Origin of the sequence: Acidovorax sp., from assembly GCF_034519795.1 — a bacterium.
GTDB lineage: Bacteria > Pseudomonadota > Gammaproteobacteria > Burkholderiales > Burkholderiaceae_C > Acidovorax.
Genome location: NZ_JAXHOB010000026.1, coordinates 1 through 56,313, shown reverse-complemented (window position 1 = coordinate 56,313; position 56,313 = coordinate 1). Strand labels below are relative to the sequence as shown.

General features: G+C 68.8%; 47 protein-coding genes, 1 other RNA gene and 2 pseudogenes (1 of these 50 only partly in view). 26 read left to right on the top strand and 24 right to left on the bottom strand.

The genetic code is table 11. The features are described 5' to 3' along the window. The 5 genes from U5N23_RS27370 to U5N23_RS27350 all read left to right on the top strand — a co-directional run. Window positions 1-1,013: the 3' portion of a TolC family protein gene (locus U5N23_RS27370; RefSeq protein WP_322595865.1), read on the top strand. 439 nt of this gene lie to the left of the window's left edge; only the last 1,013 of its 1,452 coding nucleotides appear in the window; its start codon lies beyond the left edge, outside the window; its stop codon occupies window positions 1,011-1,013. Window positions 1,014-1,015: 2 nt separating this feature from the next. Beyond that, on the top strand, window positions 1,016-2,038 hold the full coding sequence (locus U5N23_RS27365) for an HlyD family secretion protein (protein ID WP_322595864.1): 1,023 nt from the start codon (window positions 1,016-1,018) through the stop codon (window positions 2,036-2,038). 46 nt (window positions 2,039-2,084) lie between these two features. Beyond that, on the top strand, window positions 2,085-3,260 hold the full coding sequence (locus tag U5N23_RS27360) for an ABC transporter permease (protein WP_322595863.1): 1,176 nt from the start codon (window positions 2,085-2,087) through the stop codon (window positions 3,258-3,260). Next, window positions 3,260-4,426 (top strand): ABC transporter permease, encoded by a 1,167-nt coding sequence (locus U5N23_RS27355; protein WP_322595862.1) that lies wholly within the window; start codon window positions 3,260-3,262, stop codon window positions 4,424-4,426. The genes U5N23_RS27360 and U5N23_RS27355 overlap by 1 nt, the downstream gene beginning before the upstream one ends. Before the next feature lie 65 nt (window positions 4,427-4,491). Next, window positions 4,492-6,798, top strand: a complete 2,307-nt coding sequence (locus tag U5N23_RS27350) for a DUF1631 family protein (protein WP_322595861.1) — start codon at window positions 4,492-4,494, stop codon at window positions 6,796-6,798. Here U5N23_RS27350 and U5N23_RS27345 read toward each other — a convergent pair. Together U5N23_RS27345 and U5N23_RS27340 are read right to left on the bottom strand one after the other, a co-directional pair. Beyond that, window positions 6,793-7,668, bottom strand: a complete 876-nt coding sequence (locus U5N23_RS27345; protein ID WP_322595860.1) for a bile acid:sodium symporter family protein — start codon at window positions 7,666-7,668, stop codon at window positions 6,793-6,795. The genes U5N23_RS27350 and U5N23_RS27345 overlap by 6 nt on opposite strands. A gap of 107 nt (window positions 7,669-7,775) precedes the next feature. Beyond that, a complete protein-coding gene (locus tag U5N23_RS27340; protein ID WP_322595859.1) occupies window positions 7,776-8,303 on the bottom strand; it encodes a DUF962 domain-containing protein in 528 nt (175 codons plus the stop codon). A gap of 100 nt (window positions 8,304-8,403) precedes the next feature. Here U5N23_RS27340 and U5N23_RS27335 point away from each other — a divergent pair, with 100 nt between their 5' ends. The 8 genes from U5N23_RS27335 (at window position 8,404) to U5N23_RS27300 (ending at window position 15,692) form a co-directional block, all read left to right on the top strand. After that, window positions 8,404-9,108 (top strand): Crp/Fnr family transcriptional regulator, encoded by a 705-nt coding sequence (locus U5N23_RS27335; RefSeq protein WP_322595858.1) that lies wholly within the window; start codon window positions 8,404-8,406, stop codon window positions 9,106-9,108. A 92-nt stretch (window positions 9,109-9,200) separates the two neighbouring features. After that, window positions 9,201-10,634: an aldehyde dehydrogenase family protein gene (locus tag U5N23_RS27330; protein ID WP_322595857.1), complete on the top strand. Its 1,434-nt coding sequence runs from the start codon at window positions 9,201-9,203 to the stop codon at window positions 10,632-10,634. Between the two features lie 51 nt (window positions 10,635-10,685). Then, window positions 10,686-11,273 carry a DUF2889 domain-containing protein gene (locus U5N23_RS27325; RefSeq protein ID WP_322595856.1) on the top strand — a complete coding sequence of 196 codons (588 nt, stop codon included), beginning with the start codon at window positions 10,686-10,688 and terminating at the stop codon, window positions 11,271-11,273. A 61-nt stretch (window positions 11,274-11,334) separates the two neighbouring features. Next, complete coding sequence (locus U5N23_RS27320) at window positions 11,335-12,096, top strand: SDR family oxidoreductase (protein WP_322595855.1); 762 nt, start codon at window positions 11,335-11,337, stop codon at window positions 12,094-12,096. Between the two features lie 63 nt (window positions 12,097-12,159). Beyond that, window positions 12,160-13,296, top strand: coding sequence for a GTP 3',8-cyclase MoaA (gene moaA / locus U5N23_RS27315; protein WP_322595854.1), 1,137 nt, complete (start codon window positions 12,160-12,162; stop codon window positions 13,294-13,296). A 55-nt stretch (window positions 13,297-13,351) separates the two neighbouring features. Further along, on the top strand, window positions 13,352-13,993 hold the full coding sequence (gene mobA / locus U5N23_RS27310) for a molybdenum cofactor guanylyltransferase MobA (RefSeq protein ID WP_322595853.1): 642 nt from the start codon (window positions 13,352-13,354) through the stop codon (window positions 13,991-13,993). Then, window positions 13,990-15,279, top strand: coding sequence for a gephyrin-like molybdotransferase Glp (glp, locus tag U5N23_RS27305; RefSeq protein WP_322595852.1), 1,290 nt, complete (start codon window positions 13,990-13,992; stop codon window positions 15,277-15,279). The genes mobA and glp overlap by 4 nt, the downstream gene beginning before the upstream one ends. Window positions 15,280-15,365: 86 nt before the next feature. Then, window positions 15,366-15,692 carry a thioredoxin family protein gene (locus U5N23_RS27300; protein ID WP_322595851.1) on the top strand — a complete coding sequence of 109 codons (327 nt, stop codon included), beginning with the start codon at window positions 15,366-15,368 and terminating at the stop codon, window positions 15,690-15,692. Between the two features lie 18 nt (window positions 15,693-15,710). Here the strand turns inward: U5N23_RS27300 and ubiG are convergent. Together ubiG and U5N23_RS33195 are read right to left on the bottom strand one after the other, a co-directional pair. Further along, window positions 15,711-16,409 (bottom strand): annotated as a pseudogene (gene ubiG, locus U5N23_RS27295) (bifunctional 2-polyprenyl-6-hydroxyphenol methylase/3-demethylubiquinol 3-O-methyltransferase UbiG); the annotation flags it as partial. A 180-nt stretch (window positions 16,410-16,589) separates the two neighbouring features. After that, a pseudogene (locus tag U5N23_RS33195) lies at window positions 16,590-16,754 on the bottom strand (hypothetical protein); the annotation flags it as partial. 173 nt (window positions 16,755-16,927) lie between these two features. Between U5N23_RS33195 and U5N23_RS27290 the strand changes: the two are divergent. Next, entirely contained in the window at window positions 16,928-17,269 is a 342-nt protein-coding gene (locus U5N23_RS27290; RefSeq protein ID WP_322595850.1) for a metalloregulator ArsR/SmtB family transcription factor, read from the top strand. 4 nt (window positions 17,270-17,273) lie between these two features. On the opposite strand, the gene U5N23_RS27285 is transcribed toward U5N23_RS27290, so the two are convergent. From U5N23_RS27285 to U5N23_RS27270, 4 genes are all read right to left on the bottom strand, one after another. Then, window positions 17,274-18,044 (bottom strand): SDR family oxidoreductase, encoded by a 771-nt coding sequence (locus U5N23_RS27285; RefSeq protein WP_322595849.1) that lies wholly within the window; start codon window positions 18,042-18,044, stop codon window positions 17,274-17,276. A 47-nt stretch (window positions 18,045-18,091) separates the two neighbouring features. Further along, window positions 18,092-19,699: a galactarate dehydratase gene (garD, locus tag U5N23_RS27280; protein ID WP_322595848.1), complete on the bottom strand. Its 1,608-nt coding sequence runs from the start codon at window positions 19,697-19,699 to the stop codon at window positions 18,092-18,094. A 42-nt stretch (window positions 19,700-19,741) separates the two neighbouring features. After that, a complete protein-coding gene (locus U5N23_RS27275) occupies window positions 19,742-20,893 on the bottom strand; it encodes an L-talarate/galactarate dehydratase (protein WP_322595847.1) in 1,152 nt (383 codons plus the stop codon). Between the two features lie 65 nt (window positions 20,894-20,958). Continuing rightward, window positions 20,959-21,918 carry a tripartite tricarboxylate transporter substrate binding protein gene (locus U5N23_RS27270; protein WP_322595846.1) on the bottom strand — a complete coding sequence of 320 codons (960 nt, stop codon included), beginning with the start codon at window positions 21,916-21,918 and terminating at the stop codon, window positions 20,959-20,961. Between the two features lie 418 nt (window positions 21,919-22,336). Between U5N23_RS27270 and U5N23_RS27265 the strand changes: the two genes are divergently transcribed. Beyond that, entirely contained in the window at window positions 22,337-23,350 is a 1,014-nt protein-coding gene (locus tag U5N23_RS27265; protein WP_322595845.1) for a LacI family DNA-binding transcriptional regulator, read from the top strand. Between the two features lie 3 nt (window positions 23,351-23,353). On the opposite strand, the gene U5N23_RS27260 is transcribed toward U5N23_RS27265, so the two are convergent. After that, on the bottom strand, window positions 23,354-23,839 hold the full coding sequence (locus U5N23_RS27260) for a VOC family protein (RefSeq protein ID WP_322595844.1): 486 nt from the start codon (window positions 23,837-23,839) through the stop codon (window positions 23,354-23,356). 173 nt (window positions 23,840-24,012) lie between these two features. Between U5N23_RS27260 and U5N23_RS27255 the strand changes: the two genes are divergently transcribed. The 3 genes from U5N23_RS27255 to U5N23_RS27245 are packed head-to-tail and all read left to right on the top strand — an operon-like array spanning window position 24,013 to window position 25,798. Next, window positions 24,013-24,213 (top strand): hypothetical protein, encoded by a 201-nt coding sequence (locus U5N23_RS27255; RefSeq protein ID WP_322595843.1) that lies wholly within the window; start codon window positions 24,013-24,015, stop codon window positions 24,211-24,213. A gap of 27 nt (window positions 24,214-24,240) precedes the next feature. After that, window positions 24,241-25,122 carry a helix-turn-helix transcriptional regulator gene (locus tag U5N23_RS27250; RefSeq protein WP_322595842.1) on the top strand — a complete coding sequence of 294 codons (882 nt, stop codon included), beginning with the start codon at window positions 24,241-24,243 and terminating at the stop codon, window positions 25,120-25,122. A gap of 34 nt (window positions 25,123-25,156) precedes the next feature. Beyond that, complete coding sequence (locus U5N23_RS27245; RefSeq protein WP_322595841.1) at window positions 25,157-25,798, top strand: glutathione S-transferase family protein; 642 nt, start codon at window positions 25,157-25,159, stop codon at window positions 25,796-25,798. 29 nt (window positions 25,799-25,827) lie between these two features. Here U5N23_RS27245 and U5N23_RS27240 read toward each other — a convergent pair whose 3' ends face one another. Together U5N23_RS27240 and U5N23_RS27235 are read right to left on the bottom strand one after the other, a co-directional pair. Next, window positions 25,828-26,589: an enoyl-CoA hydratase/isomerase family protein gene (locus U5N23_RS27240; protein ID WP_322595840.1), complete on the bottom strand. Its 762-nt coding sequence runs from the start codon at window positions 26,587-26,589 to the stop codon at window positions 25,828-25,830. A gap of 157 nt (window positions 26,590-26,746) precedes the next feature. After that, entirely contained in the window at window positions 26,747-28,351 is a 1,605-nt protein-coding gene (locus U5N23_RS27235) for an AMP-binding protein (RefSeq protein ID WP_322595839.1), read from the bottom strand. Window positions 28,352-28,506: 155 nt separating this feature from the next. Here U5N23_RS27235 and U5N23_RS27230 point away from each other — a divergent pair, with 155 nt between their 5' ends. Continuing rightward, complete coding sequence (locus U5N23_RS27230) at window positions 28,507-29,922, top strand: sigma-54 interaction domain-containing protein (protein WP_322595838.1); 1,416 nt, start codon at window positions 28,507-28,509, stop codon at window positions 29,920-29,922. Between the two features lie 16 nt (window positions 29,923-29,938). On the opposite strand, the gene U5N23_RS27225 is transcribed toward U5N23_RS27230, so the two are convergent. From U5N23_RS27225 to U5N23_RS27210, 4 genes are all read right to left on the bottom strand, one after another. Continuing rightward, the gene (locus U5N23_RS27225; protein ID WP_322595837.1) at window positions 29,939-33,088 is read right to left on the bottom strand and encodes an efflux RND transporter permease subunit; all 3,150 of its coding nucleotides are present in this window, start codon (window positions 33,086-33,088) and stop codon (window positions 29,939-29,941) included. Between the two features lie 46 nt (window positions 33,089-33,134). Further along, entirely contained in the window at window positions 33,135-34,502 is a 1,368-nt protein-coding gene (locus U5N23_RS27220; protein WP_322595836.1) for an efflux RND transporter periplasmic adaptor subunit, read from the bottom strand. A 137-nt stretch (window positions 34,503-34,639) separates the two neighbouring features. Next, the gene (gene rnhA / locus U5N23_RS27215; protein WP_322595835.1) at window positions 34,640-35,089 is read right to left on the bottom strand and encodes a ribonuclease HI; all 450 of its coding nucleotides are present in this window, start codon (window positions 35,087-35,089) and stop codon (window positions 34,640-34,642) included. 51 nt (window positions 35,090-35,140) lie between these two features. Continuing rightward, entirely contained in the window at window positions 35,141-35,968 is an 828-nt protein-coding gene (locus U5N23_RS27210; protein WP_322595834.1) for a class I SAM-dependent methyltransferase, read from the bottom strand. On the opposite strand from U5N23_RS27210, the gene gloB reads away from it, so the two are divergent. Together gloB and U5N23_RS27200 are read left to right on the top strand one after the other, a co-directional pair. Then, window positions 35,967-36,743, top strand: coding sequence for a hydroxyacylglutathione hydrolase (gloB, locus tag U5N23_RS27205; protein WP_322595833.1), 777 nt, complete (start codon window positions 35,967-35,969; stop codon window positions 36,741-36,743). The genes U5N23_RS27210 and gloB overlap by 2 nt on opposite strands. After that, a complete protein-coding gene (locus U5N23_RS27200) occupies window positions 36,740-38,290 on the top strand; it encodes a transglycosylase SLT domain-containing protein (RefSeq protein ID WP_322595832.1) in 1,551 nt (516 codons plus the stop codon). The genes gloB and U5N23_RS27200 overlap by 4 nt, the downstream gene beginning before the upstream one ends. Before the next feature lie 150 nt (window positions 38,291-38,440). On the opposite strand, the gene U5N23_RS27195 is transcribed toward U5N23_RS27200, so the two are convergent. From U5N23_RS27195 to dnaX, 6 genes are all read right to left on the bottom strand, one after another. Beyond that, window positions 38,441-38,593 (bottom strand): DUF3096 domain-containing protein, encoded by a 153-nt coding sequence (locus tag U5N23_RS27195; RefSeq protein WP_322595831.1) that lies wholly within the window; start codon window positions 38,591-38,593, stop codon window positions 38,441-38,443. Window positions 38,594-38,822: 229 nt separating this feature from the next. Further along, window positions 38,823-39,875, bottom strand: a complete 1,053-nt coding sequence (locus tag U5N23_RS27190; RefSeq protein ID WP_322595830.1) for an ABC transporter substrate-binding protein — start codon at window positions 39,873-39,875, stop codon at window positions 38,823-38,825. Window positions 39,876-40,063: 188 nt separating this feature from the next. Beyond that, complete coding sequence (locus tag U5N23_RS27185) at window positions 40,064-40,486, bottom strand: MAPEG family protein (RefSeq protein WP_322595829.1); 423 nt, start codon at window positions 40,484-40,486, stop codon at window positions 40,064-40,066. 99 nt (window positions 40,487-40,585) lie between these two features. Beyond that, window positions 40,586-41,182 (bottom strand): recombination mediator RecR, encoded by a 597-nt coding sequence (gene recR, locus U5N23_RS27180; RefSeq protein ID WP_322595828.1) that lies wholly within the window; start codon window positions 41,180-41,182, stop codon window positions 40,586-40,588. Window positions 41,183-41,441: 259 nt separating this feature from the next. Further along, window positions 41,442-41,774, bottom strand: a complete 333-nt coding sequence (locus U5N23_RS27175; protein WP_322595827.1) for a YbaB/EbfC family nucleoid-associated protein — start codon at window positions 41,772-41,774, stop codon at window positions 41,442-41,444. Window positions 41,775-41,851: 77 nt separating this feature from the next. Next, window positions 41,852-43,864: a DNA polymerase III subunit gamma/tau gene (dnaX, locus tag U5N23_RS27170; protein WP_322595826.1), complete on the bottom strand. Its 2,013-nt coding sequence runs from the start codon at window positions 43,862-43,864 to the stop codon at window positions 41,852-41,854. Window positions 43,865-44,097: 233 nt separating this feature from the next. On the opposite strand from dnaX, the gene U5N23_RS27165 reads away from it, so the two are divergent. From U5N23_RS27165 to U5N23_RS27155, 3 genes are all read left to right on the top strand, one after another. Then, window positions 44,098-45,663: a methyl-accepting chemotaxis protein gene (locus tag U5N23_RS27165; protein ID WP_322595825.1), complete on the top strand. Its 1,566-nt coding sequence runs from the start codon at window positions 44,098-44,100 to the stop codon at window positions 45,661-45,663. A 92-nt stretch (window positions 45,664-45,755) separates the two neighbouring features. Continuing rightward, an RNA gene (gene ffs, locus U5N23_RS27160) (signal recognition particle sRNA small type) lies at window positions 45,756-45,852 on the top strand. A gap of 280 nt (window positions 45,853-46,132) precedes the next feature. Further along, window positions 46,133-46,801: a hypothetical protein gene (locus U5N23_RS27155; protein WP_322595824.1), complete on the top strand. Its 669-nt coding sequence runs from the start codon at window positions 46,133-46,135 to the stop codon at window positions 46,799-46,801. A gap of 147 nt (window positions 46,802-46,948) precedes the next feature. Here the strand turns inward: U5N23_RS27155 and U5N23_RS27150 are convergent, their stop codons facing one another. The 3 genes from U5N23_RS27150 to U5N23_RS27140 are packed head-to-tail and all read right to left on the bottom strand — an operon-like array spanning window position 46,949 to window position 54,394. Then, on the bottom strand, window positions 46,949-48,328 hold the full coding sequence (locus U5N23_RS27150) for a TIGR03862 family flavoprotein (RefSeq protein WP_322595823.1): 1,380 nt from the start codon (window positions 48,326-48,328) through the stop codon (window positions 46,949-46,951). A 37-nt stretch (window positions 48,329-48,365) separates the two neighbouring features. Beyond that, window positions 48,366-51,851 (bottom strand): UvrD-helicase domain-containing protein, encoded by a 3,486-nt coding sequence (locus U5N23_RS27145; RefSeq protein ID WP_322595822.1) that lies wholly within the window; start codon window positions 51,849-51,851, stop codon window positions 48,366-48,368. After that, window positions 51,848-54,394, bottom strand: a complete 2,547-nt coding sequence (locus tag U5N23_RS27140; protein ID WP_322595821.1) for a PD-(D/E)XK nuclease family protein — start codon at window positions 54,392-54,394, stop codon at window positions 51,848-51,850. The genes U5N23_RS27145 and U5N23_RS27140 overlap by 4 nt, the downstream gene beginning before the upstream one ends. A gap of 109 nt (window positions 54,395-54,503) precedes the next feature. On the opposite strand from U5N23_RS27140, the gene trxA reads away from it, so the two are divergent. Both trxA and rho read left to right on the top strand, forming a co-directional pair. Continuing rightward, complete coding sequence (gene trxA, locus U5N23_RS27135) at window positions 54,504-54,836, top strand: thioredoxin TrxA (RefSeq protein ID WP_322595820.1); 333 nt, start codon at window positions 54,504-54,506, stop codon at window positions 54,834-54,836. 261 nt (window positions 54,837-55,097) lie between these two features. Further along, the coding region (gene rho / locus U5N23_RS27130; protein WP_322595819.1) for a transcription termination factor Rho at window positions 55,098-56,313 on the top strand (1,216 nt) is incomplete at its 3' end.

Below are 56,313 nucleotides of genomic sequence, written 5' to 3'. Positions count from 1 at the left end.
CGGTCTCGGGCATCTGGCCGCTGTACATGGGCGGTGCCGGTGACGCCGCGCGCGGCCTGGTGGAGGCACAGGCCGCCGAGGCGCAGGCCGATGCCGACAAGACCGGCCACGAGGTCACCACGGTGCTGGTGCAGCGCTATTTCGGCGCCCAGCTCGCCGAGCAGGCGGCCCGGCTGCGTGAATCGGCGCTGGCCACCATCGAGCAGCACGATGCCGCCGCGCAGAAGATGCTGGACGCCGGCGTGATCGCCCGCGTGGAGCGCCTGCAGGCCCGTGCTGCGCTGGAGGAGGCGCGCCGAAACGCACGCAAGGCCCGCGACGACGCCGACCTGGCCGCCACCGCCCTGACCCGCACAGTGAAGGCCACCGAGCGCGTAACGCCCACCAGCCCGCTCTTCGTGCTCGGCCAGCCGGTGGAGCCCCTGCCCCATTTCGTCGATGCCGCCCTGCAGCGCCACCCGGGCCTGGCCAAGGTGGCCGCCAGGAAGGGCCAGGCCGAGCAACTGCATGCGGCGCAGGAGGCTTTGCGCAAGCCGCAGGTGTTCGCCTTCGGCCAGCGCCAGCTCAAGAGCGGCCGCGACGCCGACTGGGTGGCCGGCATCGGTGTGCGCTTCACGCTGTGGGACTCCATCGACCGCGATGCGCTGGCCGCCTCGTCCTCGCGCCAGATCGAACAGGCCGAGCGCAGCGGTGCCCAGGCGCAGAACGACATCGCCCTGCTGGTGGAAAAGCGCTGGCAGGCGCTGGAGCAGGCGCGGCGCGCCTATTTCGGGCTGCAGCCCGGGCTGGAGGTGGCCGACGAGGTGCTGCGCCTGCGCACCTCGGGCCTGCGCGCAGGTACCAGCACCACGCTGGACCTGATCGACGCCCAGGTCAACCAGGCCAAGGCACAGACCGAACAGGCCCAGGCCGCCCACGACTACGTGAAGGCCCTGGCCGAGCTGCTCGAAAGCTGCGGCCTGTCCGATGAATTTGGCAAATACATGGCACGTGCCGATGTGAAGGTGGAATGAACATGAGCGATACCAACAAGAACAACGCAAACAGCAGTGGCAAGGGCAGCAAGAAGGCTGCGGTGCTGGGCGCCCTGGCCCTGGTGGCCGTGGGCGGTTTCGTCGGTTTCGGCCTGTGGAAGGCCTCCCAGCCGGCCCCCGAGGTGTTCCAGGGCCAAATGGAAGCCCGCGAGGCCGACATCGCCCCCAAGGTAACGGCGCGCATCGCGCAGATCCTGGTCAAGGAAGGCGACCAGATCGCCGTGGGCGCCCCGCTGATCCGCATGGACAGCCCCGAGGTGCAGGCCAAGCTGGCGCAAGCCACCGCCGCGCAGGAAGCGGCCCAGGCCGTGGCCGACAAGGCCGCGCACGGCGCCCGCCCGCAGGAGGTGGAGATGGCACGCCTGGCATGGCAGCGCGCCGTGACGGCGGCCGACCTGGCCGAGTCCTCCTACCGCCGGGTGGACGGCCTGGCCCGCGAAGGCCTGGTGGCCGCACAAAAGCGCGACGAGGCCGAGGCCAACCACAAGGCCGCGCGCGACCAGGCCCTGGCCGCGAAGGCCCAGTACGAGCTGGCCCGTGCCGGTGCCCGGCCCGAGGACCGGTCCGCCGCCAACGCCCAGGCGCGCCAGGTGGCCGGCGTGGTGGCCGAGGTCAAGGCCGCCCAGGCCGAGACGGAGCTCAAGAGCCCCGTGGCCGGCGAAGTGGCCAAGGTGCTGGCGCGCAGCGGCGAGCTCTCGCCCCAGGGCGTGGCCGTGGTCACGGTGGTGGACCTGGCCGACCAGTGGGTGGTGCTGAATGTGCGCGAAGACCGCCTGCAGCGCTTTGCCATCAGCCAGGAGTTCGAGGCCACGCTGCCCGCCCTCGGTAGCGCCGGCAAGCCCGTGCGTTTCAAGGTCTACCACACGGCCGCCCTGCCCGACTTCGCCACCTGGCGCGCCACGCGCGCCGGCCAGGGCTTCGACGTGCGCACCTTCGAAGTGCGCGCCCGCCCGGCCTCTCCCATCGAAGGCGCCCGCCCTGGCATGACGGTGCTGGTGCAATGAGCCGGCTCGCAACGCCCCACCACCGCACCCTGACCGCCACCCCACCATGAGCACCCTGGCCCACAGCTTTCGCCGCGAGGCGCAGCGCCTGCTCCAGAGCCCCTGGGACCTGGCCATGGTCACCTGGGTGCCGCTGTTGGCCGTGCTGCTCATGGGCTGGATCTTCTCGGCCGGCCTGCCGCGCCACCTGCCCGTGGGCGTGCTGGACGGCGACCACTCGGCGCTGTCGCGCCAGGTGGTGCGCATGCTCGACGCCACACCCGGCCTGCAGGTGGTGCAGCACTACGCCAACACGGCCGAGGCCGAGCGAGCCCTGCGCAGCGTGGAGGTGTATGCCGTCGTCACCATTCCGCGCGACTTCGCACGCACCGTGAAGGAGGGCCGCACGGCCCAGGTCACGCTGCTGCACAACGCGCAGCTGGGCACGCATTCGGGCGTGCTGCAACGCGATGTGCGCGCTGTGGTGGGCACGCTGTCGGCCGGCATCGAGATGGCCGCGCGCAACCAGCGCGGCGAGCCGGCCCAAGCCGCGCGCGTGGGCATGGAGCCCATCCACACACAACTCGTGGCGCTGTTCAACGTGTCCACCAACTACGAACAGTTTTTGGGCGCGGCGCTGATCCCGGCGCTGCTGCACATCCTGGCCATGACGGCCGGCGCCTGGGCCGTGGGCCGCGAACTGCGCGACCGCACGCTGGGCGAATGGCTGGGCGCGGGCGGTAGTGTGCTGCGCACGGGTGCGGCCCTGGTGGGCAAGCTCGCCCTGCCCTGGGCCTCGCTGACGCTGGTGGCACTTCTGGCGCTGGCGGGCATCACCTGGGGGCGCGGCTGGCACCCGCCGGGCAACCTGGCCTGGGTGGCGGCCGGGCTGGCGCTGCTGATGGCCGTGTCGCTGGCCGCCGGTGCGGCGCTGGCAGGCAGCACGCGCTCGCTGCGCACGGCGCTGTCGGGCACCGGCTTCTTCGCGGCACCCGCGTTTGCGTTCAGCGGCGTGGCCTTTCCGCTGGCGGGCATGCCGGCCAGCGCGCGCGCCTGGGCCGAGGCCATGCCCTACACGCACTACATCCGCCTGCAGATCGAGCAGTTGCAGATGGGCGCGCCGCTGCGCTCCAGTGTCTCCACCGTGGTCGCGCTGATGGCGGCCACCGCCGTGCTGCTGGCGATCTGCACGCTGGCCTTGCAGCTGGCACGCAACAAGCCGGAGAGCTGGGGAGGACGGTGATGGACCAACGGCACGAAACCTCTGACGGGCCCTCGACCCTCTGGAGCGCCTGGCTCCAGGCCCTGGCCACCATCGGCCGCGACAAGGGCGTGCTGCTGCTGCTCGTGGCCGCGCCCGTGCTCTACGGCTTCTTCTACCCCTGGTTCTATGCCGACGAGGTGCTGACCCGCGTGCCTGTGGCCGTGGTCGACATGGACCGCAGCAGCCTGTCGCGCCAGATCACGCGCTTTGCCGAGGCTGACCCACGCATCGAGGTGCGCCTGGTGACCGCCAGCGAGCGCGAGGCACAGGAGGCACTGTGGCGCGGCGAGGTGGAAGGCTATGCGTTGATACCCGCCCACCTCAAGCGCAGCGTGGTGCGCGGCGAGGAGGCCCTGGTCCGCGTGGAGGGCAACGGCGCTTATGCGCTGCTCAACAAGGCCGTGCAGTACGGCTTTGCCGAGGCCGTGGGCACCGTGTCCGCCGGCATCGAGATCCGCAAGCTGCAGGCCGCGGGCCAGAGCGCGCAGCAGGCAGCGGCCAGCCGCAACCCGGTGCAGCTGCAGATGGTGGCGCTGTTCAACCCCACCGAAGGCTACGGCAGCTTCGTCGTGCCCGCCGTGGCCCTGCTGATCCTGCAGCAGACGCTGCTCATGGGCGCGGCCCTGCTCACCGGCACCTGGGTGGAGGCCGGCCAGCACCGGGCGCGCACCCGTACCTGGCTGGGCCGGCTGCTGGCGCTGTGCACGCTGGGCTGGATCAGTGGCCTGTTCTACTTCGGCTGGATCTTCCTGCTGCACGACTACCCGCGCGGCGGCAACCCGCTGGGTGCGCTGGCGCTGCTGGCCTGCTATGTGCCCGCCATCGCGGCCCTGGGCGCGCTGATCGGCCTGTGGGTGGGCAACCGCGAGCGCGCACTGCAGGTGCTGCTGTTCACCACCTTGCCGATCGCCTTCGTGGCCGGCTTCTCCTGGCCCGTGGAGGCGCTGCCCGAGCCGCTGCAATGGCTGCGCTGGCTGCTGCCCAGCACCGCGGGCGTGCAGGCCTCGCTGCGCCTGAACCAGCTGGGCGCGCCCCTCGCGGCGGCCTTGCCCCAGCTGTGTGCGCTGGTGGCGCTGTCTGCAGGGTGCACGGTGTCGCTGCTGGCTTGGACAAGGCCCCGGCCAGTACCCGGCCCATCTGCCTGAGGAACTTCATCACCCGGGCTGCAACCCCGCGTACCATCACAGGCATTCCGGTACTCCCAGAGAAGATGGCCTTGAAACACCCCGCACCGCCTGCCCCTGCTCCCCGCGATGGCAACGCCTCGCACTACCAGCGCATCGTCCAGAGCGTGCTGGCGGACGCCAGGCAGTTGATGGAGCGCGTTGCCGAGGCCACGCGCATGTCCCTGCAACTGCGCCAGGACCAGGCCCGTACGCCGGGCGAGCACCAGGGAATGCTTGAAGCGCAGCAGCAGCTGATGCGGCTCACCTCGGTGATGGGCGAGCGCTACCCTGGCGCGCTGCGCAAGGCGCTCGAACAGCAGACTGCGGCGCAGGCAGAGGAAAAGCCCTCGCGCTCCCTGTTCAGCATCCATTTCGACGAGCTCGAACTGATGGACGAGTCGCAGATCACCGAAAGCGTCGAGCGCGCCCGCGCCAAGCAGGTCCTGGCCACGGCAGTGGAAGGGCCGCTGGCCGACCTCGACGCACTGGTGTGCGCAGCCCAGGGGCTGCAAAGGGTGCAGCCCGAACACAACCCCCTGCGCCCCGAAGTCTTCCTGCAGGCACTGCAGGCCGTGGTGTCGCAAATGCAGGCCACCGCGCAGGTGCGCAACGACTGGATGGCGCACATGGCCAAAGCGCTGGGCACCGAGCTCAAGGGGCTCTACCTGGCGCAGATCGAGCTGCTCAAGCAAGGCGGCGTGCAGCCCGTGGGCTACGCCATGCGCCAGGCCGACGGCCAGTATGTGTACGTTGCCCCAAGCAATGGCGAAACCTCTCCCGGCTTCGGCGCCGAAACGGACATGCCGGTACCGGCAGGCTCCGGGGACCCGCTGCTCACGCTCGACCGGCTGCGGCGCCTGCTGCTCGGCGAGTTCAGCGAGCAGCCCGCGCCGGCGCAGGACCCGGCGGCCGCGCCGGACAATGAACCGTTCGCCGAACGTTTTGCACGCGAGTTCGAGAGCCCCGCCCAGCTTCCCCAGATCGACCCGCCCGCCACGGATTTCGCCATGACCGTGCCCGCCGCCTTCGAGGCGCTGCAGGAGATGAACCAGGTCGGCCAGATGATGGAGCGCCTGGGCAGCCAGCGCGCCCAGCCGGGCGACGGCCCAGGGCAGAGGCGCGCCGCGGGGCTGGGAGACGCACTGGGCATGGAGGTGGTCGCGCTGATGGTGGACAACATCGCGCGCGACAGCCGGCTGCCGTGGCCCGTGCACCAGTTCGTGCGTGCCCTGGAGCCCGCCCTGATGCAGCTGGCGCTGGCCGACCCCCGGTTCTTCAGCAACAAGGAGCACCCTGCGCGCCGCCTGCTGCAGGACATCACCGACCACGCCATGGCCTTCAACGGGCCCGAGGCGCCGGGCTTCAAGCGCTTCATGCGCTCCCTCATGGACATTGCCGGCCCGCTGGCCACGGCCACCATCGAAGGGGCCGACGATTTCGAGCAGGTCCGCCAGCAGTTGCATGCGCAATGGGCCGACAGCGAGCAGGCGCGCGAACAGGAGCGCCAGCGCGCCATCGAGGCGCTGCAGCATGCGGAGCAGCGCCACCTGCTGGCGGCCAGGTTGTCCGGCGAGATCCGGTTGCTGCCGCAGATCGTCAGCATTCCCGGCGAGATTACCCACTTCCTGCTCGGCCCCTGGGCCCAGGTCATGGCCCAGGCGCGCCTGACCGACAGCACCGGCAGTGCCGACCCGGGCCGCTACCAGGAGCTGGTGGGCGCACTGGTCTGGAGCGCGCAGCCCGAACTGACCCGCACGAACACCGGTGAACTCGCGCGCCTGATCCCCCAACTGCTGCCTCGCCTGCGCGAAGGCCTCGCATTGATCGACTACCCCGCTGACAGGACCGAAGCCGTCTTCGAGCAGTTGATGCAATTGCACCAGCAAGCCTTCCAGGGCGGGCCCAAGCCTGCCGCTTCGCCCGCCGAAACGGAGCCTGCGGAACAGGCAAGCCCGCTCATGGACGAGGAGCCGTGGCTTGCGCCATCGGAAGCCCAGGATTCGGGCTTCATGGACGACTTGCAGCCTTCCCAGCCCGGGACCCTGGAGCCCCCGCCCGAGCCCACCCCGGTGGATGGACCCACCCGGCCTGCACTGGCTGTCGGCAGTTGGGTGAACCTGCTGGTGGCCGGCCAGTGGGAGCGCACCCAGCTGTCCTGGGTCGGCTCGCAGGGCACCTTCTTCCTCTTCACCAATGCGTCCGGGCGTACCCAGTCGATGACCCTGCGGCTGCTCGACCGGTGCATCCAGCAAGGCAGCCTGCAGGTGCTCAGCCAGCAGCCCGTGGTGGATGTCGCCCTGGACGCCGTGGCGCAGGCCGCCATGCGCAACAGCGTGGAAAGCAGGCTATGAGCCCGTGGCGTTCCGCCTTGGCCTCCTCAGCACCAGCATGCCGAACAGCGGCGCCATGATGTACATGCTGACCGAGTAGATGGCCGCCGGCAGCGCGAGCTGGAAGTTGTTCAGCACCGACAGCGCGATGAAGATCGCCAGTGTGGAGTTGTGGATGCCGATCTCGAAGCCGATGGCCGTGGCCATGGACTTGTCCATGCCCAGGGCGCGCGGCAGAAAATAGCCCGCACACAGGCTCAGGGCATTGAACAGCAGCACGGCCGGGCCGATGTCGGCAAACGAGGCCGACAGTGCCGCCCATTCCTTGGCAATGGCGATCAGCGCGAAGGCCGCGAGTACCACGGCGCTGAAGATCTTCATGGGCTTTTCCATGCGCGCGCTGAAGGCCGGTGCGCGCCGGTGCACCCACATGCCCACCACCACGGGGATGAGGACGATCACGATCACCTCCAGCACCTTGCCGAACTGCAGCGGCACCACCTGGCCCGTCTTCGCAAAGGTGGCGATGGCCCAGTTGGTGATGAGCGGCAGGCTCACGATGGACAGCAGCGTGTTGATGGCGGTGAGCGAGATGTTCATCGCCACGTTGCCGCCGAACAGATGGCTGAACAGGTTGGCCGACACGCCGCCCGGCGATGCTGCCAGCAGCATCAGCCCCACGGCATAGAGCGGCGGCACGCCCAGCAGCACGATAAGGCCGTAGCAGGCTGCCGGCAGCACCAGCGCCTGCAGCACCAGGGCCAGCACCACGGCGCGCGGGTGCTGCAGCAGGCGCCGGAAGTCCGCCACGGTGAGCGACAGGCCCAGGCCGAACATGACGAGGCCCAGCGCAACGAACAGCAGCGTGGGCAGGATGGAAATGAAACTCATGGTGCGCAACCGCGGCCAGGGGCTGGCCGCGCTCCTGTGGCAAAGCCCACGCCACCGCCATGCGGTGCCGTGGGCCGAAAGACGATGAAAAGGCGAGGAGCCGAAGCTCAGGCTGTGGCAGCCGGCCCCGTGCGCAGGCGCACCGGCCCGCTGCGCTGCTCGATGGCGTGCTGCACGTCCTTGCGCAGGCCCATCAGAAAGCCCAGCTCGGCCACCACGAACAGCGGTCCTATGATCAGACCCGTGAGGTCGTCCACGAAGGCGGGCTTGCGGCCCTCGTAGTAGTGGCCCACGAACTGGATCACCCAGCCCACGGCGAACAGGCCCAGGCCCGTGGCCAGCCACAGCATGGTGCTTTGCACCGCCAGCCACTGGCCGCCGGCCAGCATGGCGGCCAGCAAGGTGGCCATCACCAGGCCGAAGCGCGAATCGAGCCGGAAGTAGAAGACACTGGCCGCGATGGCCGCCACCAGGGCCGGCCCCACGGGCACCCCGCCCAGCAGCCAGGTGGGACGCGAGAGCAGGATCACCACGGCGAACATGATCATCGGCACGCCCACGAAATGGGTGTGGATGTTGCGCGGATCGCGGTGGTACTCCGCATACTGGGCCAGGTGGTCGATCAGGGTTTTCATGGGTGTCTCCTGGTTGTTGTTGTGAGCAGCATCCATACTCGTGCGGCGCCCGCCCCCCGTCTGTCGGGGAGCCGACACAAACCCAGCCTTCCCTGACTGCATGACCGACCCCGCCGCCTACCTTCCCGTGCTCCAGACCGGCCGCTGGTTCGCCCACCTGCCGCCCGACTTCGCCCAGCCGCTGCTGGGCATGGCCCACCTGCGCCAGCTGGCGCCGGGCGAGGTGCTCTTCCTGCGCGGCGATGCGCCCTGCGGGCTGTATGCCGTGGTGCGCGGCGCCATCAGCATCTCGGGCACCGGTGGGCGGGCCGACGAGGCGCGCGCCGCCCTGCTCACGCGGCTGGAGCCGCCGCACTGGTTCGGCGAGATCTCGGTGTTCGACAACTCGGCCCGCACGCACGATGCCCATGCGGCCGAGGCCAGCACCCTGCTGCAGATACCGCACGAGCCGCTGCAGGCCTGGCTCACCGGCCATCCCCAGCACTGGCATGCACTGGCCCTGTTGCTCACCGACAAGCTGCGCACCGCCTTCGTGGCCATGGAAGAGCTGGCCCTGCTGCCCGCCGGCCAGCGCCTGGCGCGCCGCCTGGTGATGATGGCCGAGGGCTATGGCCAGTGGACGGCCGAGGGCCAGTCGCGCCGGGTGATCGGCATTTCGCAGGAGCAGCTGTCGCTGATGCTGGCCATTTCGCGCCAGACCACCAACCAGATCCTCAAGGAGCTGGAGGGCCGCGCCCTGGTGCGCGTGCACCGCGGCGAGGTGGAGATCCTGGACCTGGCGGCCCTGCGCGCCACCTGCTACTGAATCAATAGCACCCGGCGCATGCGGGTTATCACCCAAGTGCGTTGGGGAGCAAAATACTAAGAACACTTTGTATTTCCGGGCAAAATGCTGCCATGCAACTGAACTACATCGCCAACGCCTCGGTTCCTTCCTCGTCGGGCCGCACCATTGCCGTGATCGACCCGTCGGACGGCCAGCCCTTCGACGAAATCCAGCGCAGCAACGCCGACGACATCGACGCGGCCGTGCATGCGGCGCGCCAGTGCTACAACGCGGTGTGGCAGCGCATGGCACCGGCCGACCGGGGCCGCCTGCTGCAGCGCCTGTCGGCCAAGGTGCTTGAGCATGCCGACGAGCTCACGGCCCTGGAGCAGCGCGACTGCGGCAAGCCCACCAAGCAGGCGCGCGCCGACACGCTGGCGCTGGCGCGCTACTTCGAGTTCTACGCCGGTGCCTGCGACAAGCTGCACGGCGAGACCCTGCCCTACCTGGACGGCTACAGCGTGCTCACCTGGCGCGAGCCGCATGGCGTGACCGGCCATGTGATCCCCTGGAACTACCCGATGCAGATCTTCGGCCGCAGCGTGGGCGGCGCCCTGGCCGCCGGCAACGTCTGCGTGGTCAAGCCGGCCGAGGACGCCTGCCTGTCGCTGATCCGCGTGGCGCAACTGGCGGCCGAGGTGGGCTTCCCCTCGGGGGCCTTGAACATCGTCACCGGCTACGGCCACGAGGTGGGCGACGCGCTGGCGCGCCACCCGGGCATCGACCACATCAGCTTCACCGGCAGCCCCAAGATCGGCACGCTGATCCAGCAGGTGGCGGCCGAGCGCCACTGCCCGGTGACGCTGGAGCTCGGTGGCAAGAGCCCGCAGATCATCTTTGCCGATGCCGACCTGGATGCCGCCGTGCCCGTGGTGATCAACGCCATCGTGCAGAACGCGGGCCAGACCTGCAGCGCCGGCTCGCGCGTGCTGATCGACTCGCTGATCTACGAACCGCTGCTCGCCCGCCTGGGCAAGGCCTTTGAAGGCCTGCGCGTAGGCCCTGCGGCCATGGACCTGGATGTGGGCCCGCTGATCCGCCAGACCCAGCAGCAGCGGGTGTGGGACTTTCTGTCCGACGCGCAGGTGGCCGGCATCCCCATGGTGGCCCAGGGCGTGGTGGTGGACGAGTCGCCCGAAGGCGGCTTCTACCAGGCCCCCACGCTGCTGCGCGACGTGCCGGTGCAGCACCGCCTGGCACAGGAAGAAGTCTTCGGCCCCGTGCTGTCGGCCATGGCCTTCCAGGACGAGGACCATGCGGTGGAGCTGGCCAATGCCACGCAGTTCGGCCTGGTGGCCGGCATCTGGACGCGCGATGGCTCGCGCCAGTTCCGCATGGCCAAGCGCGTGCACAGCGGCCAGGTGTTCATCAACAACTACGGCGCCGGCGGCGGCGTGGAGCTGCCCTTCGGCGGCGTGAAGTCCAGCGGCTACGGGCGCGAAAAGGGCTTCGAGGCGCTGTACGGCTTCACCACCCTCAAGACCGTGGCGATCAAGCACGGTTGATTGCAGCGCTCGCCGACCTGGCGGGCACCGATTTGCGCAAGACCTCTTTCCATGCCCCTGAGCCCCCCCGCCCCCCGCACCGCCCGGCATGTCCGGCGCGTGACCTACCAGGGCTATGAACGCGACGACGGCCTGTGGGACATCGAAGGCGAGCTGCACGACAGCAAGGCCTACGACGCCCCCGTGCACCGTGGCGAGGGCATGCGCCGCGCGGGCGAGCCCATCCACCACATGCTGCTGCGCGTCACGGTGGACCGCCAGCTCGTGGTGCAGGCCATCGACGTGGCCATGGACGCCCACCCGCTCAAGGACTGCCCGCTGGCCCAGGCCGCGCTGCAGCAGATGGTGGGCTGCAGCATGACCCGCGGCTGGCGCCAGGCCATCCAGAAGCACCTGGGCGGCGTGGCCAGTTGCACCCACCTGCGCGAGCTGCTGTTCAACCTGGCCACCGCCGCCTTCCAGTCCGTCACTGCCGTGTTCGCGCCGCCCGCCAATGGCGACCCGCCGCGCCACCTGAACCAGTGCACCGGCTGGGCCTTCGACGGCAACGGCGTGAAGGAGCACTTTCCGCAGTTCTACGGCCGCGTGCCCATCGCGCTCAGCAAGCCCGAGACGACGGCATCGCCCGACGAGCGCTGACCACGGCCGGCCCAGCGCTTTTTACCGCCATACTTTTTTTCCAAAGACAGGGAGACACCCCATGCGTGCACAGAACAAGTCCGTCATCGTCACCGGCGCCGGCAACGGCATTGGCGAGGGCATCGCCAAGCGCCTGGCGGCCGAGGGCGCCAAGCTCATCGTCAACGACATCAACGAAGCCGGCGGCCAGCGCGTGGTGGCCGAGATCACCGCGGCCGGCGGCACGGCCGCCTTCTTCAAGGCCGACGTGACGAACTCCGCCCAGGTCAAGGCCCTGGTGGATGAGGCCGTGCGCCTGTATGGCCAGCTCGACGTGATGGTCAACAACGCCGGCTGGACGCACCGCAACCGCCCCATGCTGGAGGTGAGCGAGGAAGAGTTCGACAAGGTCTATGCCATCAACATGAAGAGCATCTACCTCTCGGCCATCCACGCCGTGCCGGCGCTGCGCAAGGTGGGCGGTGGCAGCATCATCAACATCGCCTCCACCGCCGGCCTGCGCCCGCGCCCGGGCCTGACCTGGTACAACGGCTCCAAGGGCGCCGTGATCATCACCAGCAAGTCCATGGCGGCCGAGCTCGGCCCCGACAACATCCGCGTGAACTGCATCAACCCCGTGTTCAACCCCGACACCGGCCTGGCTGCCGAGTTCGCAGGCGGCCCGGTGGACGACGCGCGCCGCGCCAAATTCCTGGCCACCATCCCGCTGGGGCGTTTTTCCACCGCACTCGACGTGGCCAACGCCGCGCTCTACCTGGCGAGCGACGAGGCTTCGTTCATCAATGGCGTGTGCATAGAGGTAGACGGCGGCCGCTGCGTCTAAGCCCCCATAAGGGCAAGTTGGGAGGCCGCATCCCCAATGCCGCAACTGCGGCAAAATGCCCCCATGGCCGAACGTGTGATCCCCCTGGTGGACCAGCGCAGCGCCGCCCTCCGGGCGGTGGTGCCGCTGCATAGCCAGGCGCCCACGGGCCATCTGGTGGACACGCGCGGTCGCCCCTTGCGCGACCTGCGCATCAGCGTGACGGACCGCTGCAACTTCCGCTGCAGCTACTGCATGCCCAAGGAGGTGTTCGACAAGGACTACCCCTACCTGCCGCACAGTGCGCTGCTCAGCTTCGAGGAGATCACGCGGCTGGCCAAGCTCTTTCTCGCCCATGGCGTGCGCAAGATCCGCCTCACAGGGGGCGAGCCCTTGCTGCGCAAGAACCTGGAAGCCCTGGTGGAACAACTGGCCGCGTTGCGCACGGTGGACGGCACCGCCCCCGACCTCACGCTCACCACCAACGGATCGCTGCTGGTGCGCAAGGCGCAGGCGCTCAAGGACGCCGGCCTGAACCGCGTGACCGTGAGCCTCGACGGCCTGGACGACACGGTGTTCCGGCGCATGAACGATGTGGATTTTCCGGTGGCCGACGTGCTGGCGGGCATCGAGGCCGCGCATGCGGCAGGCCTGTCGCACATCAAGGTCAACATGGTGGTCAAGCGCGGCACCAACGACCACGAGATCCTGCCCATGGCGCGGCATTTTCGCGGCACGGGGACCACGCTGCGCTTCATCGAGTACATGGATGTGGGCGCCACCAACGGCTGGCGCATGGACGAGGTGCTGCCCTCGGCCGAACTCATCGAGCGCCTGCGCGCCCACCTGCCGCTGGTGCCGCTCGATCCCGCCAGCCCGGGCGAGACCGCCGAGCGCTGGGGCTATGCCGACGCCAGCGGCCGGCACGACCCGGCCCTGGGCGAGGTCGGCGTGATCAGCAGCGTGACCCAGGCCTTCTGCCACGACTGCAACCGCGCCCGCCTGTCCACCGAAGGCCAGCTGTACCTGTGCCTCTTCGCCACCCAGGGCCATGACCTGCGCAGCTTGCTGCGCGGCGGCGCGAGCGACGAGACCATCGCCTCGGCCATCGCGCCCATCTGGCAGGGCCGCAGCGACCGCTACTCCGAGCTGCGCAGCAGCCTGCCTGCGGATGCCACGCCAGGGCCGCGCCGGGTGGAGATGAGCTACATCGGCGGCTGACGGCGCAGCCACGGCTGCCCTTTCATTTTTTTCTTCAACGCGGCAACACCTTCCAATGATCGAGATCCAGGACATCACCGGCCTCGTGCTGGCCGGGGGCCGCGGCTCCCGCATGGGTGGGGTCGACAAGGGCCTGCAGGGCTTTCGCGGCATGCCGCTGGCGCTGCACACGCTGATGCGGCTGCAGATGCAGACCGGGGCCTCCATGGTCAACGCCAACCGCAACCTGGCAGCCTACGAATCGTTTGGCGCCCCGGTCTGGCCCGACGCGCTGGCCGACTATGCCGGCCCGCTGGCCGGCTTCCTGACCGGGCTGGAGCGCTGCGAAACCCCGTGGATGCTCACCGTGCCCTGCGACACCCCCCTGTTCCCGCTGGACCTGGCCGCCCGCCTGGCCGCAGCGGCCGACGAAGCGGGTGCCGACATCGCCATGGCTGCCGCCCCCGAAGACGACGGCAGCGGCCAGGTGGCGGTGCGCCCCCAGCCCGTGTTCTGCCTGCTGCGCGTGGACCTGCTGGAGAGCCTGGTGGCCTTCACCCAGGCCGGCGGCCGCAAGATCGATGCGTGGACCGGCCAGCATGCCTGCGCCATCGTGCCCTTCAACGCCCCGGGCGACGACCCGCAGGCCTTCTTCAACGCCAACACCCTGGCCGAGCTGCACGCGCTGGAGGCCGGCACACCATCCGACCGCCCATGAAGACCCTTGCCCAGATTGCCGCCGAACTGCAGGGCTACGACCCCAAGGCCCTGAGCGTTGCCGATGCCAACGCCTTTCTCGCGCGCCTGGTGCAGCCGGTGCAGGGCACCGAGACCCTGCCCCTCTTCGATGCGCTGGGCCGCGTGCTGGCCAGCGATGTCGTCTCGCCCGTGAGCGTGCCGCCGCACGACAATTCGGCCATGGACGGCTACGCGCTGGCCGGCGCCCAGCTGGTGCCGGGCCAGCCGCTCACGCTGCGGCCCGTGGGCACGGCCCTGGCCGGCAAGGCCTGGGCGGGCACCGTGGCCGCAGGCGAATGCGTGAAGATCATGACCGGGGCCATCATGCCGGCGGGGCTGGACACCGTGGTGCCGCAGGAATTCACCACCACCGGGGCGGACGGCCGCATCACCATCGCCGCCGACGTGCTGCGCACGGGCGACAACCGCCGCTTCAAGGGCGAGGACCTGATGCAAGGCAGCGTTGCGCTCGCGCAGGGCGAACTGCTCACGCCGGCCGCGCTGGGCCTGGTGGCCAGCCTGGGCCTGCCCACCGTCACGGTGCACCGCCGCCTGCGCGTGGCCTATTTTTCCACCGGCGACGAGATCCTGAGCCTGGGCGAGGCCCCGCGCGAAGGCGCGGTGTACGACAGCAACCGCTACACCGTGTTCGGTCTGCTCACCCGCCTGGGCGTGGAGGTGATCGACCTCGGTGTGGTGCGCGACGAGCCCGCCCTGCTGGAGGCGGCCTTTCGCCAGGCGGCGCAGCAGGCCGATGCCATCATCACCAGCGGCGGCGTGAGCGTGGGCGAGGCCGACCACACGCGCACCATGATGAAACAACTGGGCGATGTGGCCTTCTGGCGCATCGCCATGCGCCCGGGCCGCCCCATGGCCGTCGGGCGTTTGGCCAGTGATGCGCCCGATGGCCGCAGCGCCGTGCTGTTCGGCCTGCCCGGCAACCCCGTGGCGGTGATGGTCACCTTCCTGGCCTTTGTGCGCCCCGCCCTGCTGCGCATGATGGGCAGCACCCATGCCCCCGCCCCCCTCATGCGCGCCATCAGCACCGAGGCCCTGCGCAAGAAGCCCGGCCGCACCGAATTCCAGCGCGGCACCGTGAGCACTGCCCCCGACGGCAGCCTGCAGGTCTGCACCACGGGCAACCAGGGCTCGGGCGTGCTCAGCTCCATGGTGCAGGCCAACGGCCTCATCGTGCTGCACCATGGCCAGGGTGACGTGGCCGTCGGTGAACCGGTAGACGTCATGGTCTTTGACGGCGTGATCTGACACGCAGGTGCGGCGTGGACTGCCGACCGCCTGCGGCAGCACGGTCTACGCTGTACTGAACACCCCCCATTCGAACGAGATACACCATGCCTTACACCGCCAAACACCTTGTGCAACCCCCTTCGCGCGACGACGTGGACCAGTTGGCCGGTGCCACCGTCGTCGAGTTCAGCACGCCCTGGTGCGGCCATTGCCAGCGCGCCCAGCCCCTGATCGAAGGGGCCTTGAAGGACCGTGCCGATGTGGCCCACGTCAAGGTCGAGGACGGCCCTGGTCAGCGCCTGGGGCGCACCTTCGGCGTGAAGCTCTGGCCCACCCTGGTCTTCCTCAAGGATGGCAAGGAAGTGGAGCGCCTGGTGCGCCCGCAGCAGGCAGCCGATGTGCAGCAGGCACTGCAGGCCGTTGCGAACTGACGCCGTTCCACCTTCCCCCTTCTTCGTCGCCAGCAGGTAGCCCACGCGCAGCGCGCGGTGCAGCCTGAAGGCCCGGGTGAAGGGGTTGTAGCCCAGCCCGCGCGAGTCCTGGAGCGTGAGGCCTGCCGCCTTCGCATCGGCCACCAGCTCGTGCGGGCGGATGAGCTTGCGCCAGTCGTGCGTGCCCACCGGCAGCAGGCGCAGCACCCGCTCGGCGCCGAACACCGCGATCAGCCACGCAAACGGCGTGCGGTTGATCGTGGAAAAGAACACCCAGCCACCGGGCTTGACCAGCCGCGCACAGGCCTCGATCACCAGGCGCGGGTCGGGCACGTGCTCCAGCATCTCCATGCAGGTCACCACGTCGAAGCTGCCTGGCTGCTCTGCCGCCAGTTCCTCGGCCGAGATGGCACGGTAGGCCACGCTGCTGGCGCCGGTCTTGCGGGCATGCACCGTGGCCACCTTGAGGGGCTTGTCCGCCAGGTCGATGCCCAGCACATCCGCCCCGCGCCGGGCCATGGACTCGGCCAGGATGCCGCCGCCGCAGCCCACGTCGAGCACCCGCTTGCCGGCGAGCGGGACCGCATCGTCGATCCACTTCAGGCGCAGTGGGTTGATCTCGTGCAGCGGACGGAATTCCGACTCGGGATCCCACCAGCGGTCGGTCAGTTGCTGGAATTTGGCGAGCTCGGCGGCGTCGAAATTGGTGTGGACCATGGTGTTGCTCCTTTGGAAGTGGGGAAGATCGACTGGCTTACCAATGGCCCCGGGCTCGGTTCCAACGGTAGAGCCGCCGGGCAAAGGCGTTGTAGAAAGCATCGGCGATGCGGCGCACGCCCCACCAGCGCAGCGCAGCGGTGCGGCCAGCCAGCCCCAGCGCGGCACGCGCCGCAGGGCGGCGGCCAGGGCATCGGCGCCCACCTGCATGCGCCCCTGCCCGTCGGCCACGTGCAGGCGCTCGCGCACGGCTTCGAGGTCCAGGCCCAGTTCATCGAGCACCTCGGGGTGCTGGTGCACGTCCACCCACTGCACACCCCCATCGCTTGCCAGCCGCTCCCGCATGGCGCAGATGCCGGCATCGCACACGGGGCAGGCACTGTTGTAGTAGACGGTGGCGGTGCGGTTTGCGGGGTCGCTCATGGTCGTGCTCCTTGGCATCCATCATGTCAATATTTAGTTAAATACCTAAATATTTAATTAAATAAATCACGAGACCATTTCGCTAGAATGTGCCGATGGAAAAAATCTTCGAAGCGCTTGCGTCCACCCCCCGGCGCAAGATCCTGGCCTACCTGTCCGAGACCGAGCTGTCGGCGGGCGAGATCGCCACGCGCTTCGAGATGAGCAAGCCCTCGCTCTCGCAGCACCTCAAGGTGCTGGAGAACGCTGGCCTCGTCACCTCGGAAAAGCGCGGCCAGTTCGTCTTCTACAGCCTGCAGCGCGACAACCTGGCCCACACCCTCACGGGCTTCATGCAGAGCGTGTGCCCGGTGTCGACCGGGCTCAAGAAGGAAAGCCGCGCCCTGGCCCAGAGCAAGGCCAAGGCGGCATCGAAGACCAAGCCGGCTACCGAATAAAGGCTCAGCCTCTTCCGGCAAAGGGCATGTTCGATGCCATGACCGTCATGTTGAGCACATTGGCGGAGAGCGGCAGGCCGGCCATGTAGCTCACGGCCTCGGCCACATGCTTGACGTCCATCAGCGGCTCGGTGGACATGGTGCCGTTGGCCTGGCGCACGCCTTCGCCCTTGCCCATGCGGGCGGCCAGGTCGGTGAGCGCATTGCCGATGTCGATCTGGCAGCCGACGATGTTGTAGGCCCGCCCGTCGAGTGCCAGGCACTTGGTGAGGCCCAGCACGGCATGCTTGCTGGCCGTGTAGGGGCTGCTGAAGGGCCGCGGCGTGTGGGCCGAGATCGAGCCGTTGTTGATGATGCGCCCGCCCTGCGGCGACTGGCGGCGCATGAGACCGAAGGCCGCCCGCGCGCACAGGAAGACGCCGGTGATGTTGGTGTTCACCACGTCCAGCCACTTCTCCACCGGCAGCTCGTCCATGGGCACGGCAGGCGCGCCGATGCCGGCGTTGTTGAACAGCACATCCAGGCGGCCGCATTCCTTCTCGACGGTCTGAAACAGCGCATCCACGCTCGCGGGGTCGCGCACGTCGGAGGTGACGGCCAGGGCCTTGCCGCCCGCAGCCTGCACCTCGGCCACCAGGGCATCGAGCAATTCGGTACGGCGGCCGGTGGCCACGACATGGAAACCATCCTTGGCGAGTTGCAGGGCAACGGCACGGCCGATGCCGCTGCCAGCGCCGGTGACGAGAGCGACTTTCTGGGCGGGGAGAGAGGACACGCGAGGACTCCTGGTGGGAACAAAAACGATAGTGTGAGGCAAGGCCTTCAGGTCACCGGTGCCGGGTTGAACAACACCAGCGCGTTGTGCAGCTTCCACTGCTCGGCCCAGGTCTTCTTGCGGCCGCTGGCCACGTCGAGCATCAGCTGGAACATCTCCCAGCCCACGTCGGCAATCGTCTTCTCGCCGGTGGCAATCGTTCCGGCGTTGATGTCCATCAGGTCGTGCCAGCGGCGCGCCAGGTCGTCGCGCGTGGCCACCTTGATGACCGGCACCTGGGCCAGGCCGTAGGGCGTGCCACGGCCGGTGGTGAACACATGCAGGTTCATGCCCGCAGCCAACTGCAAGGTGCCGCAGATGAAATCGCTGGCGGGAGTGGCCGCGTAGATCAGGCCGCGCTGCTTGAGCTTCTCACCCGGGGCGATGACGCCCGAAATGGGCGAGCTGCCCGACTTGACGATGGAGCCCATGGCCTTCTCCACAATGTTGGACAGGCCGCCCTTCTTGTTGCCCGGCGTGGTGTTGGCGCTGCGGTCCACGCGGCCGCGCTGCAGGTAGGCGTCGTACCAGGCCATCTCGCGGATCATGGCCTCGGCCACCTCGGGGGTGGAGGCACGCGAGGTGAGCTGGTCGATGCCGTCGCGCACCTCGGTCGTTTCCGAGAACATCACCGTGGCGCCCGCGCGCACCAGCAGGTCGGTGCAGTAACCCACGGCCGGGTTGGCCGTGACGCCCGAGAACGCGTCGCTGCCACCGCACTGCACGCCCACCACCAGTTCGCTGGCGGGCACGGTCTCGCGCCGGCGCGCGTTCAGGCGCTCCAGGTGCAGCTCGGCCTGGCGCAGGATCGAATCGACCATGGACATGAAGCCCACGTGCGCATCGTCCTGCAGGCACACCACATCGAGCGGCGTTTCGGCGCTCGTGCCCGTGTCGGCCACGTTGCGCTCGTCCACCAGGGGAATGCTGCCGGGCGGCAGCAGACGCTCGGGCTGCAGCTTCTCGCAGCCCAGGCTCACCACCATCACCTCGCCACCGAAGTTGGGGTTGAGCGAGATATTGCGCAGCGTGCGGATGGGGATCACCGCGTCGGGCGCGTCGATGGCCACGCCGCAGCCGTAGGTGTGCTCTAGCGCCACCACGTCGTCCACGTTCGGAAAGCGCGGCAGCAGCTCGGCCTTGATGCGCTGCACGGCAAAGTCGGTCACGCCGGCCACGCACTGCACGGTCTGCGTGATGGCCAGGATGTTGCGCGTGCCCACCGAGCCATCGGGGTTGCGGTAACCCTCGAAGGTATAGCCCGTGAGGGGCGGCTGCGGCTCGGGCTTGACCGTGGCGATGGGCAGGCCTTCGAGCTCGCGCGCCTCGGGCATGCGCAGCAGGCGCTCGTGCACCCAGCTGCCTGCGGGGATTGGTTTGAGCGCATAGCCGATGGGCACGTTGTAGCGGCGCACCTCGCCACCTTCGGCAATGTCCACCAGCGCCACCTTGTGCGCCTGCGGCACCTTGTCCACCAGGGTCAGGCCCGAGGGGAATACGGTGCCCGCGGGCAGCCCCCCGTCGTTGGCGACGATGGCGACGTTGTCGCGCTCGTCCATCTTGATGTGCAGGGGCGGCCGCGCCGTGCTCGTGGTGGAAGCGGTGCTATCGGTCATGGGGGTTCTCTGTGCTATTTTTCTCAATCTACCGCAGGTGCATCAAGGGCGATGTCCCGCCTCTGCCGTCTCGCGCGTCCAGGCGCGCGCCTGGTCGCTCAGGCTCAGGCCCAGGCCGGGGCGCGTGGGCACGAGCATGCGGCCTTCCTTGATCTCCAGGCGTTCGTTGAACAACGGCTCCAGCCAGTCGAAATGCTCCACCCAGGGCTCGGTGGCGTACACGGCTGCCAGGTGTACATGCAGCTCCATCGCGAAATGCGGGCCCAGGCTCAGGCCGGCATGCTCGGCCTGCGACGCGATCTTGAGAAAGGGCGTGATGCCGCCCACGCGCGGGGCATCGGGCATCAGGTAGTCGGCCGCGCGGTGGCGGATCAGCTCGCCGTGTTCGGCGGCACTGGTCAGCATCTCGCCGGTAGCGATGGGCGTGTCAAAGGTCGCAGCCAGGGCGGCGTGGCCCTCGAAATCGTAGGCGTCGAGCGGCTCCTCGATCCACACCAGGTTGAACTCCTCGAAGATGCGGCACATGCGCTGGGCCGTGGGGCGGTCCCACTGCTGGTTGGCGTCCACCATCAGCGGCACCTGCTCGCCCAGGTGCTTGCGCACGGCTTCCACGCGCGTGATGTCCAGCGCCCGGTCGGGCTGGCCCACCTTGAGCTTGATGCCGCCGATGCCGCGCTCGATGGAGGCGCCCGCGTTCACCACCAGTTGGTCGATGGGTGTGTGCAGAAAACCGCCCGAGGTGTTGTAGCACTGCACCGAGTCGCGCTGCGAGCCCAGCAGCTTGGACAGTGACAGCCCCGCACGGCGCGCCTTGAGGTCGTACAGCGCCACGTCGAAGGCACCGATGGCCTGGGTGGACATGCCGCTGCGCCCCACCGAGGCGCCGGCCCAGCACAGCTTGGTCCACAGGCGCGAGATGTCGCTCGGGTCCTCGCCTATCAGCGCGGGCGCAATCTCCTTGGCGTGGGCAAACTGCCCCGGTCCGCCCGCGCGCTTGGAATAGCTCAGCCCCAGGCCCTTGTGGCCGTCCCGGGTCTCGATCTCGGCGAACAGCATCGCGATTTCGGTCATCGGCTTCTGGCGGCCGGTGAGCACCTTGGCATCGCTGATCGGGTTGGCCAGCGGCAGGTAGCACGAGGAAACGCGGACCCAGGCGATGGAGTCGCTGGCGGTGGAGGGGGTGGAGGTAGTCATGGGCTGGGGCTACGAAGCAACAAGAAAATCGCGACCCGAAGACTTCGCCTTGGGGTCGCGAAGCATCAGTCGATGGAGATCTTTCCGGTCTCGATCACCGTCTTCCAGCGCGCGTATTCCTTCTTCTGGAACTCGGCGAACTGGGCCGGCGTGTTGACCACCATCTCGAAGCCGATGCCGACAAACTGGTCCCGGACCTTGGGGTCGTTGAGCGCCTCGGCAAACGCGGCGTGGGCCCTTTCGCGCACGGCGGGTGGCAGGCCCTTGGGGGCCACGATGGCCTGCCAGGAGGTGACCTCGACGTTCTTCACGCCGGCTTCCGTCAGGGTGGGCACATCGGGCAGCACGGGCGATCGCGCGGTGCTGGTGACGGCCAGGGCGCGCATCTTGCCGCCCTTGATGTACTGCACCACCGAGTTGACGTTCTGGAACGAGGCATCCACCTGCCCGCCCATGATGTCGGTGTGCGCGGGCGCGCCACCCTTGTAGGGCACATGGATGGCGGTGGTGCCCGTTTGCTGCCAGAACAGCTCGGCCGTCAGGTGGTCGCTGGAGCCGTTGCCCGCCGAGGCAAAGGTCATCTTGCCGGGGTTGGCCTTGAGGTGGGCGACCACGTCGGCCACCGACTTGAGCGGCGAGTTGGTGGGCACGACGAGCACATTGGGCGACTGCACGGCCACGGTGATCAGGTCGAAGTCCTTGAGCGCGTCGTACTGCATGCCCTTGAGCAGGTGCGGCGTGATGACCAGGGGCCCGAGCGAGGTGACCAGGAAGGTGTACCCATCGGCAGGTGCGCGCTTGACGAAGGTGGCGCCGATGGTGCCCGTGGCTCCGGCCTTGTTCTCCACCAGGAAGGACTGCTTGAGCTTGTTGGTGAGCAGCGGGCCGACGGCGCGCGCCACCTGGTCGGTAGAGCCACCGGGTGGGAAAGGCACCACCAGGGTGACGGCCTTGTCGGGCCAGGTCTGGGCGTGCGATGCCAGGGCCGCCAGGCCGATGCACAGGGCGGTGAGGGTCTTCTTCATGCGTTGTCTCCTTCTTTATGGAAATGGTCCCGATGGCCTGCCCGCGTACGTGCAGCGGCCCTGGGTGAAACGGCCTGATGGCAAAGCCAAATGACAACGTTGTCATTTTGCGGTCAGCGCGGCATGGTCGGGCGATGGTGTACATAGTCTTTCCGAACCGGCCATCAGCGCATTGCCACAACCGAGCACAAATGATATCGTTGTCATTTTGAGGCGTCAACCCGATTCAGACCAGGGTTTGCCCGCAGAAGGCAGACCTGCCAGGGCCGCAAACCACCGCCTGCACGGCCCACCTGCCGCGCACCAGAGAGCCCACCCGTCGTCGCCGCGCCACGCGCCACCTGGTCAATGCATGGGCCTCCCCTGATTTTTGGTAGGGTATGGCCCACCCACCGCACCCCTGCCATCGCCCGCCCCCATGAACACCCCCTCCCCCCACAAGCCCGTCACCCTGCACGATGTGGCCAAGGTCGCAGGCGTGTCGCTCATCACCGCGTCGCGCGCGCTGGGCAATCCGGGCGTGGTGTCGGACAAGACCATTGCCAAGGTGCGCGAAGCCGTGGAGGCCACGGGCTACCTCCCCAATCTGCTCGCGGGGGGCCTCAAGTCCAAGCGCAGCCGCATGGTCGCGGCCATCGTGCCGGCGCTGTCGGTGTCGCAGTTCTTGCCCACCGTGCAGACCCTCACCTCGGCGCTGGCCGCAGGCGGCTACCAGGTCATCGTGGGGCAGACCAACTACGACGCCGAGCGCGAGGAGGCCGTGCTCAACACCATGATCAGCCGCCAGCCCGACGGCATCGTGATGACCGGCCTGGTGCAGTCGCAAAAGGCCCGCGACCGGCTCAGGCGATCCGGCATCCCCGTGGTGGAAACCTGGGACCTGAGTGACCGGCCGGTGGACATGGTGATCGGTTTTTCGCACCTCAAGGTGGGTGGTGCGGTGGCCGGCTATTTTCTCTCGCGCGGGTGGACCACGGTGGGCGTCGCCACCGGCAGCGACCACCGCGCCATGCTGCGCCGCGAAGGCTTTCTGGCCACGCTGGGCCGCACCGACGTCCCCACCGCCGTGGTGCCCGCCCCCAGCAGCCTGGCCCTGGGCCGCCGCGCGCTGGCCGAGTTGCTGGACAAGGAACCGGGCCTGCAGGCCGTGTGCTGCAGCTCCGACACCCTGGCCCACGGCGTGCTGGTGGAAGCCCAGGCGCGCGGCCTGCGCGTGCCTGAGGACCTGGCCGTGGTGGGCTTCGGCAACGCCGAGTTCGGCGCGCACATGCTGCCGTCGATCAGCACCGTGCATGTGGATGGCCCCGAGATCGGCCGCCTGGCCGCGCAGCTCATCATGGCGCGCTGCAAGGGCGAAACCGTGGCACAGCCCATCGTGGACCTGGGGTTCCGCCTGATCGAGCGGCGCTCCACATCGGTGGACGCGGCGTAGCCGCTAGGCGCCGCGCACTGCGGCTTCGATCTTGGCTACGTCAATCTTCCTCATGGGCATCATGGCCTGGAACGCACGCTTGGCCACCTCGCCGCCCTGGGCCATGGCGTCGGTCAGCACGCGCGGGGTGATCTGCCAGTTGATGCCCCACTGGTCCTTGCACCAGCCGCACTGGCTCTCCTGCCCGCCGTTGCCGACGATGGCGTTCCACAGGCGGTCGGTCTCGGCCTGGTCGTCGGTGGCGATCTGGAACGAGAAGGCCTCGCTGTGCTTGAACTGCGGGCCGCCGTTGAGGCCGATGCAGGGGATGCCGGCGACGGTGAATTCCACCGTCAGCACATTGCCCTTCTTGCCGCCGCCCGGGAAGTCCGAGGGTGCCTGGTGCACTGCCGTCACCCGGCTGTCCGGGAAGGTCTGGGCGTAGAAGTTGGCAGCGGCCTCGGCCTCGCTGTCGTACCAGATGCAGACGGTGTTCTTGGCGGCGGGCATGCAGGTCTCCGGTGTGGGAAAAGCGGCCAGTGTGGCGTGTCCAGGCCCTGCCCGCAAGACTCCCACTGTAGGACACCCGCTTGATCGGATTGGCACAGAATGCGATTGGCGCCGCACCCTTTGAAAGCATCCCGGAACCTAGACTTTGCGCACACCAACCACCGGGAATCGACATGCCTTTCAACACCACCACCCCATTCACTGTACACAGACCCGACATGGCCGATGGCCGCGTGGCCCGCGCACAGCTCGCCAGCGCCAGGGGCGGCCCGCGCGACAACCTGCCGCCCACGGCCACGCCCGCCCTGCTGGCCTTCATGGCCGGGGCCCACACGGTGGGCAAGACCAGCTTCACCGCCACGGGATCACGCTGAGCGCGGTATTCGATGAACCACAGCCCCATGCGCAACGCACGCCCCGCTGCACCCGACCGCGCAGCCACGGCCCGCAGCATCCACGCCCTGCCCGGCGTGGGCATGGCGGCCCATGTGCTGCAGGGGCGCGGGCTGGAGATACTGCGCATGCGCATGGACCAGCCCGCGCTGATCCTGGTCGACCAGGGCACCAAGACCGTGCGCGCCGAGCGCGGCGCCACGGCCCGCGCCATGCCCGGCCAGGCCATCGTCATCGACGGCCAGCAGACAGTGGACTTCACCAACGCCGTGCCCAGCGGTGTGGACCACTACGAGGCCCGCTGGCTGGTGTTCGACACCGCCCTGTTCGAAGACCCCTACTACCTGGCCCGTGCTGCGCAGGCCGAACGCTCCGGCACAGCGAGCGCATCGGTGCGCCGGGTGCCCCAGGTGGCACCAACGCTGGCCAGCGCGTTCGAGCGCGCCGCCCAATCCCTGGCGCCCGACCAAGCCCTGCCCGCCTCCGTCGCGCGCCAGCGGGTGCTGGAGGTACTGCATTGGCTGCTGGAGCAGCACGGCATCGCCGTGCACGCCCCGCCGGTGAACCCCGGCGTATCGGTCAAGGTGCGCGCGCTGATCGCGGGGCGGCTTGACGCCGACTGGACCGCCGGCCGCATCGCCAGCGAACTGGCCGTGTCCGAAGCCACGCTGCGCCGCCGCCTGGTCGCCGAGGGCGCATCGCTCACCCAACTGCTCGTGGACGCGCGCATGGCCACCGCGCTCACGCTGCTGCAGGCCACCACGCAGCCGGTGTCGTCCATCGCGCTGTCGGTGGGCTACGAATCACCCTCGCGCTTTGCGGTGCGGTTTCGCCAGCGCTTCGGCTTTGCCCCCACGGCCGTGCGCGGCCATGAGCGCGGGGCCCACTGATCCCTTTTCTCAAACCCTCAACCAACCACTACCTATGCTCAAGATCCACCACCTCGGCCACTCCCAGTCCGAACGCATCGTCTGGCTCTGCGAAGAGCTGGGCCTGCCCTACGAACTGGTGCACTACACGCGCGACGCCGTCACGCGCCTCTCGCCGCCCGAACTCAAGGCGCTGCACCCGCTGGGCGCCGCGCCGGTCATCGAAGACGGCGACCTGCTGCTGGCCGAGTCGGCCGCCATCGTCGAGTACATCATTGCCAGGCACGGCGGCGGGCGCCTCAAGCTCTCGCCGGACCATGCGGACTACGCAGCGTTCCTGTACTGGTTCCACTTCTCCAACGGCAACCTGATGCCCGTGCTGGGCCGCATGATGGTGGTCAACCGCGCCCAGTTGCCGGCGGACCACCCAGTGCAGCAGAACGCGCAGGTGCGCCTGGACCGGGTGCTGGCGCTGGTGGAGGCTCGCCTGGGCGAAGCACCCTACCTTGCGGGCCAGGAGTTCACGGCTGCCGATGTGATGAGCGTGTTCTCGCTCACCACCATGCGGCTGTTCCAGCCGCTGGACCTTGCGCCGTACCCGAACATCCGCGCGTACCTGCAGCGCATTGGCGCGCGGCCGGCGTACCAGCGCGCGATGGCCAAGGGGGATCCGGATCTGGTGCCGATGCTGGACTGACAGCGCGGTTCACCGGTGCCTGCGCATGGTCACAACCGTCCCTTCGCAAACACCGCGATCCGCTGCGCCGTATCCGGGTCCGCAAAGCACGCATTCGCTGCCTTCCCCTCTGCCACCAGCGCGTCTTCGATCTTCGGCCCCAGGCCTGAAGTCAGCACGCGCTTGAGCCGCGCGGTGGCGCCGGCCGAACGGGTGGCCACCTCGGCGGCCAGGGCCATGGCGGTGGGCAGCATCTGGTCGGCCGGCACCACACGGTTGACGAGGCCCAGGGCCTTGAGGTCCGCAGCGCTCTGGCGCTCGCCCAGCACGATCAACTCCATGGTGCGCTGGTGGCCCAGTATCTGGGGCAGCAGGTGGGTGACGCCGCCGGTGACGAAGTGGCCCAGCGCCATTTCGGGGAAGAAGCAGACCAGCGTGTCGGCGGCGACCACCATGTCGCAGTTGAGCACCCATTCGAAGCCGCCACCTACCGCGTAGCCGTGCACGGCGCCGATGACGAGCTTGGGGCCGAACATGATGTCTCGCGTGATCTGCTGGATGCGCTCGCAGTGCTCGGCGATGGCGGCGGGGCTTTCGGACTGCTCGGCAAATTCCTTGAGGTCGTCGCCCGCGCAGAAGGCGCGGCCGGCGCCGGTGAAGACGATGCACTGCGTGGCGGCCTCGTTCTGCGCGGCCTGCAGTGCGGCGTGCAGGTCCACCAGCAGGGTGCCGCTGATGGCGTTGAGGCGCTCGGGGCGCTGCAGGGTGACGACGCTGACGGCGCCCTCGATGGTATGGGTGGCAAAGCTCATGGTTGGTCTCTCTTTCTCTCTTCGGTGGTGGCGACTCACAAAGCTCTTCTGGCGTTGTTGCTGCGTCTTGCCGTACTTTCAGTACTGTCTGCGACGCAGCGCCTAGCCAGAACCGCTTCGCTGAGCTTTGTGAGCCGCTTGGGGAACGTTGATGGGGTCAAGGATGAGGTAAGCGTACGGAGTCTGCTTCGCGGTCCCATGTGCCTGGCGCAATGCCTGCGGCCTGCAGTCGGAATTTCTCGACCTTGTCGGTGGGGGTCTTGGGCAGGGCGGGCAGCAGGCGCAGATAGCGCGGCACCATGAAGCGGGCCATGTGCAGGCTGCAATGCGCGGCCAGCGCGGCGGGGGCCAGGCTTGCACCAGGGCGCAGCACCACGCAGGCCATGACCTCTTCTTCGGTCATGTCGCTGGGCACGCCGAACACGGCGCATTCGAGCACGTCGGGGTGGGTCTCGATGCCCATCTCGACCTCGGCGGCGGAGATGTTCTCGCCGCGGCGGCGCACGATGTCCTTGGTGCGGCCGACGAAGTACATGTACCCCTCTTCGTCCTGGCGCAGCAGGTCGCCGGTGTGGAACCACAGGTCCTTGAAGGCAGCGAGCGTGGCCTCAGGCATGCCGTAGTAGCCCTGCATGAGCAGGCCGGGTTGCTCGGGGCGCAGCAGCAGTTCGCCGGGCTGCCCCACGGGCACTTCGAAGCCCTGCGGGTCCGCCAGCCGTGCTCGGAAAGCAGGGTCCACCTTGCCGCACGAGCCCATGCGCCGCGGTACGTGCAGCGGCTGGTACATGACGCCGCCGGCCTCGGTGGAGCCGTACAGCTCCACCAGGCGGCAGCCAAAGCGCTCTTCGAACTGCGGTGCAAAGGCTGGCAGGGGCACGCCCCAGCCCAGGCGGGCGCGGTGCTCGCGGTCGCGCGGGGTGGGGGGCTGCTTCCACAGCATGGTGACCGTGGCGCCCATGAAGTCGAACACGGTGGCCTGCAGGGCGCGCACCTCGTCCCAGTAGCGCGAGACGCTGAAACGCTCGCCGATGGCGGCCACGCCGCGCAGCAGCAGTGCGGGCACGATGGTCATGACGGTGGCGTCGAGGTGGAACATCGGGTACGGGCAATACAGCACGTCGTCCGGCCGCAGCTCCAGCCCCTGTATGAACAGCTGCGCCTGCGCGAGCACGAAGCGATGCCCAATCATGGTCGCCTTGGATCGGCCGGTGGTGCCGGAGGTGTAGAGCAGCAGGCACAGTGCATCGCAAACGACTTCGGGGCGCGGCAGGGTGTGCTCCGTGGGCTCCACGCTGCGCAGCAGGGCATAGGGTGCGCAGCCTGCCGCTTCGGCACCCACCACAAGGACCTGAGTGGCCGTGGCCAGTTGGCCCTGCACTTCGGCCCACTGCGCATGCAGCGTGGCATGCACCACGGCCAGGCGGCTTTCCACCAGGTTGACCGCATCGGCCAGCACCGTGCCGCGAAACGAGGTGTTCACCGGCGCAGCCACAGCGCCCAGCTTGGCCAGCGCGAACCACAGCACGGCCATCTCGATGCAGTTGGGCAGCATGAGGCTGACGTGGTGGCCCGCGCGCACGCCCTGGGCATGCAGGCCGGCGGCCAGGCGGTCGCTCTCCTCGTCGATCTGGCGGTAGGTCCACTCGCCCGCCGCCATGCGGATGAAAGGCTGGTGTGGCACCTCGGCAGCTGCGCGGCGCAGCTCGGCGCCAAGCGAGGGGGCGAAGGGATCGTGGGTAGCGGAGGAAGGGGCGTTGAGCATGGCTGTTGCAGGATAGGAAGGCCCTGCTCACAGGGCAAGCTCCGTGCCACACGCTGCAGCCTGGGTTTGCCTGCAAGCGCCTCGCATCGACGTGGCTGCGAGCGATATGATTTGCAACGACCGTTCAATAGTTGAACGTTTCATATTGCAACGCCATGCCCACCAAGCGACCGCCTGCCCCCGTCCCTGCCGCCACCAGCCCCAACGATCTGCTGGAACGCCAGGGCCAGCTCATCGAGGAACTGCAGACCCTGGTGAACCATGTGCCCTACGGCCTGATGGTGCTGGAGCCCGGCGGCGTGGTGCGCCACCTCAATGCCGAGGCGGCGCGCCAACTGCGGCTGCCGCGCCACCTGGCGCAGGGGCGCACGCTGGGCTCGCTGCTGGACTTCGACACCATGGTGGAGCAGGTGTTCCTGACGGGCGAGGGCTACACCGACCGCGAGCGCGTGATCGCCACCCCACGCTTTCAGCTGCATGTGCTGGACACGGCGGTGCCCGTGAAGGCGGCGGACGGGCGCGTGCTGTCGGTGGTGAACACCTTTCGCGAGATCAGCGGCGTACACCGGCTGGCCGACCGGCTGGCGGGCAGCCAGGCGCGCCATACCTTCGACACCATGATCGGGCAGAGCCCGGCGCTGCGGACCACCATCGCCGCGGCACGCAAGGCGGCAGCCGGCCAGGCCAATGTGCTGCTGTGCGGCGAGAGTGGCACGGGCAAGGAGGTGCTGGCCCAGGCGATTCACAACGCGAGTGCGCGGCGCGAGGGCCCCTTCATCGCCGTGAACTGCGCGGCCCTGCCGCGCGACCTGATCGAAAGCGAATTGTTCGGCCATGCGCCCGGCGCCTTCACCGGGGCGCAGCGCGAGGGGCGGCCGGGCAAGTTCGAGGCGGCCAGCGGCGGCACGGTTTTTCTGGACGAGGTGTCGGAGCTGCCGCTCGATGTGCAGGCCAAGCTCCTGCGTGTTTTGCAGGAGCGCGAAGTGGTGCGCCTGGGCAGCACGCGCGCCGTGCGGGTGGATGCGCGGGTCATCACCGCCAGCAACCGCGACTTGCATGCCATGGTGGCGCGCAAGGAGTTCCGCGAAGACCTGTACTACCGCTGCCACGTGATCGCGCTGACCCTGCCCCCGCTGCGCGAGCGCCCGGCCGACGTGGCGCTGCTGGCCACGCACTTCCTGGCGCGCTATGGCGCGGCGCTGGGCAAGCCGGTGCATGAATTGCCACCCACCGTGCTGGCCGCGCTGCTGCAGCACCCCTGGCCGGGCAACGTGCGCGAGCTGGAGAACGCGATGGAGCGGCTGGTGAACCTGAGCGAGGGCGGCACGCTGGATGCTGCGGTGCTGGGCCTGGTGCCGGCGTCGCACAGCGCGCAGACCCCTGCGGATTCATCAGCCCCCGGCACCGAGGTGCGCAGCCTGCGCGCGGCGGAGCGCGAGGCCATCGTGCACGCGCTCAAGGCCCACCGCTTCAACGTGACCCGTGCGGCGCAGGCCCTGGGCATTGCCAAACCCACGCTGTATGCCAAGCTGCGGCTGCACGGCATCGCGCTGGAGCGGCCACTGGCGTAGCGGGCCAAGGCCCGGCCTACTTCGCCACGTAATCGTGCGGCGGGTGCAGCGGCTCGGCGGGTTCCTCCGCAGCCACGGCGGTGTTGGCACCGGGCACGGCCTTGCGCGCAAACAGCGTGTACATGGTGGGCACGACGAAGATGGTGAGCAGCGTGCCCAGCGACATGCCGCCCACGATCACCCAGCCGATCTGCGAGCGCGTTTCGGCACCGGCGCCCGAGGCCAGGGCCAGGGGGATGGCGCCGAGCACCATGGCGCCCGTGGTCATGAGGATGGGGCGCAGGCGCTGGGCCGAGGCCTTGACGAGCGCGTCCACCATCTCCAGGCCCTGCTCGCGCAGCTGGTTGGTGAACTCCACGATCAAAATCCCGTGCTTGGTGATCAGCCCCACCAGGGTGATGAGCCCGATCTGCGAGTACACGTTGAGCGAGCCCCCGCTCCACTTGAGGGCCAGCAACGCACCGATCATGGACAGGGGCACCGAGACCATGATCACCAGCGGGTCAATGAAGCTCTCGAACTGCGCGGCCAGCACCAGGAAGATGAACACCAGAGCCAGCACGAAGACGATGCCCAGCGCGCCCTGCGAGCTGCGGAACTCGCGCGAGGTGCCGTTGAGGTCGGTGGTGTAGCCGGGCTTGAGCACCTTGGCGGCCGTGGCGTCCATGAAGGTCAGGGCCTCGCCCAGCGAATACTCGGGCGTCAGGTTGGCGGTGATGGTGGCCGAGCGGCGCTGGCCGAAGTGGTTGAGCTCGCGCGGGCTCACGCTTTCCTTGACGTTGACCAGGCTGGAGAGCGGAATCATCGCGTCGTTGCGGCCGCGCACGTAGATGCTGTCGATGTTCTCGGGCGTGGTGCGGCCACTGGCCTGGGTCTGCACGATCACGTCGTACTGCTCTGCGTCGCGCTTGTAGCGCGTGACGGTGCGCCCGCCGAGCATGGTTTCCACCGCCTTGGCGACCACGTCGACGCTCACGCCCAGGTCGGCGGCGCGGTCGCGGTTGACTTCGATGCGCAGCTCGGGCTTGTTCAGGCGCAGGTCCACGTCGGGGGAGATGATGCCGGGGTTCCTGGCGATCTCGGCCATCATGGCGTTGGCCACGGCGTTGAGGTTCTCGTAGCTGTCCGAGGTCTGGATCACGTAGGTGAGCGGGCGCGCGCGAAACCCCTGGCCCAGCGATGGCGGCGTGATCAAGAAGGCATTGACCCCGGGCAGGCTGGCCACCTTGGGCTGCAGCTCGCGCACCATGTTGAGGGTGCTGCGCGAGCGCTCCTCCCAGTCCACCGTGCGGTAGATCACGCTGCCCTGGGCCACCGTGGGGTTGCCGATGTTGGCGAAAATGCGGTCGAACTCGGGGTAGTCGCGGCCCACCTTTTCGAGCTCCAGCGCGTAGCGGTTGGTGTAGTCGAGCGTGGCGCCATCGGGCGCGGATACGCTGACGAGGATGGTGCCCCGGTCTTCGAGTGGCGAGAGCTCCTGGCGCATGCTGGGGTAGACCAGTACCAGCGCGGCACCGCTGGCCGCCATGACGACCAGCACCAGCCAGCGCGCCTGGAACAGTACGCTGCGCACACCGCCGCCCTTGCCGCCCCAGCGCGCGGTGACGATCCAGCGCAGCAGGCGGCCATAGGCGTCCGACAGGGATGTGAGCCAGCGCTCCATGGAGCGGTCGAACCAGTTGGGCTTTGGGTTGTGCCTGAGCAGCAGCGAGCACATCATGGGCGAGAGCGTGAGCGCCACGAAGCCCGAGACCACCACGGCGCCGGCCAGCGCCAGCGCGAACTCGACGAACAGCCGCCCCGTGCGGCCCGGCGTGAAGGCCAGCGGCGCGTACACCGCGACCAGGGTGAGCGTCATGGCGACGATGGCAAAGCCGATCTCGCGCGCGCCCTTGATGGCGGCCGAGAACGGGTCCAGCCCCTCTTCGATGTGCCGGTAGATGTTCTCCAGCATCACGATGGCGTCGTCCACCACCAGGCCGATGGCCAGCACCAGGGCCAGAAGGGTGAGGGTGTTGATCGAAAAGCCCGCCAGCGACATCAGCGCAAAGCTGCCCACCAGGCTCACCGGGATGGTGACGATGGGGATGATGGAGGCGCGCGCCGTGCGCAGGAAGACGAAGATCACCAGCGCCACCAGCACCACGGCCTCGGCAATGGTGGTGTAGACGCTTTTGACGGAGCGGTCGATGAACAGCGAGTTGTCGTTGGCGATGTCGATGGCGATGTCGGGCGGCAGGTCGGCCTTGAGCGTGGGCAGCATGGCGCGCACGCCGGCAGACAGCTCCAGCGGGTTGGCCGTGGCCTGGCGGATCACGCCCATCGAGATCGCGTCGCGCCCGTTCAGGCGCACGCGGCTGCGGTCGCTGGCGGCGCCCTCCTCGACCCGCGCCACGTCGCGGATGCGCACTGGAAAGCCGTTGACGGTGCGGATCACCACGTTCGCGAACTGCGTGGGGCTGGCCAGGTCGGTCTGCGAGGTGACGCTGAACTCGCGCTGCTGCGACTCGATGCGGCCGGCGGGCAGTTCCAGGTTGTTGCGGCGGATGGCGTCTTCCACGTCCTGCGTGGTCAGGCGGTAGCCGGCCAGGCGCTCGGGGTCGAGCCAGACGCGCATGGCGTAGCGGCGCTCGCCGTAGATGGGCACGTCGGCCACGCCGGTCACGGTCTGCAGGCGCGGCTTGACGATGCGGTTGAGCAGGTCGTTGATCTCCAGCGGCGTGCGCGTGTCGCTGCTGAAGGCCAGCCACATCACGGGCGAGGCGTCGGCCTCGACCTTGGCGATCACCGGCTCGTCCACGGCATCGGGCAGGCGGTTGCGCACGCGGGCCGTGCGGTCGCGCACCTCGGCGGCGGCGTTGTCGGCGTCTTTCTCCAGGCGAAAGCGCACGCTGATCTGGCTTTGCTCGGCGCGGCTGATGGAGGTGATCACGTCCACCGCGTCGATGCCGGCGATCGAGTCTTCGAGCGGCTTGGTGACCTGAGATTCGATCACCTCGGCCGAGGCCCCCGCGTAGCGCACGCTGACGGTGACCACAGGCTCATCGATCTTGGGGTATTCGCGCACCGACAGGCGCGTGAAGCTCACGGCGCCGATCAGCAGCACCAGGAGCGACAGCACGGTGGCAAACACCGGCCGGCGGATCGACAGTTCAGCGAGTTGCATGGCAGTGGCCCAGCAGGGTGCGGTGGATGAAGGGGCGCCAGGCTGCTCAGCCGGGCTGGCGCGCTGCGGCAGGGGCCGGGCGGCCCGAGGCGGAGCCTGCCACCTGGCAGGGGTTGGGGCCGGGCAGCGGTTCCACCAGTGCGTCCACAGGGGCTGGGGCAGGTGCGACCGGGGCCGGCGCAGGCGCGGGCACATCGGCCGCAGCCACCGTACCCGACGCTGCCCGCGCAGGTCCGGCGGCGCCCTGGGCCTTGCCGGGCGCCTCGGGCTGGCCCAGCACCACCACGCGCACAGCGGTCCCGTCGCGCTGGATGCGCTGCTGGCCGGCGGTGACGACCAGGTCGTCGGCGGCCAGGCCGTCCACCACCTCCACCAGGCCGGGGGCACGCGCGCCCAGCTTCACGGCGCTGCGCTGGCTCACGCGGGTGCCGGGCTCCTTGCCTTCGATCACCTTGTAGACGAAAGCGTTGCTCCCCTCGGGCACGATGGCCTCCTCGGGGATCACGCGGGCGTTGGCACGTTCGGAGAAGACGGTGGTGACGCGCGCGAACATGCCGGGGCGCAGCTGCAGGCGGCGGTTGTCGATGCAGCCGCGCACGGCCACGGCACGGCCGTCGGCGTCGATCTGCGGGTTGATGGCCTGGATGACGGCGGCGTAGCGCACGCCGGGCAGCGCATCGAAGGCCACGCGCGCCGTCTGGCCGGTGCGCACCTTGGCCTGCAGGCGCTCGGGCAGGCGAAAGTCCACGTACACCACGTCCAGGTCTTCCACGTTGACGATGTCGGCACCGTCCTTGAGGTAGTCGCCCACGTTCACGCCGCGGATGCCGGCAATGCCATCGAACGGCGCCAGGATGCGCAGCCGCGAGGCGGTGGCTTGGGCCAGCGCGAGCCTGGCCTGGGCGACTTCGAGGTTGGCCGCGCTCTCGTCGACCGAGCGCTGGCTGATGAAGCCCTGGGCCACCAGCTCCTGGTTGCGCTTGTGGTTGGCCTGGGCGATGGACAGTTCGGCCTGGGCCTGCTGCACCTGGGCGCGGGGCAACTGGTCGTCGAACTGCACCAGCACCTGGCCCTGGCGCACGCGCTGGCCATCGGTGAAATTGAGCTGGGTGATGCGCCCGCTGACTTCGGGGCGCAGCACCACGCTGCGGCGCGAGCGCAGGCTGCCGACGGCCTCGGCATCGTCGCGCAGCGCCATCTGGCGCACGGGCGTGGCCTCCACGGCCACCACCCGGCCTGCGCCGCCTGGCCCGCCCGGCCCCCGCGCGCTGGTCGGGGCGGTGTTTCCCCCTGCGGGCGCGGATGCAGCTTCCGCCTTGGGCGGCACAGCGGGTCGCTGAAGCCACCACGCAGCCCCCGAGGCGGCAGCGATGCCGACGACAGCAACAACGATGTAACGGGTTTTGGACGCCATGGATCCGCCGCAGTGAAATCGGTGAAGCCCGGGGAACGGGCAATCTGCCAATGTATCAGCGCGTATCAAAACCCGCAGCGTCCGGCTATTTCAGGGGTGGGAAATTGGGGATACTCCGCCGCCACCCTGGCGTTGTTTCAGCCGCGGCCCAGCGCCTTGTCCACGCCCTTGTTGGCCAACTGGTCGGCACGCTCGTTGCCAGGATCGCCCGAGTGGCCCTTGACCCAGCGCCAGTCGATGCGGTGGCCGCCGTTGGCGACCAGGGCGTCCAGGCGCTGCCACAGCTCCACGTTCTTCACCGGGGCCTTGCTGGCGGTGCGCCAGCCGCGCGCCTTCCAGCCGTGGATCCACTCGGTGATGCCCTTGCGCACGTACTCGCTGTCCAGGTACAGGGTGACGGCGCAGGGGCGTTTCAGGGCGGCCAGCGCCTCGATCACGGCCAGCAGCTCCATGCGGTTGTTGGTGGTGCCCAGCTCGCCGCCGAACAACTCCTTCTCCGACGTGCCTGCGCGCAGCAGCACGCCCCACCCGCCGGGGCCGGGGTTGCCCTTGCAGGCACCATCGGTGTAAATCACGACCTCGTTCAAAATGGATTCCTGTTCTTTCTTCTAATGACCGTGGAGTCTAAGGCGCAGCGTTCAGCGCCGGTGTGCGGGGCCCGGCGGCGAGGGGGTGCGGTGCGCCACGGGCACGGTGGCAGCTTTGCGCTGGCGGGTGGTGCGCCAGCCGGGCTCCAGCAGGCGCATGCCATGCACGCGCTTGACGGCCACCAGGAAGTACCCGGCCCCGAAAATCGGCCACCACTTCTCACCCAGCGGGTCCAGCCAGCCAAAGCGCTCTATCCACTGGCTGCTGCGCACCGCAGGACAATAACAGCCGAACCGGGCCGATTCGACCTCGAAGCTCAACAAGCGCAGCCAGTCGCGCAGGCGGCGGTAGCCGATGAACTCGCCCACATCGGGCAGGTACAGTGTGCCGTGGCCCAGGCGGCGGTACAGCCGTGCACGCCGCTGGCGCAGGCCCCACAGGCTCATGGGGTTGAGGCCGCTGATGACCACGCGCCCTTCGGGCACCAGCACGCGCGCCACCTCGCGCAGGGCGGCGTGGGGGTCTATGCTCAGTTCCAGGGTATGGGGCATCACCACCAGGTCGAGGCTGGCCTCGGCGAACGGCAGGGCCACGGGCTCGGCCAGCAGGGCAATGGCCTGGCGTGGCGTACCATCCTCGCGCAAGCCGGCTTCGGCGGCCAGCCCCGCTTCGCCCACGGCCTCCTGCCCCAGGGCCAGCCATTGGTGCGGCATGCGGTTGGTGCGAAGACCGTCCAGCAGGGGCATGCCCAGCTGCACGGCGTGGTAGCCGAAGAGGTCCGCCACCGCCTCATCCAGGCGGGCTTGCTCCCAGGCCAGCAGGTAACGGCCGGGCGGGGAATCGAACCAATGGTGCAAACCTATAATTTGATCGCTCATGAACCTGCTACCGCTGCCCGCCTTTGCCGACAACTACATCTGGATGCTGCACGACGCGCGCCAGGCCATTGTGGTCGACCCGGGAGATCCCGCACCGGTACAGAAGGCTTTGCACGACCTGGGTCTGCGATTGCAGGCCATTCTAGTCACGCACCACCACAACGATCACGTGGGCGGGGTGGATGTGCTGCGCGAGGCCACCGGCGCCACCGTCTACGGCCCGGCGCGCGAGAAGATCCCCGGGCCGCTGGTGCGCCTGGCCGCTGGCGACACGGTAGACGTGGCCGGCCTGCACTTCACGGTGCTGGACGTGCCGGGCCACACGGCGGGGCACATCGCCTACCACTGCGCGGACATGGCGGGCACGCCGGTGCTGTTCTGCGGCGACACGCTGTTCTCGGGCGGGTGCGGGCGGCTGTTCGAGGGCACGCCGGCGCAGATGCTCGATTCGCTCGACCAACTGGCGGCCCTGCCTGGCAACACCAGGGTGTGTTGTGCGCACGAATACACACTCTCGAACCTCCAATTTGCGCGTGCTGTGGAACCCGGCAACCAGGATCTGGTCCACTACCTCGGCTGGTGCGAGGCACAGCGGGCGCGTGGCCTGCCCACCCTGCCCTCCAGCATTGCGCAAGAGCGCGGTATCAACCCCTTCCTGCGCGTGCGCGAAACCGAGGTGTGCCAGTCGGCACAGCGGTTTGAACCCCAGGCAGATCAACACGACGCGGTGGCCGTACTGGCGGCCCTGCGCCAATGGAAAAACGAGTTTCGATGAAAATTGTGCACATCGCGTGCCTGGCCGGCATGCTCTGGCTGACTGGCTGCGCCACCACTGGGACCGATACGACCACGGCGTCAGGCACGCCCGACGCCTCCACGCCCCCCACCAGCAACACACCGGCACGCCCGGCGCCCCACACCCCGCTGTTTCCCAACGGACCTTTGCAGCCCATCACGGCGGCCGATGCGATCAATGCCGGGGGGGTGGCTTCGCTTTCGACCCCGGCCGATCTGTGGGACCGCATACGCCGCGGCTTTGCCATGCCTGACCTGGAGCACGAGCTGGTGCAGGACCGTGAGCAGTGGTATGCCACGCGGCCCGACTACATCCAGCGCATGACCGAGCGCTCGAGCAAGTACCTGTTCCATATCGTTGAAGAGCTGGAGCGCCGCGGCATGCCGACCGAGCTGGCGCTGCTGCCCTACATCGAGAGTGCGTTCAACCCCCAGGCCGTGTCGAGCGCCAAGGCCGCCGGCATGTGGCAGTTCATGCCGGCCACGGGCAGTTATTTCGACCTGAAGCAGAACGCCTTTCGCGATGACCGGCGCGACGTGCTGGCATCGACCCGTGCAGCGCTCGACTACCTGCAAAAGCTTTACGGCATGTTCGGCGACTGGCACCTGGCGCTGGCCGCCTACAACTGGGGCGAGGGCAGCGTGGGCCGCGCGATTGCGCGCAACAAGAAGGCGGGCCTGGGCACCAGCTACACCGACCTGAACATGCCTGCCGAAACCCGGCTGTACGTGCCCAAGCTGCAGGCGGTCAAGAACATCGTGGCCAATCCCGATGCGTTCCAGACCGAACTGCCGCTGATCGAGAACCACCCCTACTTCCAGAAGGTGGACATTACCCACGACATCGACGTGGCGCTGGTGGCCAGCCTGTCGGGCATTCGCGAGGAGGACTTTCGCGCGCTCAACCCCTCGTACAAGCGCCCCGTGATCCTGGCTGCCGGCACGCCGCAGATCCTGCTGCCCTGGGACAACGCCAAGGTCTTCCAGCGCAACTTGGAGGCGCGCCGCGAAGGCCAGTATGCGAGCTGGACGGTGTGGTCCGTGCCCACCACCATGACGGTGGCCGACGCGGCCCAGCGCACCGGCATGAGCGAGGCCGACCTGCGCGCCATGAACAACATCCCGCCGCGCATGCTGATCAAGGCCGGCTCGGCACTGATGGTGCCGCGCACGGTGACCACGCGCGAGGATGTGTCATCGCACCTGGCGGACAACGGCCAGCTGGCCCTGGCGCCAGAAGTGGTGACGCGCCGCACCACGGTACGCGCCCGCAAGGGCGAAACCGTGGCCTCTGTGGCGCGGCGCTACAGGCTCAGTGCGTCGAGCGTGGCAGACTGGAACGATGTGAAGGCCAATGCGGCCTTCAAGCTGGGCCAGCAGGTCGTGGTCTACCTGCCGGTGCGAGCCGCAGCGTCGACACGGGTGCGCTCAGCGAACGTGCGCTCGGTCGTGCAGACACGGGGAAAGCAAACCGCCAAGGCACCTGCCAAGCGCGGTGGCACCCCTTCAAAAGTCAAGAAGCGCTGAGCTGCGCGGGGTGGGGCTTTGCCAGAAGTGGCAGACCCCGCTCTCAAGAGTTGCTGAAAAACTTTCCTGGTAGGCGCCTCGTCGCAGACAGTACTGAAAGTACGGCAAGACGAGGCAACGACGCCAGGGAAGTTTTATCAGCAACTGCACTCAAAACTTCAACGAGTGCATGCCCATGAGCCCCAGAACACCCATCACGATGAGGTAGATCGCCACGATGGTGCTGAGCAGGCGCGGCATGATGAGGATGAGGATGCCCGCGATCAGGGAGACAAGCGGGCCGATGCTGAGGGAGAATGCCATGGGGAAATCCTTGGTGGGTAGAAAGTTGGTGTGCCGAGACTACGGCAAACCGGATGCCGGCCAATGTAAGCCATCTTCCCGTCCCAAAAGCGCAATCGGCGTGTGCGGCGAACGCAGGCCGCTTCATACGGATTTGCATTCGACCGTATAACCAGGCAGGAAGCCGCAGGCAGTGCTGTAGCACGACAAGGCGAACCAACGACGTTAGACGGTTGAAGGCGAATCCGTATCAGACGTTGTACTTCAGCCGCGCCTTGCGCACCCATTCATTGCTGTAGGTGCGTTCCAGGTCAACCTTCACGTCGGCCACTTCGACCCCGGTGCGCCCCAGCACGCGCAGCGCGGTGGCAGGCCCGTCTTCGGGCATCAGGCCGTTGGGCGAGAAGGTCTCGCGCACGCGGCTGAAGGCGGCCAGGTACAGGCCGCGGTCGCCCAGCAGGTAGCCTGGCGGCACCACCTTGATCAGGTCGGCCGGCGCGGCCGTCTGCAGCCACTTGAGCGCGTGCACGATGCCGTTGGTGAGAGCCTGCACCTGCGCGGCCTGCTTTTGCACGAAGGCCTGGGGTGCATACAGGCAACCGGCCGGCATGTTGCCGCCAAACAGTTCCTGCGACCCCTTCAGGGTGCGCATGTCCCCGACGATGTGCACGTCCATCTTCTGCTCGAGCAGGGTCATGATGGGATCGGCGTGGCACAGCGCCTGCACCTGGCCCGTGCGCAGCGCCGCCACGGCGGTTGCACCCGATCCCACGCCGACAAAATTCACGTCGCGCTCGCGCATGCCCGCGCGCGCCAGCAGGTGGATGGCCATGAGGTGCGTGGACGATCCCAGGGCCGAGACGCCGATGCGCCGGCCTGCGAGGTCAGCGAGCCCTTCATAGCGCGGCAGCGCCTTGCGCGAGATGCCCATGGCGATCTGCGGCGCGCGGCCATGCAGCGCCATGGCGCGCAGGTAGGTGCCGCGCACCTGCTGGCGGATGGTGTACTCGTAGGCGCCCGATCCCACATCCGCTGCGCCCTTCAGAACGGCCTGCAGCGCCATGGCGCCACCGGCGAAGTCGGAGACCACGACCTGCAGCCCTTCGCTCTCGAAATAGCCCAGCAGGTCGGCCAGCGCCAGCGGCAGGTGGTAGAGCACGTTTTGCCCGCCGACCGCCACCGTGACGCGGCCCAGCCCCGGCGCAGCCGCCTGCTGCGACAGCACGGCAGGCGCAAACACCGCAGCCGCCGAGAGGGCGGATACGGCAGCAAATGCGCGGCGGCTGAGCAAGGGACTGGGCATGGAAGAAAGAAAGGCGAAAAAGCCATTGTTGCACTGCAACAATCGTGCCTCAGCATAGCCCGGCAGGCATCAGGGACTACCCCTGAGGACTAATACGTAGGTGACAGTGGTACGGGGCCCGCAAGGGGCCAAAAATGCTTGCCGCGAGAGCCCGGTCCAGGGCGAAGAACGCCCACCTGGCCTTTGGATCAGCGGTATCCCATGAACAGGATGCCGATGTTGACGAGCAAGGCGCCCGACCACAGCGCACTGCGCACGGTGGGCATGTCCGCCACATACATCAGGATGTAAAAAATGCGCAGAAACACCCACAGCAGGGCTGCCAGGTCCAGCAGCGTCTGGCCTGCTCCGAGCTGGTGCGCAATGACCACCGCACCGATGAAGAACGGCAGCGCCTCGAAGCTGTTGGCCTGCGCTGCATTGGCGCGTGCCTGCCAACCCGTCTGCCGGGCCAGCCAGGCCCGTGGGTCGCTGTTGTCGAAACCGCCCTGCCCGCGCGATTTCCCCAGCCCTCCGCTCTTGGCCAGGTAGGAGCACACCATGGGCAGCAGCGCAGCCACCAGCACACACCAGTAGGCCGCCGTGAAACGGGCCATGTGCATGGAGTTCATTGGAATTGCACTTTCTTGGTATTGCCTGCCAGTCCTGCCTGGAAAGCTATTGAATTGATAGTATTCGGGAATTCTAAGCGGGCTTGCACGCGCGCCAGGTCAGCGGCGGTCGACCAGCGCGTGCGCAATGGTGCCCAGGTCCACGTACTCCAGCTCGCTGCCCACCGGTACGCCGCGCGCCAGCCGCGTGACGTGCAGGCCCCGGGCCTTGAGCGCCTCGCTGATCACATGCGCGGTCGCCTCGCCCTCGGCATTGAAATTGGTCGCCAGGATCACCTCCTGCACCGTGCCGTCGCTGGCCCGGTCCATGAGCTTGTGCAGCCCGATCTCCTTGGGGCCGATGCCATCGAGCGGGCTGAGCCGCCCCATGAGCACGAAGTACAGCCCCTTGAAGGCCCCGGTGCGCTCCAGCGCAGACTGGTCCGCCGGCGTCTCCACCACGCACAGCCGCGTGGCATCGCGCTCCGGGTCCAGGCAGGTGCTGCACACCTCCGCCTCGGTGAAGGTGTGGCAGCGGCTGCAATGGTGCACCGTCAGCGCCGCATCCTGCAGCGCCCGCGACAAGGCCTGCGCCCCTTCGCGGTCATGTTGCAGCAGATGGAACGCCATGCGCGAGGCGGACTTCACCCCCACCCCCGGCAGCCGCTTGAGCGCCTGGATCAAAACGTCAAGGGAGTTGGTAGAAGAAGAAGCCATAGGCCAGTGTAAGCAGCAAGTGCCCGTAAAAAAACCGAAGTCTGCCAGGCGCCAGTGAGCAAAGCGAACGATGCGCCGCCCCTGCCTTCACACCCCGCCCTCAAGGGCGTAGCGAGCGGGATAAGCTGCTAGGCGGACGGAGCGGAGCCACCGGAACGTACTTGAAGTACGTGAGGATGGCGAGCACCGCCCAACGACGCAGATTGCCCGCTCGGTAGCCAGCCCACCACAGCCCTCAAGGCCGCTCGGTAGCCAGCCCTCAAAAAGGGAGTTTCATGCCGGGGGGGAGGCCTGGCATTCCTGCGGTCAACTTGCCCATCTTCTCGCTGGAAGTCTCTTCCGCCTTGCGCACGGCCGCATTGAACGCTGCGGCCACCAGGTCTTCGAGCATGTCCTTGTCCTCGGCCAGCAGGCTGGGGTCGATGGTGATGCGCTTGACATCGTGCTTGCACGTCATGAGCACCTTGACGAGGCCGGCGCCGGATTCGCCTTCCACCTCGATGAAGGCCAGTTCGTCCTGGGCCTTCTTCAGATTGTCCTGCATGGCCTGGGCTTGCTTCATCAGGCCGGCGAGTTGTCCTTTGTTGAACATGGTGGTGGTCCTTGGGTTGGAGGTTGGAGGTTGTCTGTCTGTCTATCGATCTATCGGTATCGGTTGCTGCAAACGCCTCATGCAGGCTTGATGCTGCCCGGCACGATTTTCGCGCCATGGTCGCGCAGCAGCGTCTGCACATAGGGGTCGTTCATCACGATCTCTTCGGCCACGCGCTGGCGCTCGGCGGCAGCGGCGGCGTTGCGGCGCGCGGGGCTGTCGATCACCACGCCCACCTCGACGGTGATCTGGGTGGCATGGCCGGCCGCCTCCAGCGCAGTGCGCAGGCGCTCGCGCGCCGTCGGCTGGTTGAGCGACTCGCGCTCCACGCGCAGCAGCCAGTGGGACCCGTCGCGCGCCACCAGTTGCGACTGCAGCGCCAGTTCGCGCACCAGCGCGGTGATCACCTCGGCGGCCACCATCTGCTGCACGGTGGCGTACCAGACCTCGCCCTCTTCGGTGGGCGTATAGCGGGCCGAGGCCGGCAGCGATGCCGCCGAGGGTGAATGCGCCGTGGGCTGCAGGCGCGCGCCGGGCTCGGCGGACATGCTGCGCACGGGGATCGACATCACATCGGCGGCCGGGCGCTCGGCCACGGCCGTGGCTGCAGCGGATGGGGAGGATGATGCGGGGGAGGACAGGTCTGCGGCCTCGCCTGCAGCCTCTTCATCACCGGAACCACCGCCGTGCTGCCGGTCGAAGTCGTCCAGCGAGCGCACCGGCAGGGCCGTGGTGGCCTGGCGGGGCGCTGCGGCCACGGGTGCGGGCGCTGGGACATCCGGTGCAGCGGGCCTGGCAGCCGCTGGCTGCGGGGCCACCGGCGTGGCCGCGGGTGCCGCAGACACAGCGACCGCTGGCTGCACGGCCGCCGCAACCGGGGCCGGAGCGGCCGGCAAAGGGGCCGCAGCCGGGGCGCGAACAGGGGCCGAAGCCGCCGGCTCAGGCCGCGTCAGAGTTTTTTTTTCCGCCGGGCCGTTGCCGGCCGGGGGTTTGAACGCCAGCAGGCGCAACAGCACCATGGTCAGGGCCGCGTATTCATCGGGCGCCAGGCCCAGCTCGCCACGGCCGTGCAGGCACATGCTGTACAGCAGCTGCGTCTCGTCGGCCGGCATGGCGGCCGACAGGCGTGCGGTCTCGGCGGCCTCGGGGTCGTCGGCATCGACGGCGCCCACCATCTGCGGCACGGCCTGGAAGACGGCCATGCGCTGCAGCACGGCGCTCATCTCCTCCAGCGTGGAGGCGGCCGAGAGGCCATTCATGCGCAGCGCATCGGCAGTTTCCACCACCGTCTTGCCGTCACCCAGCGCCAGGGCCTCGATCAGGCGGAACACATAGGAGCGGTCCACCGCGCCCAGCATCTGGCGCACGCCGGCTTCCTGCACGTGGCCGCTGCCGAAGGCGATCGCCTGGTCGGTGAGCGAAAGCGCATCGCGCATGGAGCCGCGCGCGGCGCGCGAGAGCAGGCGCAGCGCCTGGGGTTCGGCGGGCACGTTCTCGGCCGCCAGCACCTGGGTCAGGTGGCCGAGCACCGTCTCGGGCGCCATGGGGCGCAGGTTGAACTGCAGGCAGCGGCTGAGCACGGTGACCGGCACCTTTTGCGGGTCTGTCGTGGCCAGCACGAACTTGAGGTACTCGGGGGGCTCCTCCAGCGTCTTGAGCATGGCGTTGAAGGCCGTGTTGGTGAGCATGTGGACTTCGTCGATCATGAAGACCTTGAAGCGCCCCTGCACCGGCTTGTAAACGGCCTGCTCGAGCAGGCTCTGCACCTCGTCCACGCCGCGGTTGGAGGCGGCGTCGAGCTCGGTGTAGTCGACGAAGCGGCCGCTGTCGATGTCGGTGCAGGCCTGGCACACGCCGCAGGGCGTGGCGGTGATGCCGCCGCTGCCGTCGGGCCCCTGGCAGTTGAGCGACTTGGCCAGGATGCGCGAGACCGTGGTCTTGCCCACCCCCCGCGTCCCTGTGAACAGGTAGGCATGGTGCAGGCGCTGCTGGGTGAGCGCATTCGTGAGCGCCTGCACGACATGCTCCTGCCCCACCATTTCCGTGAAATTGCGGGGACGGTACTTGCGGGCGAGCACGAGATAGGACATGGCCTGATTCTAAGGGGGTCTGCGCATGCCCCTGCGCGGCGCTCGCCGCCACTTGCAACCGCTTTCACCCCCCAAAACCCGCCGCTGGCAACCCGGGAAAACACTGCGGGCAGTTCCTCTGTACATCCTGCAACACACTGCCTAGCATGGACCAGGAACGCATTTGCGCTTCAAGGCAGGCAGGCAGCCAGCGTGCTGGCCTGCCACCAACGCACGACGGAAGGTGGCTGTATATGGTGGATACCTCCCAGCGGCGACCCATGGGCATCGCCAGGCGCATGGGCCTTCTGATTGCCTGTGCGCTCGCGGGCATCGCGCTCATCACCGCCATCCTGCTCGGCTCGGAGCGCAGCCTCATCATGGAGGAGCGCAAGAGCAGCGTGCGCCAGAACGTCGAGTCGGCGCACAGCCTCATCGTCCATTTCCACGCGCAGGCCAAGGCCGGCAAGCTGCCCGAAGCCCAGGCCCAGCAGATGGCCAAGGACAGCCTGCGCGCCATGCGCTACAGCGGCAACGAATATTTCTGGATCAACGACATGCAGCCGGTGATGGTGATGCATCCGATCCGTCCCGAACTCGATGGCAAGGACCTGTCGGACAACAAGGACCCCACGGGCATGCGCCTGTTCGTGGAGTTCGTGAACGTGGTCAAAGCCCGCGAAGCCGGGTTCGTGCTCTACCTGTGGCCCAAGCCGGGCAATACCGACCCGGTGCTCAAGGCCTCCTATGTCAAGGGTTTCGCGCCCTGGGGCTGGGTGGTCGGCTCGGGGGTGTACGTGGACACGGTGAATTCGACCGTCAACGAGCGCATCATCAAGTTCGGCCTGGGCGCGCTGGCGCTGGCCGGCCTGCTGCTGGGCGTGGGCATGCTGATCTCGCGCGGCATCCTGCGCCAGCTCGGTGGCGAGCCCGACTATGCGGCCCGCATCACCGAGCGGATGGCGCAGGGCGACCTGTCGATGGACATCGCCCTGAAGCCGGGCGACAGCTCCAGCCTGCTGCACGGCATGCAGGACATGCGCACCAGCATCGCCAACATCGTGAGCGAGGTGCGTTCGGGCACGCAGTCCATCGCCACCGCATCGACCGAGATCGCGGCGGGCAACAACGACCTGTCGGCACGCACCGAGCAGCAGGCCAGCTCGCTGCAGCAGACCGCCGCCTCCATGGAGGAGCTGACCAGCACGGTGCGCCAGAACGCCGACAACGCACGCCATGCCAGCCAGTTGGCGAACACTGCATCGCAGGTGGCCGTGCGCGGCGGTGCCGTGGTGAACCAGGTGGTCAGCACCATGGGCGAGGTGAACACCTCGTCCAAGAAGATCGTGGACATCATCGGCGTGATCGATGGCATTGCCTTCCAGACCAACATCCTCGCGCTCAATGCCGCCGTGGAGGCCGCGCGCGCGGGCGAGCAGGGCCGGGGCTTTGCCGTGGTGGCCAGCGAGGTGCGTGGCCTGGCACAGCGCAGCGCCGAAGCGGCCAAGGAAATCAAGCAGCTGATCGACGCCTCGGTCACCAAGGTGGGAGAAAGCACCCGCCTGGTGGACGAGGCCGGCAGCACCATGACCGAGGTGGTCAAGAGCGTGCAGCAGGTCACGCAGATCATCAGCGAGATTGCCGCTGCGAGCCAGGAGCAGTCGTCGGGCATCGACCAGGTGAATGTTGCCATCTCCAACATGGACCAGGTCACGCAGCAGAACGCCGCCCTGGTCGAAGAAGCGGCGTCGGCCGCCGAGTCGCTGAACGTGCAGGCCGCCAAGCTCGAACAGTTGGTCAGCGTGTTCCGTTTGGGGTAGGCGCACCGTTCCCTTCAAAAAAGCCCATGCTTGCAAGGGCAAACCGGCCATCGAAGCGGGCCGCCTCCCGCACACCCGCTACAATGGCGGGTGACGGGCCTCCCCGCATGGCAAAGCGGCCAACCGGGTCAGGTGGGGAACCAAGCAGCCCTAACTGTGGAGTCAGTGCCGGGGGTAAGGCTCGTCAACTTCTTCCTGCTGCCGCACCTGCGCGCAGCCCTTGGATCGGCAGGCGCCGCGTGCGCGCTTCGCACAATCCATCCCCCACCCCATTCCAGCGGTATTTCTGCCCGTGTCGGTGCTGTCCGACACAGTTTTGCGGCGTTCGGCACTTCCCTGCAGCGCGGCACAGGCGCACACTTTGTCACGTCGCTTATCCGCCTTTTCGGGTGCTGCCATGTCTACCGCCATGACCGTGCAAGTGTCCCAAGCCCGCCTCCGCACAACGGCGCCTTTCCATCGCCCTGCCATGGTGGCAGGCCTTGCGGTACCTCGATGGAGCCGCCCGGTGTGCACCCTGGGTCTGGTGCTGCTCGGGCCGGGGCTGGCGGCAGCAGATACCCCGTTTTTCGGCGAGGAGGCCATGGCCCACCTGAAGGAAGAGTCCGCGCGCTCGTCCCTGGCCTACGAGGTCCACAGCGCCGTGCTGCCCGAAATGGGTGACAGCACTGTGCGCGGCCCCGCCATGGCGGGGGGAGCAGGCAGCAACACCCTCAGCACCCAGCACCTGGACATCACGCGCTGGCTCACGCCGGCTTCGCCCACCCGCTTCGGCCTGTCCCTGGGCCTGAGCGCGCCTGCGGCGGGCGCCGCGCCGCTGGCTGCGGAGGCCGCCGCCCCCGCCAGCCTGGACCTGGGCGTGCGCTGGAGGTCCCGGCTGGAAAGCGGGCGCCAGCTCGACATCTCCGCCTGGGCCCGCTCGCCGCAGTGGGCGCAGACCCCGGACGCCCTGGGCATGATCCGGCAGGCGCAGCAGCCCTCGTACGGCACGCGCCTGGAAGTGCAGTGGGCAACCTCCAAGACCGGCGGACTGACACCGGAGTTCGGCGCCGTCGGCGTGCAACTGCAAAGCGGCTCACGCCTGGTGCTGCGCGCCCGCAAGGGCGGACCGATGCTGTACTACCGGGCCAAGTTCTAGGGACCCTCCGCACAAATCCCTGCGGCCGTTGGCAGCGCGGACTCGGGCGGTCCGCTGCGTTGCTTCTCTTGCCAATAGCCCTGCTATTGGCTGCAAGTAGACGCCTTGCGGCCCATCCCGATCCGCACTACCACCGATCCGCGAGGTTCATGCAGAGGGTCCCTCGCTGACCTGGCCCAGCCAGCGCAACACGCCCTCGCCCGCCACCTTGCCACTGGCCATGCTCGCGGTGAGCAGGTAGCCGCCGGTCGGGGCCTCCCAGTCGAGCATCTCGCCCGCGCAGAACACGCCCGGCGCGGCGGTCGCCATGAGCTTGGCGTCCAGCGCCTCGAAGCGCACACCACCGGCCGTGCTGATGGCTTCATCCAGCGGCCGAGCAGCCACCACCGTCACGGGCAGGGCCTTGATGGCATGGGCCAGTGCCACGGGGTCGGCCATGCCGTCCTTGCCCAGGTGCTCGTACAGGATGCCAGCCTTGATGCCATCCAGGCCCAGGCGGCTCTTGAGGTGGCTGGACAGCGAGCGCGAACCGCGCGGGTGGCGCACCTCCACCAGCACGCGCTCGGGCGTGTGGTCGGGCAGCAGGTCGAGGTGGAAGGTGGCGTGGCCATGGGCCTCGATCTCCTCGCGCAGCAGCTGCGAGACGGCGTAGACCAGGCTGCCCTCCACGCCCGTGGCCGTGGCCACGAACTCACCTCGGCGGCTGAAGCTGCGCCCTTCGCTGTCGGTGAAGCTGATGGCCACGGTCTTGAACGGCTGGCCGCCAAAGCGCTCGGTGAAGTGCGGGGTCCAGCCCACGGCAGGCGTGGGCGCCCGGCCAATCAGTTCACGGAAGAAATCACGCCGCGTCTCGCCAGCGGGCACATCGCCACGCACCACGTCGAAACCGCAGTTGGCCGGGCGCAGCGGCGCCACGGCCACGCCGCGTGCAGCCAGCAGGGGCACCCAGGCACCGTCGGAGCCCAGGCGGGCCCAGCTGCCGCCGCCCAGTGCCAGCAGCGTCGCACGCGCGTTCACGGCCACCTCGCCCGCAGGCGTGGCAAAGCGCAGCGCACCGCCCTGCACCCCGGCGGCCCAGCCCAGCCAGCGGTGGCGCATGTGGAACTGCACGCCCTGGCTGCGCAGGCGCTGCAGCCAGGCGCGCAGCAGCGGCGCGGCCTTCATGTCGGCCGGGAACACGCGGCCCGAGGTGCCGACGAAGGTTTCCACGCCCAGGGCCTGCGCCCAGTCGCGCACCGCCGGCCCACCGAAGGCGGTGATCAGCGGCTCGACCTGCTTCTCGCGGCCCACAAAGCGGGTGGCAAAGGTCTCGTGCGGCTCGGAATGCGTGAGGTTGAGCCCGCCCTTGCCGGCCAACAGGAACTTGCGACCCACCGAGGGCATGGCATCGAACACATGCACGGCCACGCCCGCCTGCGCGAGCACCTCGGCTGCCATCAGGCCGGCCGGGCCGCCGCCCACGATGGCGACATCACAGGCCAGGCCCGGGGGGGCCGCGTCCTGGGCGGTGGAGGTGCTTGCATTCATGGTGGTGGGCTTTCGGAAATCAGGAAAACGGCAGGGCTCAGAACAGCGAGCCCTGGGGGGAATCATCCACGGCGGGCGGCGCCCGGCGGGGCCTGGCGGGCGCAGGCGCTGCGGGGGCGAGAGTATGCCCCATGGCGCCCTCCCCGCCCGCCGCACCGGAATCCGCAGGCACCACGACCATGCGCCCGTCACCGGTCAGGAAGGCCGCATGCACCGGCTCGCCGGGCATCAGCGCGCGCACCGCCTCGCGGTAGCGCTGCAGCTGGGCCATCAGGCCGGGTTGGCGCTCTGGCTGGGCAGCGCTCTTGTAGTCGAGCACCCACCAGCCCGGCGCAGGGCCAGCGCCCGGGGCCGCCGCCGGCCGGTGCACCAGCCGGTCGAGCCGCAGGCTCTGGCCCTGGTGGTTCAGGGGCGCCTCGTTCATGGCGCTGTCCATTTCGGCCGGGTCCCAGGCCCAGGCGCCCTCGCCCGCCAAAATGCGCTGGGCCAGTTGCGCCGCACGCGCGGCTGCGGCGGCGGTGATCTCATGGTCCTGCGCCAGGCAGGCCAGGCGCGCGGGTGGCCAGCCACGGGTGCGCAGATCGGCCAGCACCATGCCGGCCACGCCGGCCTGCTCCAGCAACTGGTGCATGGCCTCGCCCAGGCGGGATTCAGGCGTGGACTCGCGCGCCTGCCGCTCGGCCGGGCCATCGCTCCCGTTCGAGCCCCCGAAGCCTTCGACCAGGCCCGCCCCTGACTCGCCCTTGCGGCCCTGGCCCAGCTCCGCTGGCAGCACGGGCAAGCCGGCCACCGTGAAGACCTCTGCCGCGCCGGCTTCGGCCACCAGGACTCCGGCGCCGTCGTCGCCCGGCACCACGACTTCCTGCACCAGCAGGGCCAGGCGGTTCCACCAACTGCCAGGGGCGGACGCCGTGGGCTGCACCGACGACAGGGCCAGGCAGTGCTTGGCCCGCGTCATGGCCACGTAGAGCATGTTGAGCTCCTCGCGCTGGCGCGCCTGCTGCTCCACGGCCAGGGCATCGACCGCGCTGGGCGGCGGGCTCGATTCGCTGGCCAGGAAGACGAAGCCCGTGGGCACCGCCTGCTCGCCGGGCCAGTCCACCAGCACGCCCATGGTCTCGGCCTTCTGCGGCCGGGTGTCGGTGTCGAGCAGCAGCACGCACTCGGCCTCCAGCCCCTTGGCACCGTGCACGGTGAGCAGGCGGATGGCCTGCGCATCCACCCGGCCGGGCGCACGCACGCCGCCTTTTTTCATGGCGCGCACGAAGGCATAGGGCGTGAGGTAGCGCCCGCCATCGTGCTGCAGCGCGGCCGCCAGCAGGGCGCGCAGGTTGGCCTGCACCGCCGCGCGCTGGGTGGGCGGTGCCGCCGCCGCAAAGCGGGCCAGCACGTCGCCCTCGGCATAGATGGCATGCAGCGCATCGTGCGGGGGCAAGGTGTCGACCCAGGCCTTGTACTGCGCGAGCACGGGGCCGGCGGCAGCAGCCGGCGTGGCAGCCACCAGTTCGGGCCGCTGCAGCAGCTCGAACCAGCTCAGGCCGGCATGCTCGGGCTGGCGGCGCAGCAGGGCCAGGGCCACCAGGGCCTCATCGCCCAGGCCGAACAGCGGCGACCTGAGCGCGCGCGCCAGCGACAGGTCGTGCCCGGTGGAGACCAGGGCATCGAGCAGGGCCACCAGGTCCTGCACCTCGGGGGCGTCGAACAGGTCGGCCTTCTCGGGTTGCACGCAGGGCAGGTGCAGGGCGCGCAGCGCGTCCTGCATGGAGGCCAGGCGGTCGCGCTTGCGCGCCAGCACCAGCACCTCCCTGGGCGGCACGCCCTGGGCGATCTGCTGCGCGACCCAGCGGGCGGCCTGATCGCACTCGCGCATGCGCTGGGTTTCCTCGGCCTCATGGCGTGGCTCGGTCAGGCTGTCGCGCCAGGCCAGCAGGCCGCCGCCCGCAGAGCCACTGGTTTCCAGAGGCTCGATGGCCGGCAGGCGCAGCAGTTCGCCGGGATCGGTCGATTCGGTCGTGTGGTCGCGAAAGCCGCTGGTCTCGCCCTGCGCCTGCGCCGTGCCCAGGGCATCGTTCACGGCGGCGATCACGCCCGTGGCGTTGCGGCGCGTGTGGTCGCAACTGAGCAGGTCACCACCGAGGCCGTTGCGCACGAAGGCCTGCGCCGCCAGGAACACCTGCGGCTCGGCCCGGCGAAAGCGGTAGATGCTCTGCTTGGGGTCGCCCACGATGAACACGCTGGGCGCCGTGGCACCGCCACCCGAGCCCGCGTAGCCCGACAGCCAGGCATGCAAGGCCTGCCACTGCAGCGGGTTGGTGTCCTGGAATTCATCGACCAGCAGGTGGCGCACGCGCGCATCGAGCCGCTCCTGCACCCAGCCGCTGAGCACCGGGTCGGCCAGCATCACCAGGGCCGTGCGCTCCACGTCGTTCATGTCCACCCAGCCATGCTGGTTCTTGACGGCAGCGAACTGCGCGATGAGGCAGCGCGCCAGGCGTGCCATGCGCTGCTGGTGCAGCCAGGCGTCGTGCTGGCGGCGCGCCAGCAGCAGGCGCTGCAACTCGGGCTCGGCCTCCTGCGCGGCGGCGAACTTCTCCAGGTTTTTCGACAGCCGGTCTTCCTTGGCCACGAACAGGGCCTTGCGCAGCAGGTCCAGGCGCAGGTCCAGGTCGTCGCAGGCAAAGGCGTCGACGATGGCGTCCGCCGCCTTCTGCGGCGTCTTGGCCGACTCCACCCCCAGGGCCTGGGCCCGGTCGAGCCAGCGGCGGCGCACCAGGTCACCGCGCAGCGCATCGGCGGGGCTGTCCAGACCGGCCAGTTCGGGACAGTGTTCGGAAAATGGCGGCACCGAGGCATCGACCACGCCGGCCTCGTCGGCCAGGTCGAACTCCACGCGCTTGGACAGCGCCGCTGCGAGCGCCTTGTGCGTCTGCGAGCGGCCGTGGCGGAACACCGCCGCCTCATAGTCGGCGCGCAGGCCGGCGTGGCCGTCCACCGCATGCAGAAAGGGCTGCCACACCTCGCGCACGGCCTCGGCATCGTCCTCCAGCAGCTCGAAATTGGCCGGCAGGCCCTGGGCCTGCAGCAGTGCCAGCGGCGCCGTGCCCAGCAGCGCTGCAAACCAGCTGTGGAAGGTGCGGATCTGCACCGGGCGGCCGCTGCCCAGGATCTGCCGGTACAGGCCGCGCAAGGCCTCGCGCTGTTCCAGCGCCCGCTCGGGGTGGATGCCACGCGCCACGAGCTCCCCCGTGAGCTGGTCCAGCGGTGCATCGGCGAACTGCTCCAGCCATTCCTGCAGGCGCTGGCGCATTTCGCCCGCGGCCTTCTTGGTGAAGGTGATGGCCAGGATCTCGTGCGGCGCAGCACCGTCGAGCAGCGCGCGCAGCATGCGCGAGACCAGCATCCAAGTCTTGCCAGCACCCGCGCAGGCCTCGACCGCCACGCTGCGCGCCGGGTCGCAGGCAATGGCATAGAAGGCCTCGCGTGATACGCCCTGGCCGTTGTGCTCGTACGCAGCGTTCGTCATGCCCAGAAGTCCTTGCGGCACAGGCCGCGCGCCGCGCAGTATTCGCAGACCATGCCCTCGCCCAGCGCGGGCATGGGGTCGCCTGCGGCGATGCGTTCGAAGTCGTGCTGTATGCCCTCCACCAGCAGGTCGCGCAGGGCCACCACCTCCTCCTGCTCGTGCATCTGCGTCTCGCCGCGCTCGCCCACGTTGACGTAGGCCGCGCGCAGGGTGTCGTGGCTCAGCAGCGCGGCGTAGAAGGCCAGTTGTGTGTCTTCGGCCCCGGCGCCGATGCGCTGGCGCGTGACGGAGTCGCTCTCGGTCTTGTAGTCGATCACCAGGGTGCTCACTTCGCCGGTGCCCGACACGGCATCGATGCGGTCGATGGTGCCCACCAGCTCCATGCTGCCCAGGGGCTGCGTTGTGCGCAGTTCGGCCTGGCGAAAGGCGGCGCCCTGCTGCTCGTGCTGCGCCAGCCAGCGCAGGTAGCCATCGCGCACCTGGGGCCAACCCGCGGCAAATGGCAGAAAGTCGCCCCCCGTGAGGCCCTGGCGCGCCGTGACGGCCTGGGCCGATTCGTCGAGCCGGCGCATGCGCGCTGGCCCCGCGTCGAGCGGGGCTTCCAGCAGCCCTTCGTGGAAATGCTGCAGCACCTCGTGCAGCCAGTTGCCGAAATCGCGCTTGTCCACCTCGCTGCCCAATTCCTCGGCCTCCTGCAGGCCCAGTTGGCGCAGCGCAAAGAAGCGGTAGGGGCAGTGGCGCAGGTCCGAATACGCGGTGGAAGAGAGCCTGTGCACCGGCAGTGCCTGGCCGCTGGGCAGCGGCCGGGCCGTGGGTGCGCTGGCCACGCTGCGCACAAGGCGCAGGTCCTCGCCCGCATGCGCCGCGCCGTCGAGGTGCAGCGCCAGCACCAGGGCGCTGGCCAGCAGGGGTTCTCCGCCCTCGTCACCCGTGCGCCACAGCACGTCCACCACGGGGGTCTGCAGCGCACTGCGCCAGGCCAGGCGCTGTGCGGCCTCCAGCGATTCGCGGGTGGGCAGGCCCCAGGCCTCGCGCTGGGCCTGCGTCCATTCGCCGGGCGGCTCGGGCGCGGGCTGCAGGCGCTTTTCGTCGCAGCCCGGCAGCACCAGGGCCGCAAAGGTCCGCGCCAGCAGTTGCGGCAGCGGCAGGATCACGACCGGCGCGCCGGGCGGCGGTGGCGGCACAAAACGCGCGGCCTCCAGCACCTCGTCGGCCCAGCGCGTGAACTCGGCCAGCGCCATGCGCCGGCCTACCCCCTCCCAGGCTTCGAGCTCGGCCTGCAAGCCTTCGGGCAGGCGCAGCACGGCGAGCACGCGCTCGCCCGCTTCATCGGCCTCAAGCACGGCCCACTGGCCCGTGGCTTCGAGCAGGCCGCGCAGGGCCGCAAGCCACTGCACCAGCGGGCGCGCCGCACGCAGTCCGGCGCGCCAGGTCTCGGTCTGCGCCACGGCGGCGGCCAGCGCCGGGTGGGCGCTCCAGTCGCGCGCGGTCACGGCATCCCAGCGTGCCAGCGATGCCTTGCGCAGCGCTTTCTCCAGCTGGTTGAGCGTGGCGGCCTGCCATGCCGGCACCTGCTTGAGCCAGGCAAGCACGGCGTCGGCATCGGCATCCCAGGCGCAGGCCTTCAGCCCCGCCATCACCTGCGCGGCCGCGCGCGTGGTCGACAGGGTCCAGCCGCTTTCGTCGCGCACGTCCACGCCGCTGCTGCCCAGGTGGGCGCGCACGCGGCGGGTCAGTGCCCGGTCGGTGGCGGCCAGCACCACGGGCGTGCGGCCTGCGGCCAGGTGGGCCAGCACGCAGGCGGCAGCGCGTTGCGCCTCGTCCTCGGCATCGGTGGCCGCATGCAGGGCGATCTGTCCCTGCGCCCCGCCATCCTCGCCGGGGGCATACAGCGGCAATACCAGTGCCCGCTCGCCCCAGTGGGCCAGCAGCGCGGCGGCCATGGGCTCGGCCTGGAAGCCTTCGAGCACCACCAGCGCATCGGTGGCGGCCCGCACGCCGGGCTCGAACAGCACATCGGTGGCGTAGCGCGAGGCCAGCGCCCATTCGAGCGCAATGCGCGCCACCACGGCCTCGAAGCGCAGGGCGCTGCCTTCATCCGCCACCGGCAGCAGGCTGCGCGCCTGCGCGCCCCAGGCATCGCGCTGTGCGGGCGGCACGGCCGCCACGGCCAGGGCCAGTTGGGCGGCGGCCTCCTGCAGCGGCGTGGCCAGTACATCGCACTGGGCCGACAGGCCGGCCTGGTCCAGCAGCATGCGCGCGGTGAGCGTGTCGCGCGCCACATCGCTGGCCAGATCCTGGCCTTCTGGCACGAAGACCGCCAACTGGTGGGCCCAGTTGCGCGTGGTCTCGAAGCGCGGCACGAAGCTGTCGGGCTGCCGGCGCGCCCACAGGCGCTGGCCCCAGGGCATGAGCTGCGCATACGGCACCAGCACCACAGAGCGGGCCGGATGCGCGCCGCACGCGGCCAGATGCCGGGCCACTTCGCCCAGCACCCGGCCCCAGCACGGGGCGGCCTGATCGGTTTTAGCTATGACAGTCATAGCATCGGAGGGCCCGGCCACACCGGTGAACGTGGGATTGGTTTCTGTCACAATGACCCAACTTTATACGTACCCCGGTCCCAACCCGCCCAGATACAAGGAATACGCCATGGCCAGCGAACTCATCAAGCACCTCACCGACGCCAGCTTTGAAGCCGACGTACTGCAGTCCACCACCCCCGTGCTGGTGGACTACTGGGCCGAATGGTGCGGCCCCTGCAAGGACATCGCCCCCCACCTCGACGACCTGGCCAAGGCCTATGAGGGCAAGCTGCAGGTCGCCAAGCTGAACATCGACGAGAACCGCGAGACGCCTGCCAAGTTCGGCATCCGCGGCATCCCCACGCTGATGTTCTTCAAGGACGGCCAGCTGTCGGCCACCAAGATCGGCTCCATGCGCAAGGAGCAGTTGACGGCTTTCGTCGACCAGCAACTGGCGTAAAGCCAGCGTTCGCCGACACCCCGGGCCGGGGTGCCGGCAGAGCCCCTTCTTCAGCGCCGCTTGCATCTCTTCACATGCCCGAGGGCGGCGGCCCGGCCTTCCCGTATTTTTTCCTGTCATAATTCCAGCAGATCACCGGCTTGCACGCATTGGCAGCCGGTTCGAGAGATCCTCAGGCGCGCCGGGACTGCCATCAGCAGACCACCGGCGAACAGCCCACCTCCCCCGAGACACCTACCTACTCCGCCAAGGAGTCATTCCATGCACTTAAACGAACTCAAGGCACTGCACGTGTCTGAAGTCCTGAAGCAGGCCGAAGAACTCGAAATCGAAAACACGGGCCGGATGCGCAAGCAGGAGCTGATGTTTGCCATCATCAAGAAGCGCGCCAAGGCAGGAGAGCAGGTGTTTGCGGACGGGGTGCTGGAAATCCTGCCCGACGGCTTCGGCTTCCTGCGCAGCCCGGACACGAGCTTCACCGCCAGCACGGACGACATCTACATCTCCCCCAGCCAGGTGCGCCGCTTCAACCTGCACACGGGCGACATGATCGAAGGCGAAGTGCGCACCCCGAAGGACGGCGAGCGCTACTTTGCCCTGACCAAGCTCGACAAGGTCAACGACGGCCCGCCGGAGCAGAACAAGCACAAGGTGATGTTCGAGAACCTGACGCCGCTGTTCCCCAAGGAGCAGATGCGCCTGGAGCGCGACGTCAAGAGCGAAGAGAACATCACCGGCCGCATCATCGACATCATCGCGCCCATCGGCCGTGGCCAACGCGCCCTGATCGTCGCCCCGCCCAAGAGCGGCAAGACGGTGATGATGCAGCACATCGCCCACGCCATCACGGCCAACAACCCCGACGTGCACCTGATGGTGCTGCTGGTGGACGAGCGCCCTGAAGAAGTGACCGAAATGCAGCGCACGGTCAAGGGCGAAATCATCGCCTCCACCTTCGACGAGCCCGCCGCACGCCACGTGCATGTGGCCGAGATGGTGATCGAGCGCGCCAAGCGCCTGGTCGAGCTCAAGAAGGACGTGGTGATCCTGCTTGACTCCATCACTCGCCTGGCCCGCGCCTACAACAACGTCGTGCCCTCCAGCGGCAAGGTGCTGTCGGGTGGTGTGGACGCGGCCGCGCTGCAGCGCCCCAAGCGCTTCTTCGGCGCCGCGCGCAAGGTCGAGGAAGGTGGCTCGCTGACCATCATCGCCACGGCGCTGGTCGACACCGGTAGCCGCATGGACGAAGTGATCTTTGAAGAATTCAAGGGCACCGGCAACTGCGAAATCCACCTGAACCGCCGCCTGTATGAAAAGCGCGTGTTCCCCGCCATCGAGCTCAACAAGAGCGGCACGCGCCGCGAAGAGCTGCTCCTGGTGCCCGAGATCCTGCAGAAGACCCGCATCCTGCGCCAGTTCATGTACAACATGGACGAGATCGAGTCCATGGAACTCATGATCAAGAACATGAAGGCCA

What these genes read in the sequence shown, in the direction of transcription:
- U5N23_RS27365 (WP_322595864.1), top strand. Translation starts at nt 1,016, where the DNA reads ATGAGCGATACCAACAAGAACAACGCAAACAGCAGTGGCAAGGGCAGC.
- U5N23_RS27360 (WP_322595863.1), top strand. Translation starts at nt 2,085, where the DNA reads ATGAGCACCCTGGCCCACAGCTTTCGCCGCGAGGCGCAGCGCCTGCTC.
- U5N23_RS27355 (WP_322595862.1), top strand. Translation starts at nt 3,260, where the DNA reads ATGGACCAACGGCACGAAACCTCTGACGGGCCCTCGACCCTCTGGAGC.
- U5N23_RS27350 (WP_322595861.1), top strand. Translation starts at nt 4,492, where the DNA reads ATGGCCTTGAAACACCCCGCACCGCCTGCCCCTGCTCCCCGCGATGGC.
- U5N23_RS27345 (WP_322595860.1), bottom strand. Translation starts at nt 7,668, where the DNA reads ATGAGTTTCATTTCCATCCTGCCCACGCTGCTGTTCGTTGCGCTGGGC.
- U5N23_RS27340 (WP_322595859.1), bottom strand. Translation starts at nt 8,303, where the DNA reads ATGAAAACCCTGATCGACCACCTGGCCCAGTATGCGGAGTACCACCGC.
- U5N23_RS27335 (WP_322595858.1), top strand. Translation starts at nt 8,404, where the DNA reads ATGACCGACCCCGCCGCCTACCTTCCCGTGCTCCAGACCGGCCGCTGG.
- U5N23_RS27330 (WP_322595857.1), top strand. Translation starts at nt 9,201, where the DNA reads ATGCAACTGAACTACATCGCCAACGCCTCGGTTCCTTCCTCGTCGGGC.
- U5N23_RS27325 (WP_322595856.1), top strand. Translation starts at nt 10,686, where the DNA reads ATGCCCCTGAGCCCCCCCGCCCCCCGCACCGCCCGGCATGTCCGGCGC.
- U5N23_RS27320 (WP_322595855.1), top strand. Translation starts at nt 11,335, where the DNA reads ATGCGTGCACAGAACAAGTCCGTCATCGTCACCGGCGCCGGCAACGGC.
- moaA (WP_322595854.1), top strand. Translation starts at nt 12,160, where the DNA reads ATGGCCGAACGTGTGATCCCCCTGGTGGACCAGCGCAGCGCCGCCCTC.
- mobA (WP_322595853.1), top strand. Translation starts at nt 13,352, where the DNA reads ATGATCGAGATCCAGGACATCACCGGCCTCGTGCTGGCCGGGGGCCGC.
- glp (WP_322595852.1), top strand. Translation starts at nt 13,990, where the DNA reads ATGAAGACCCTTGCCCAGATTGCCGCCGAACTGCAGGGCTACGACCCC.
- U5N23_RS27300 (WP_322595851.1), top strand. Translation starts at nt 15,366, where the DNA reads ATGCCTTACACCGCCAAACACCTTGTGCAACCCCCTTCGCGCGACGAC.
- U5N23_RS27290 (WP_322595850.1), top strand. Translation starts at nt 16,928, where the DNA reads ATGGAAAAAATCTTCGAAGCGCTTGCGTCCACCCCCCGGCGCAAGATC.
- garD (WP_322595848.1), bottom strand. Translation starts at nt 19,699, where the DNA reads ATGACCGATAGCACCGCTTCCACCACGAGCACGGCGCGGCCGCCCCTG.
- U5N23_RS27275 (WP_322595847.1), bottom strand. Translation starts at nt 20,893, where the DNA reads ATGACTACCTCCACCCCCTCCACCGCCAGCGACTCCATCGCCTGGGTC.
- U5N23_RS27270 (WP_322595846.1), bottom strand. Translation starts at nt 21,918, where the DNA reads ATGAAGAAGACCCTCACCGCCCTGTGCATCGGCCTGGCGGCCCTGGCA.
- U5N23_RS27265 (WP_322595845.1), top strand. Translation starts at nt 22,337, where the DNA reads ATGAACACCCCCTCCCCCCACAAGCCCGTCACCCTGCACGATGTGGCC.
- U5N23_RS27260 (WP_322595844.1), bottom strand. Translation starts at nt 23,839, where the DNA reads ATGCCCGCCGCCAAGAACACCGTCTGCATCTGGTACGACAGCGAGGCC.
- U5N23_RS27255 (WP_322595843.1), top strand. Translation starts at nt 24,013, where the DNA reads ATGCCTTTCAACACCACCACCCCATTCACTGTACACAGACCCGACATG.
- U5N23_RS27250 (WP_322595842.1), top strand. Translation starts at nt 24,241, where the DNA reads ATGCGCAACGCACGCCCCGCTGCACCCGACCGCGCAGCCACGGCCCGC.
- U5N23_RS27245 (WP_322595841.1), top strand. Translation starts at nt 25,157, where the DNA reads ATGCTCAAGATCCACCACCTCGGCCACTCCCAGTCCGAACGCATCGTC.
- U5N23_RS27240 (WP_322595840.1), bottom strand. Translation starts at nt 26,589, where the DNA reads ATGAGCTTTGCCACCCATACCATCGAGGGCGCCGTCAGCGTCGTCACC.
- U5N23_RS27235 (WP_322595839.1), bottom strand. Translation starts at nt 28,351, where the DNA reads ATGCTCAACGCCCCTTCCTCCGCTACCCACGATCCCTTCGCCCCCTCG.
- U5N23_RS27230 (WP_322595838.1), top strand. Translation starts at nt 28,507, where the DNA reads ATGCCCACCAAGCGACCGCCTGCCCCCGTCCCTGCCGCCACCAGCCCC.
- U5N23_RS27225 (WP_322595837.1), bottom strand. Translation starts at nt 33,088, where the DNA reads ATGCAACTCGCTGAACTGTCGATCCGCCGGCCGGTGTTTGCCACCGTG.
- U5N23_RS27220 (WP_322595836.1), bottom strand. Translation starts at nt 34,502, where the DNA reads ATGGCGTCCAAAACCCGTTACATCGTTGTTGCTGTCGTCGGCATCGCT.
- gloB (WP_322595833.1), top strand. Translation starts at nt 35,967, where the DNA reads ATGAACCTGCTACCGCTGCCCGCCTTTGCCGACAACTACATCTGGATG.
- U5N23_RS27210 (WP_322595834.1), bottom strand. Translation starts at nt 35,968, where the DNA reads ATGAGCGATCAAATTATAGGTTTGCACCATTGGTTCGATTCCCCGCCC.
- U5N23_RS27200 (WP_322595832.1), top strand. Translation starts at nt 36,740, where the DNA reads ATGAAAATTGTGCACATCGCGTGCCTGGCCGGCATGCTCTGGCTGACT.
- U5N23_RS27195 (WP_322595831.1), bottom strand. Translation starts at nt 38,593, where the DNA reads ATGGCATTCTCCCTCAGCATCGGCCCGCTTGTCTCCCTGATCGCGGGC.
- U5N23_RS27190 (WP_322595830.1), bottom strand. Translation starts at nt 39,875, where the DNA reads ATGCCCAGTCCCTTGCTCAGCCGCCGCGCATTTGCTGCCGTATCCGCC.
- U5N23_RS27185 (WP_322595829.1), bottom strand. Translation starts at nt 40,486, where the DNA reads ATGAACTCCATGCACATGGCCCGTTTCACGGCGGCCTACTGGTGTGTG.
- recR (WP_322595828.1), bottom strand. Translation starts at nt 41,182, where the DNA reads ATGGCTTCTTCTTCTACCAACTCCCTTGACGTTTTGATCCAGGCGCTC.
- U5N23_RS27175 (WP_322595827.1), bottom strand. Translation starts at nt 41,774, where the DNA reads ATGTTCAACAAAGGACAACTCGCCGGCCTGATGAAGCAAGCCCAGGCC.
- dnaX (WP_322595826.1), bottom strand. Translation starts at nt 43,864, where the DNA reads ATGTCCTATCTCGTGCTCGCCCGCAAGTACCGTCCCCGCAATTTCACG.
- U5N23_RS27165 (WP_322595825.1), top strand. Translation starts at nt 44,098, where the DNA reads ATGGTGGATACCTCCCAGCGGCGACCCATGGGCATCGCCAGGCGCATG.
- U5N23_RS27155 (WP_322595824.1), top strand. Translation starts at nt 46,133, where the DNA reads ATGGTGGCAGGCCTTGCGGTACCTCGATGGAGCCGCCCGGTGTGCACC.
- U5N23_RS27150 (WP_322595823.1), bottom strand. Translation starts at nt 48,328, where the DNA reads ATGAATGCAAGCACCTCCACCGCCCAGGACGCGGCCCCCCCGGGCCTG.
- U5N23_RS27145 (WP_322595822.1), bottom strand. Translation starts at nt 51,851, where the DNA reads ATGACGAACGCTGCGTACGAGCACAACGGCCAGGGCGTATCACGCGAG.
- U5N23_RS27140 (WP_322595821.1), bottom strand. Translation starts at nt 54,394, where the DNA reads ATGACTGTCATAGCTAAAACCGATCAGGCCGCCCCGTGCTGGGGCCGG.
- trxA (WP_322595820.1), top strand. Translation starts at nt 54,504, where the DNA reads ATGGCCAGCGAACTCATCAAGCACCTCACCGACGCCAGCTTTGAAGCC.